47 protein-coding genes (2 of these 47 only partly in view) are annotated in these 57,671 nt (G+C 67.3%); 10 read left to right on the forward strand and 37 right to left on the reverse strand.

What is annotated here, in order from left to right; all coding sequences use genetic code 11:
- Positions 1–5: the end of a M28 family peptidase gene (locus tag ACZ75I_RS15540; protein ID WP_180867420.1), read on the forward strand. 1,417 nt of this gene lie to the left of the window's left edge; only the last 5 of its 1,422 coding nucleotides appear in the window; its start codon lies off the left edge, out of view; its stop codon occupies positions 3–5.
- Positions 6–131: 126 nt separating this feature from the next.
- Here the strand turns inward: ACZ75I_RS15540 and ACZ75I_RS15545 are convergent, their stop codons facing one another.
- The 10 genes from ACZ75I_RS15545 to ACZ75I_RS15590 form a co-directional block, all read right to left on the reverse strand.
- Complete coding sequence (locus tag ACZ75I_RS15545; protein ID WP_180867418.1) at positions 132–1,583, reverse strand: alanine/glycine:cation symporter family protein; 1,452 nt, start codon at positions 1,581–1,583, stop codon at positions 132–134.
- Positions 1,584–1,593: 10 nt separating this feature from the next.
- On the reverse strand, positions 1,594–2,586 hold the full coding sequence (locus ACZ75I_RS15550; RefSeq protein WP_180867415.1) for a hypothetical protein: 993 nt from the start codon (positions 2,584–2,586) through the stop codon (positions 1,594–1,596).
- 257 nt (positions 2,587–2,843) lie between these two features.
- On the reverse strand, positions 2,844–3,680 hold the full coding sequence (locus tag ACZ75I_RS15555; RefSeq protein WP_472958230.1) for a TrmH family RNA methyltransferase: 837 nt from the start codon (positions 3,678–3,680) through the stop codon (positions 2,844–2,846).
- Positions 3,681–5,189, reverse strand: coding sequence for an alanine/glycine:cation symporter family protein (locus tag ACZ75I_RS15560; RefSeq protein ID WP_472958231.1), 1,509 nt, complete (start codon positions 5,187–5,189; stop codon positions 3,681–3,683).
- A 180-nt stretch (positions 5,190–5,369) separates the two neighbouring features.
- Positions 5,370–5,963 (reverse strand): GNAT family N-acetyltransferase, encoded by a 594-nt coding sequence (locus ACZ75I_RS15565; protein ID WP_472958232.1) that lies wholly within the window; start codon positions 5,961–5,963, stop codon positions 5,370–5,372.
- On the reverse strand, positions 5,956–9,081 hold the full coding sequence (locus ACZ75I_RS15570; protein ID WP_472958233.1) for an efflux RND transporter permease subunit: 3,126 nt from the start codon (positions 9,079–9,081) through the stop codon (positions 5,956–5,958). The genes ACZ75I_RS15565 and ACZ75I_RS15570 overlap by 8 nt, the downstream gene beginning before the upstream one ends.
- Positions 9,078–10,184 (reverse strand): efflux RND transporter periplasmic adaptor subunit, encoded by a 1,107-nt coding sequence (locus ACZ75I_RS15575; protein WP_154351330.1) that lies wholly within the window; start codon positions 10,182–10,184, stop codon positions 9,078–9,080. Before ACZ75I_RS15575 ends, ACZ75I_RS15570 begins: the two co-directional genes overlap by 4 nt.
- A 274-nt stretch (positions 10,185–10,458) precedes the next feature.
- Positions 10,459–12,522, reverse strand: a complete 2,064-nt coding sequence (locus ACZ75I_RS15580; protein WP_472958235.1) for a TonB-dependent copper receptor — start codon at positions 12,520–12,522, stop codon at positions 10,459–10,461.
- 72 nt (positions 12,523–12,594) lie between these two features.
- Complete coding sequence (locus ACZ75I_RS15585) at positions 12,595–13,026, reverse strand: DUF2946 domain-containing protein (protein WP_061479312.1); 432 nt, start codon at positions 13,024–13,026, stop codon at positions 12,595–12,597.
- Positions 13,027–13,704: 678 nt separating this feature from the next.
- Positions 13,705–14,688: a LysR family transcriptional regulator gene (locus tag ACZ75I_RS15590; protein WP_061479313.1), complete on the reverse strand. Its 984-nt coding sequence runs from the start codon at positions 14,686–14,688 to the stop codon at positions 13,705–13,707.
- Positions 14,689–14,897: 209 nt separating this feature from the next.
- Between ACZ75I_RS15590 and cysK the strand changes: the two genes are divergently transcribed.
- Both cysK and ACZ75I_RS15600 read left to right on the forward strand, forming a co-directional pair.
- Positions 14,898–15,857 (forward strand): cysteine synthase A, encoded by a 960-nt coding sequence (gene cysK / locus ACZ75I_RS15595; RefSeq protein WP_061479314.1) that lies wholly within the window; start codon positions 14,898–14,900, stop codon positions 15,855–15,857.
- A gap of 210 nt (positions 15,858–16,067) precedes the next feature.
- Positions 16,068–16,667: an O-acetyl-ADP-ribose deacetylase gene (locus tag ACZ75I_RS15600; protein ID WP_154351332.1), complete on the forward strand. Its 600-nt coding sequence runs from the start codon at positions 16,068–16,070 to the stop codon at positions 16,665–16,667.
- 90 nt (positions 16,668–16,757) lie between these two features.
- On the opposite strand, the gene ACZ75I_RS15605 is transcribed toward ACZ75I_RS15600, so the two are convergent.
- The 8 genes from ACZ75I_RS15605 to gap all read right to left on the reverse strand — a co-directional run bounded on the left by ACZ75I_RS15605 (position 16,758) and on the right by gap (position 28,472).
- A complete protein-coding gene (locus ACZ75I_RS15605; RefSeq protein WP_154351333.1) occupies positions 16,758–17,903 on the reverse strand; it encodes an ABC transporter substrate-binding protein in 1,146 nt (381 codons plus the stop codon).
- Positions 17,904–18,032: 129 nt separating this feature from the next.
- Positions 18,033–19,037, reverse strand: coding sequence for a class I fructose-bisphosphate aldolase (locus ACZ75I_RS15610; RefSeq protein WP_005418861.1), 1,005 nt, complete (start codon positions 19,035–19,037; stop codon positions 18,033–18,035).
- 197 nt (positions 19,038–19,234) lie between these two features.
- Entirely contained in the window at positions 19,235–20,701 is a 1,467-nt protein-coding gene (gene pyk, locus ACZ75I_RS15615; protein WP_005418863.1) for a pyruvate kinase, read from the reverse strand.
- 176 nt (positions 20,702–20,877) lie between these two features.
- A complete protein-coding gene (locus ACZ75I_RS15620) occupies positions 20,878–21,531 on the reverse strand; it encodes an HAD hydrolase-like protein (protein ID WP_472958236.1) in 654 nt (217 codons plus the stop codon).
- Complete coding sequence (locus tag ACZ75I_RS15625) at positions 21,528–22,703, reverse strand: phosphoglycerate kinase (protein ID WP_472958237.1); 1,176 nt, start codon at positions 22,701–22,703, stop codon at positions 21,528–21,530. The genes ACZ75I_RS15620 and ACZ75I_RS15625 overlap by 4 nt, the downstream gene beginning before the upstream one ends.
- A 596-nt stretch (positions 22,704–23,299) precedes the next feature.
- Positions 23,300–24,676: a DUF3999 domain-containing protein gene (locus tag ACZ75I_RS15630; RefSeq protein WP_154351335.1), complete on the reverse strand. Its 1,377-nt coding sequence runs from the start codon at positions 24,674–24,676 to the stop codon at positions 23,300–23,302.
- The gene (locus ACZ75I_RS15635; RefSeq protein WP_472958238.1) at positions 24,673–27,342 is read right to left on the reverse strand and encodes a DUF2339 domain-containing protein; all 2,670 of its coding nucleotides are present in this window, start codon (positions 27,340–27,342) and stop codon (positions 24,673–24,675) included. The genes ACZ75I_RS15630 and ACZ75I_RS15635 overlap by 4 nt, the downstream gene beginning before the upstream one ends.
- Before the next feature lie 125 nt (positions 27,343–27,467).
- Positions 27,468–28,472, reverse strand: a complete 1,005-nt coding sequence (gap, locus tag ACZ75I_RS15640; RefSeq protein WP_005418885.1) for a type I glyceraldehyde-3-phosphate dehydrogenase — start codon at positions 28,470–28,472, stop codon at positions 27,468–27,470.
- A gap of 192 nt (positions 28,473–28,664) precedes the next feature.
- Between gap and ACZ75I_RS15645 the strand changes: the two genes are divergently transcribed.
- The 3 genes from ACZ75I_RS15645 to ACZ75I_RS15655 all read left to right on the forward strand — a co-directional run bounded on the left by ACZ75I_RS15645 (position 28,665) and on the right by ACZ75I_RS15655 (position 31,429).
- The gene (locus ACZ75I_RS15645) at positions 28,665–29,294 is read left to right on the forward strand and encodes an OmpW/AlkL family protein (protein ID WP_472958239.1); all 630 of its coding nucleotides are present in this window, start codon (positions 28,665–28,667) and stop codon (positions 29,292–29,294) included.
- 504 nt (positions 29,295–29,798) lie between these two features.
- Positions 29,799–30,617 carry a S1/P1 nuclease gene (locus ACZ75I_RS15650; protein WP_472958240.1) on the forward strand — a complete coding sequence of 273 codons (819 nt, stop codon included), beginning with the start codon at positions 29,799–29,801 and terminating at the stop codon, positions 30,615–30,617.
- 11 nt (positions 30,618–30,628) lie between these two features.
- Positions 30,629–31,429, forward strand: a complete 801-nt coding sequence (locus ACZ75I_RS15655; protein WP_472958241.1) for an MBL fold metallo-hydrolase — start codon at positions 30,629–30,631, stop codon at positions 31,427–31,429.
- Positions 31,430–31,471: 42 nt separating this feature from the next.
- On the opposite strand, the gene ACZ75I_RS15660 is transcribed toward ACZ75I_RS15655, so the two are convergent.
- The 3 genes from ACZ75I_RS15660 to ACZ75I_RS15670 are packed head-to-tail and all read right to left on the reverse strand — an operon-like array spanning position 31,472 to position 33,613.
- Positions 31,472–32,056, reverse strand: a complete 585-nt coding sequence (locus ACZ75I_RS15660; RefSeq protein ID WP_472958242.1) for a hypothetical protein — start codon at positions 32,054–32,056, stop codon at positions 31,472–31,474.
- Entirely contained in the window at positions 32,053–33,255 is a 1,203-nt protein-coding gene (locus tag ACZ75I_RS15665) for a M56 family metallopeptidase (RefSeq protein WP_472958243.1), read from the reverse strand. The genes ACZ75I_RS15660 and ACZ75I_RS15665 overlap by 4 nt, the downstream gene beginning before the upstream one ends.
- On the reverse strand, positions 33,248–33,613 hold the full coding sequence (locus ACZ75I_RS15670) for a BlaI/MecI/CopY family transcriptional regulator (protein WP_061479327.1): 366 nt from the start codon (positions 33,611–33,613) through the stop codon (positions 33,248–33,250). The genes ACZ75I_RS15665 and ACZ75I_RS15670 overlap by 8 nt, the downstream gene beginning before the upstream one ends.
- A 118-nt stretch (positions 33,614–33,731) precedes the next feature.
- Between ACZ75I_RS15670 and ACZ75I_RS15675 the strand changes: the two genes are divergently transcribed.
- Together ACZ75I_RS15675 and ACZ75I_RS15680 are read left to right on the forward strand one after the other, a co-directional pair.
- The gene (locus ACZ75I_RS15675) at positions 33,732–34,289 is read left to right on the forward strand and encodes a flavin reductase family protein (protein ID WP_005418896.1); all 558 of its coding nucleotides are present in this window, start codon (positions 33,732–33,734) and stop codon (positions 34,287–34,289) included.
- A 34-nt stretch (positions 34,290–34,323) separates the two neighbouring features.
- Positions 34,324–36,276 carry an acetyl-CoA hydrolase/transferase C-terminal domain-containing protein gene (locus tag ACZ75I_RS15680; RefSeq protein ID WP_472958244.1) on the forward strand — a complete coding sequence of 651 codons (1,953 nt, stop codon included), beginning with the start codon at positions 34,324–34,326 and terminating at the stop codon, positions 36,274–36,276.
- Between the two features lie 128 nt (positions 36,277–36,404).
- On the opposite strand, the gene tkt is transcribed toward ACZ75I_RS15680, so the two are convergent.
- The 14 genes from tkt to ACZ75I_RS15750 all read right to left on the reverse strand — a co-directional run bounded on the left by tkt (position 36,405) and on the right by ACZ75I_RS15750 (position 52,657).
- The gene (gene tkt / locus ACZ75I_RS15685) at positions 36,405–38,402 is read right to left on the reverse strand and encodes a transketolase (protein ID WP_472958245.1); all 1,998 of its coding nucleotides are present in this window, start codon (positions 38,400–38,402) and stop codon (positions 36,405–36,407) included.
- A 126-nt stretch (positions 38,403–38,528) separates the two neighbouring features.
- Positions 38,529–38,951 (reverse strand): hypothetical protein, encoded by a 423-nt coding sequence (locus ACZ75I_RS15690; protein WP_227837915.1) that lies wholly within the window; start codon positions 38,949–38,951, stop codon positions 38,529–38,531.
- 77 nt (positions 38,952–39,028) lie between these two features.
- Positions 39,029–40,348 (reverse strand): dicarboxylate/amino acid:cation symporter, encoded by a 1,320-nt coding sequence (locus ACZ75I_RS15695; protein ID WP_180867360.1) that lies wholly within the window; start codon positions 40,346–40,348, stop codon positions 39,029–39,031.
- A gap of 57 nt (positions 40,349–40,405) precedes the next feature.
- Entirely contained in the window at positions 40,406–42,121 is a 1,716-nt protein-coding gene (locus tag ACZ75I_RS15700) for a BatD family protein (protein ID WP_472958246.1), read from the reverse strand.
- A complete protein-coding gene (locus ACZ75I_RS15705; RefSeq protein WP_180867352.1) occupies positions 42,118–43,956 on the reverse strand; it encodes a tetratricopeptide repeat protein in 1,839 nt (612 codons plus the stop codon). The genes ACZ75I_RS15700 and ACZ75I_RS15705 overlap by 4 nt, the downstream gene beginning before the upstream one ends.
- Positions 43,953–44,957 carry a vWA domain-containing protein gene (locus tag ACZ75I_RS15710; RefSeq protein WP_180867349.1) on the reverse strand — a complete coding sequence of 335 codons (1,005 nt, stop codon included), beginning with the start codon at positions 44,955–44,957 and terminating at the stop codon, positions 43,953–43,955. Before ACZ75I_RS15710 ends, ACZ75I_RS15705 begins: the two co-directional genes overlap by 4 nt.
- Entirely contained in the window at positions 44,954–45,403 is a 450-nt protein-coding gene (locus ACZ75I_RS15715) for a DUF4381 family protein (RefSeq protein ID WP_180867346.1), read from the reverse strand. The genes ACZ75I_RS15710 and ACZ75I_RS15715 overlap by 4 nt, the downstream gene beginning before the upstream one ends.
- Positions 45,400–46,329 carry a DUF58 domain-containing protein gene (locus tag ACZ75I_RS15720; protein WP_180867343.1) on the reverse strand — a complete coding sequence of 310 codons (930 nt, stop codon included), beginning with the start codon at positions 46,327–46,329 and terminating at the stop codon, positions 45,400–45,402. Before ACZ75I_RS15720 ends, ACZ75I_RS15715 begins: the two co-directional genes overlap by 4 nt.
- Before the next feature lie 8 nt (positions 46,330–46,337).
- Positions 46,338–47,363, reverse strand: a complete 1,026-nt coding sequence (locus tag ACZ75I_RS15725; protein WP_005418911.1) for an AAA family ATPase — start codon at positions 47,361–47,363, stop codon at positions 46,338–46,340.
- 173 nt (positions 47,364–47,536) lie between these two features.
- Positions 47,537–49,507: a type IV pilus secretin PilQ gene (locus tag ACZ75I_RS15730; RefSeq protein ID WP_065185316.1), complete on the reverse strand. Its 1,971-nt coding sequence runs from the start codon at positions 49,505–49,507 to the stop codon at positions 47,537–47,539.
- A gap of 21 nt (positions 49,508–49,528) precedes the next feature.
- The gene (locus ACZ75I_RS15735) at positions 49,529–50,062 is read right to left on the reverse strand and encodes a pilus assembly protein PilP (protein WP_005418914.1); all 534 of its coding nucleotides are present in this window, start codon (positions 50,060–50,062) and stop codon (positions 49,529–49,531) included.
- The gene (locus ACZ75I_RS15740) at positions 50,062–50,718 is read right to left on the reverse strand and encodes a type IV pilus inner membrane component PilO (protein ID WP_057493352.1); all 657 of its coding nucleotides are present in this window, start codon (positions 50,716–50,718) and stop codon (positions 50,062–50,064) included. The genes ACZ75I_RS15735 and ACZ75I_RS15740 overlap by 1 nt, the downstream gene beginning before the upstream one ends.
- The gene (locus ACZ75I_RS15745) at positions 50,715–51,599 is read right to left on the reverse strand and encodes a PilN domain-containing protein (RefSeq protein WP_472958248.1); all 885 of its coding nucleotides are present in this window, start codon (positions 51,597–51,599) and stop codon (positions 50,715–50,717) included. Before ACZ75I_RS15745 ends, ACZ75I_RS15740 begins: the two co-directional genes overlap by 4 nt.
- Positions 51,599–52,657 (reverse strand): pilus assembly protein PilM, encoded by a 1,059-nt coding sequence (locus ACZ75I_RS15750; RefSeq protein WP_014038321.1) that lies wholly within the window; start codon positions 52,655–52,657, stop codon positions 51,599–51,601. Before ACZ75I_RS15750 ends, ACZ75I_RS15745 begins: the two co-directional genes overlap by 1 nt.
- 219 nt (positions 52,658–52,876) lie before the next feature.
- Here ACZ75I_RS15750 and ACZ75I_RS15755 point away from each other — a divergent pair, with 219 nt between their 5' ends.
- Both ACZ75I_RS15755 and ACZ75I_RS15760 read left to right on the forward strand, forming a co-directional pair.
- Positions 52,877–55,300, forward strand: a complete 2,424-nt coding sequence (locus ACZ75I_RS15755; protein WP_472958250.1) for a penicillin-binding protein 1A — start codon at positions 52,877–52,879, stop codon at positions 55,298–55,300.
- A 238-nt stretch (positions 55,301–55,538) separates the two neighbouring features.
- A complete protein-coding gene (locus ACZ75I_RS15760; RefSeq protein ID WP_346476929.1) occupies positions 55,539–56,183 on the forward strand; it encodes a hypothetical protein in 645 nt (214 codons plus the stop codon).
- A gap of 115 nt (positions 56,184–56,298) precedes the next feature.
- Here ACZ75I_RS15760 and ACZ75I_RS15765 read toward each other — a convergent pair whose 3' ends face one another.
- Both ACZ75I_RS15765 and ACZ75I_RS15770 read right to left on the reverse strand, forming a co-directional pair.
- Complete coding sequence (locus ACZ75I_RS15765) at positions 56,299–57,045, reverse strand: hypothetical protein (RefSeq protein WP_472958251.1); 747 nt, start codon at positions 57,043–57,045, stop codon at positions 56,299–56,301.
- Positions 57,046–57,114: 69 nt separating this feature from the next.
- Positions 57,115–57,671, reverse strand: the final stretch of a protein-coding gene (locus ACZ75I_RS15770; RefSeq protein WP_472958252.1) for an ESPR-type extended signal peptide-containing protein. The gene runs 4,162 nt beyond the window's last position; the window shows 557 of its 4,719 coding nt (coding positions 4,163–4,719); the start codon falls outside the window, past its right edge; its stop codon occupies positions 57,115–57,117.

Here is a 57,671-nt window from a genome sequence, read left to right on the forward strand (position 1 = left end):
AGTGATGCGCTGGCGCCGGGCCATGCCCGGCGAGTGCAGCGGGAAGAGCGGTGCGAACCGAGGTTCGCACCCACCGGGCAATGGCGTGGGTCAGAGCCCTCGCCCTGGCGAGGGATCTGACCCCGATCCTGTCAGCCCTCCCACACGCTGGTGTTGCGCACGCCCAGCAGTTTCGGGTTGAACAGCGGATCCTTGCCGGCCTGGCGATGCTGCTCGTAGTCGCGCAGTGCGGCCAGGGCAGGCCTTTGCAGCAGCAGGATGGCGATGATGTTCAGCCAGCTCATCAGGCCGACGCCGATGTCACCCAGCGACCAGGCCACCGTTGCACTGTTCACCGCCGAGTAGCCGGTCGCTGCCAGGAACAGCAGCTGGAAGACGCCCATCAGCCACGCCGTCGGCCGATCGCGGCACAGATAGCTGACGTTGGTCTCGGCCATGTAGTACAGCGCGAGGATGGTGGTGAACGCGAACGGCAGGATCGCCAGCGCCACGAACGAACGGCCGAAGCCCGGCAGCGCCGATTCCACCGCATGCTGCACGAAGCGTGGCCCGGCCTCGACGCCGGGCAGATTGCCCAGCAGCAGGCGCGCGTCATCGGGAATGCCGTTCACCGCCGGGTCGTAGACGTTGTACAGGCCGGTGGACAGGATCAGGAAGGCGGTCGCACTGCACACCACCATCGTGTCGATGTAGACCGAGAACGACTGCACCAGGCCCTGCTTGACCGGATGCGAAACTTCCGCGGCGGCGGCCGGGTGCGCCCCACTGCCCATGCCGGCCTCGTTGGACAGCACGCCGCGACGCACGCCCCACTGGATGGCAGTACCGATCATCGCGCCGAACGCTGCATCCACGCCGAATGCACTGCGCAGCACCAGCATGATCACCTCCGGCAGCTTCTCCGCGTTGAGCACCATCACCAGCGCCGTGACCAGCAGGTAGGCCACGGCCATCAGCGGCACCACCCATTCGGCCACGCGCGCAATGCGCCGCACACCGCCGATGAGGATGGCGCCCAGCACCACCAGCAGAACCGCGGTGGTGGTCATCACCGGTACGTCCCAGGCTTCGTTCACCGCACTGGTGATCGCATTGGACTGGGTGCCGGCCAGCATCGCGCCCGCCAGCACCGTCACCAGTGCGAACAGCACGGCATACCAGCGTTGGCCGAGGCCTTTCTCGATGTAGTACGCCGGGCCGCCCCGGTACTGCCCCTTGCCGTCGCGATCCTTGTAAATCTGCGCGAGCGTGGATTCGATGAAAGCACTGGACGCGCCGAGGAAGGCGACGATCCACATCCAGAAGATCGCGCCGGGGCCGCCGAAGGCGATGGCCATGGCGACGCCGGCGATGTTGCCGACGCCCACCCGGCTGGACAGCGAAAGGGACAACGCCTGGAACGGCGACACCCCGGCATCGGAGCGCTCATGGCGGAACATCAGGCGCAGCATGTCCGGCAATGCACGCAGCTGGATGAAGCGCGTGCGCACGCTGAAGTACAGGCCGGTGAGCAGGCACAGCACCACCAGGTAGGGGCTCCAGACGACGCCGAGGATCGTGTTGACGATGGATTCGATGTTCATCGGCGGCCCCTCAGAAGAACATGCCCAGGGCGACCTGGGGGCTGATGATGCGGCCGGCGTTGCGGCCGGCCACGCTGAACTCGACACCGGCGATCAGGCCCAGTGACGGGCTGAAGTGGTACTCCACGGCCGGCGCCAGGGTGACGCTGCGGCTGGCCGGGCGATGCTCTTCGATCCGTTCGATCGCACCGCTGCTGTTGCGTGCGAAGCCGCTGAGGCGCTGGCCTGTCTCGCGGCTGGCGGCCACCTCCATCACGCCCACCCAACGCGAATTGAAGCTGTACTCGGCGCCGACCGACAGGCCCAGCACCGACCCGCGGGAGATATGTCCCTGGAAGCTGTCATCGGTGCCGTAGACGCTGGTGCCGGATATGGCGGTGCGCGACGGTGCCGGCCCGGCACTGAGCTGGGCACGCCAGCGCACGGGGCGGTCATTGCCCAGCCACACGACCTGCTGCACGCCCAGCGCTGCAGTGGTGCGCTGAACGCCGTCGCCCTGCGCATCGAGCGGATTGCCGGCGATGCGATCGTGGCTGCCGGTGCTGAAACGCTGCACCAGCGCGACCGAGATGGCCGGACGGGTGCCATCGGCATTGGGCGCCTGCAGCAGGTACTGCAGCCGCGCGGTGGTGTCACCGGCACGGAAGCCGCTGCTGCGCGCACCGCCGGACTCCGAGCGCGATGCACTGAGATTGACCTGGCCCATCACCCGGTCGCTGAAGCCATAGATGATCGGCACCACAGTGGCCCATGCGCCGCTGTGCTCGGCACTGCGGCGGCGATCACCGTTGTTGTCGTAGTGGTCGCGACTGTCGACCCGCACCAGATAGGGTTCGATGTACCAGTTGCCCTGTGGCAGTCCGGCCGGGTTGGGGGTGATCAACGGGCCGGTGAAGTTGACGCCGTCCAGGCTGCGTTCTTCGGCCTGCGACGGGGAGGCTGCAAGCGCGCAAAGCAACAGCAGCAGGGATGCGCGCATCGCGTGGGGTTGGATTCGATGCATGGGAACCACTCCTGTTCGACGTTGGATGGACGTCCACCGTGCGATGCAGGATGCGGCTCAACAATGAGACAAATTCTAAAAGTGCGTACGCGTGCATCAAGCATGCTTGATGCATCCTGATCAGTCGCAATCAACCCATTTCATGGACTGCACCCGGCGTGCGATCCGCGTGATCATGTCGATGCTCCGAGGGATCTGCGCAAAAAACCCGGCCACGAGGGCCGGGTTTCAGATCGACACGCGATGAAACAGCCGCGTCAATCGTCGCGACGGCTCGCCCACTGCGCCAGCAGCACCGCCGTGGCCGAGGCCACGTTCAGGCTCTCCACCGCGCCGCTGCCGGGAATCGAGACCTGCAGGTCGCACGCACCCGCCAGGCTGCGGTCCATGCCTTCGCCTTCGGCGCCCATCACGTACACCAGGCGGGCCGGCAGCGAGGTGCGGAACACGTCGTCCCCCCCTTCCACAAGGGTCGCGGCCAGGCCGAAACCGGCGGCACGCAGCTGCGCCATCGCCAGGGCGGTCTCCGGCAGCTGCACCAGCGGCACCGCTTCGGCACCGCCCTCGGCCACGCGCGCGGCGGCACCGGACAGCGCCAGCGTGCTGCCGGCCGGCAGCAGCAGCGCCTTGGCACCGAAGTGGGCTGCCGAGCGCAGGATCGCGCCGAGGTTGTGCGGGTTACCCACGCCATCCAGCCACAACGCCAGCGCCGGGCCGTCACCGACCTGCTGCAGCCACTGCGCCAGCGGCAGTGCCGGGGCGCGCAGCATGTCGGCCACCACGCCTTCGTGATGGGTGGTGCCGGCCAGCTTGTTCAGATCGCCATCCTCGACCACGCGGTAGCCCACGCGGTTGGCCACGCACCACTTCAGCAGCGGCTGCAGGCGCGGAATGCGCGCCTCCAGCAGGTACAGCTTGCGCAGCGCCTGCGGCCGCACTTCGAACGCGGCCAGCACGGCATTCAGGCCGTACAGGCGCAGCTCGTCGCTGCCACCGCGCCCACCACCGCCCGTGGCCGGCACCTCCGGGCGCGGCAACGGCGTTGCGCGCGGCGGACGGGCGGACGGGCGGCGGTTGTTCCAAGGGTTGTTCACTTACACACTCTCCTGCTTGCGCTGGCGCCAGAAATCGGCGTTCTTGATGCCCAGGGCATCAGGGTCGAACACCGGATCCAGGCCCAGCTTCTTCTGTCGTTCGTAGTCACGCAGGGCCAGCATCGCCGGCTTCTGGATGATGAGGATGGCAATGATGTTCAGCCAGGCCATCAGGCCGACGCCGATGTCACCCAGCGCCCAGGCCAGGGTCGCATTATGGAACGCGCCGAACACCACCATGCCGATGATGCCCAGGCGCAGCAGCAGCACGGTCAGCGGCCGCTTCCTGTTGTGGTTCACATAGCTGAGGTTGGTCTCGGCCATGTAGTAGTACGCCATGATGGTGGTGAAGGCGAAGAAGAAGATGGCCACCGATACGAACGCCGAACCCCAGCCCGGCAGCACCGCTTCCACGCCGGCCTGGGCGTAACCGGCGCCTTCGGGAATACCGGCCAGGCCCTGGAAGATCGGCGCGGCGCCCTCCACCGGCGAGTACACGTTGTAGGTGCCGCTGGCCAGGATCAGGAACGCGGTGGCGGTGCACACCATCATGGTGTCGAAGTAGATCGCGAAGGCCTGCACGTAACCCTGCTTGGCCGGGTGCGAGACTTCCGAGGCGGCCGCAGCGTGCGGGCCCGAGCCCTGGCCGGCTTCGTTCGCGTAGATGCCGCGCTTGATGCCCCACTCCACCGCCAAGCCCATCATCGCGCCGAACGCGGCATGCGTGCCAAAGGCGCTCTTGAAGATGATGCCGAACATTTCCGGCACGCGGTCGTAGTTGATGATCATGATGATGATGGCCATCAGGATGAAGCCGGCGGCCATGAACGGCACCACCACCTCGGCGAAGTTGGCGATGCGCTTGACGCCACCGAAGATGACCACGCCCAGCAGCAGCGCCACCACGATGCCGATCCCCAGCTTCAGCGCCTGCACCGATTCCATGCCGAAGACCTGGCCATCGAGCGGACCGCACAGCGCGGTGCCACGGCAGGCGTTGATGATGCTGTCGGCGATGGCGTTGGCCTGCACGCCCGGCATCAGGAAGCCTGCGGCGATGATCGTGGCGACGGCGAAGGCCAGCGCATACCACTTCAGGCCCATGGCCTTTTCGATGTAGTACGCCGGGCCACCGCGGTAGCGGCCTTCGGCGTCCTTGGTCTTGTAGATCTGCGCCAGGGTGCATTCGACGTACGAGGTGGATGCGCCAAGGAAGCCCATCACCCACATCCAGAAGATCGCACCGGGACCGCCGAAGGCGATGGCGGTGGCCACGCCAGCGATGTTGCCGATGCCCATGCGGCCGGCCATCGACATGGCCAGCGCCTGGAACGAGGACACACCGGCGTCGGATTTCTCACCCCTGACGGTGAGGCGGCACATCTCGAAGAAGCCACGGATCTGCATGAAGCGGGTGCGCAGGCTGAAGAACAGGCCGGCGCCCAGGCACACGAAGATCAGTGCCTTGCTCCAGATGATGCTGTTGATGAAGTGTACGGTTGCTTCCACGCGCGCTCTCTCCAGTCGGCGGGTTGTAAGGACGTCCCGTCGGCTGGAGGGGACCGGTCGATTCTCCCTGATCGCAGGCCGCTGCGGTAGCGCTGTTTTGCAGAGCCGAGCCCATGCTCGGCTTGGGCCCCCGAGGGCAGCCGAGCATGGGCTCGGCGCTACAGCGGCCAGCCCGCGTGTTCAGGGCAGCTGCGTGCGCACCCGGGCGAAACGGCGCAGGTCGTGCAACACGCCGCGCTTGTAGACCGCACAACGCTCCACGCCTTCTTCCTGGAAGCCGTTCTTCTCCAGCACCCGGGCCGAGCCGAGGTTGAAGTCGACCACGGTGGCCTGCAACCTGAACAGGCGCAGCTCATCCATCACCCATGGGGCGAACAGGCCGACCACGCGGGTCATCAGGCCCTGCCCCCAATAGGCCCGGCCCAGCCAGTAACCCAGTTCGGCGGTATGCCCACGCTCGGCCACGCCCTGTTGGGCACCGACGCTGCCGCAGGCCTGGCCGTCGATCTCGATGGCCAGGTTCAGGGTGCCGGGAGCCAGCACGCGGCCGGCGAGGAAGGCCTCGCCATCCCCGCGCGTGTACGGGTAAGGGAAGCGGTCGCGCAGACCGCGCGATACCTCGGCGTCGTTGGCGTGGCGCAGCAGGGAGTCCAGGTCATCCGGGCGCCAGGGGCGCAGCTGGAAACCGTCACCCTGTAGTGGCGGGGTCAGAGCCCTTTCCGTTCCGGAAAGGGATCCGCCCCGGCCGCCCCCGTCGGCGCGCGGGTCAGGCATGCCCGCCCACCGACGGCGATTCCGCTTCCTGCTTCTCCAGTTCGCGCTTCACCGCTTCCGGCGAACGAGTGTACGGCGCCAGCCGCGCGTAGAACGCCGGCACCACGAACAGCGACAGGAACGTCGAAAGAGTCACGCCGAAAATGATCACGATGCCGATCGTGCCACGGCTGGCCGAACCAGGACCACCGGCGACCACCAGCGGGATCGCGCCGACCACGGTGGCGATCGAGGTCATCAGGATCGGGCGCAGGCGCACCATCGCCGACTCGATGATCGCCTCGCGCACGCTGCGCCCATCGTCGCGCAGCTGGTTGGCGAATTCGACGATGAGGATGCCGTTCTTCGCGGCAAGGCCGACCAGCATCACGATGCCGATCTGGCTGAACAGGTTCACCGTACCGCCACTCACCCACAACCCGACCAGCGCGCCGAGTACGCCCAGCGGCACGGTCAGCATGATGGTGAGCGGATGGATGAAGCTCTCGAACTGCGCCGCCAGCACCAGGTACACCACCAGCAGCGCCATCGCGAAGGTCAGCAGCACTGCGCCGCCGGCGCTCTGGTACTCGCGCGATTCGCCCTTCCAGTTCACCTGTGCGTACTGCGGCAGCTCTTCCTGGGCTACGTTCTGTGCCCAGGCGATGGCCTCGCCCAGCGGATAGCCCGGCGCCAGGCCGGCACTGATGGTGATCGAGCGCAGTCGGTTGAAGCGGTTCAGGGTGCCGGCCTCGGCCACTTCACTCAGCGTGACCAGGTTGGACAGCGGCACCAGCTCGCCGGAGTTGGCGCGCACGCGGATCGCGGCCAGGTCGGCCGGGCTGGCGCGACCATCGCGACCGGCCTGCACCAGCACGTCGTACTCCTCGCCGTTGTCGACGAAGGTGGTGACGCGACGCGAGCCCATCATGGTTTCCAGCGCCGAACCGATCGCGGTGACCGGCACGCCGAGATCGGCCGCACGCTGGCGGTCAATGTTCACCCGCATCTGCGGCCGGGTTTCCTTGTAATCGGAATCGGGGCCGACCAGGCCGGGATTGTCGGCCATGCGCAGCAGGATGCGGTCGCGCCACTGCGCGATCTCGGCATATTCCGGGCCGCCCAGCACGATCTGGAACGGTTGGCCGCCGCTGCGCACCAGGCCACCACCCACCTGCGTGCGTACGCGCACGCCGCGGATGGTATCCAGTTCCTTCTGCAGGTCGTTGGCGACTTCGGGCGTACCCTCGCTGCGCTGGCGCCACGGCTGCAGGAAGATGCTGACGCGGCCGGTATGCATTTCCTCGCTGGCGCCCCAGCCGCCCGGCACGCGGGGGTTGGCACGCACGATCGGCTTGTCCGGGCCGACATGCGGTGCCAGCAGCGCTTCCACCTGCTGCACCTGCTGCACGGTGTAGTCGTAGCCGGCGCCTTCCGGGCCGTCGATCATGATCTGGAACGAACCACGGTCTTCGGCTGGCGCCAGTTCCGACGGCAGCAGCTTGAGCAGGCCCCAGCTGGCGGCCAGCGCAGCCACCATCACCAGCAGGTAGATCCAGGTGCGGTCGACATGGTGATCAAGCACTCGCCCATAGGCACCCGCAAGGCGTTCCAGGTTGCGGTTGATGAAGCCGTGCAGGCCTCGCGGAGCCTGCCCGGTATGCGGCTTGAGCAGCTTGGAAGCCATCATCGGCGTCAGTGTGAGCGCAACGAACGCGGACAACGCCACGGCAGCGGCCAGCGCCACGGCCAGTTCGCGGAACAGTCGCCCGGTGTTGCCTTCCAGGAAGCCGACCGGCAGGAACACCGCCACCAGTACAGCGGTGGTGGCGATCACCGCAAAGGCGACCTGCGCGGTACCGCGCTTGGAGGCCACCAGCGGAGGCTCGCCCAGGTCGATGCGGCGCTGCACGTTTTCCACCACCACAATCGCATCGTCCACCACCAGGCCGATGCACAGCACCAGCGCCAGCAGGGTCAGCAGGTTGATCGAGAAGTCGAACGCATACAGCGCGATGAACGCCGCCACCAGGCAGACCGGCACCGTCACCGCCGGAATCAACGCGGCGCGGAAGCTGCCGAGGAACAGCCAGATCACCGCCAGCACCAGGATCATCGCTTCCACCAGGGTGGCGTAGACGCGGTCCACTGCAGCTTCGATGAAGGTGGTGTTGTCGAAGGCGACGAAGATCTGCGTGCCCTTGGGCAGGGTCAGCGCCACCCGCTCGGCCTCGGCGCGCGCCGTGCGTGCCACGTCCAGCGAGTTGGCGGTGGAGGTCTTGACGATGCCCAGGCCGATGCCGGGCTCGCCGTTGCTGCGGTAGTACGCGCGGCGTTCGGCCGAGGCCAGCTCGATCTTCGCCACGTCGCCCATGCGCACCACGTAGCCGTCGCGGCCCTTGCCCAGCGGGATGGTCGCGAAATCCTCGGGCTTGATGTAGTTGCGTTCCACGCGCAGGGTGAAATCGCGGTCGGTCGACTCGATGCGGCCGGCCGGCAGCTCCACGTTCTCGTTGCGCAGTGCGGTTTCCACGTCGCCGGTGGTCAGCCCGCGCGCGGCCAGCTGGTCACGGTCCAGCCAGATCCGCATCGCATAGCGCTGGCGGCCGCCGATGCGGACCTGGGCCACGCCATCGAGGCTGGAGAAACGATCGACCACGTAGCGGTCGGCGTAGTCGCTCAGCTCCAGCGTGTCCATGGTCGAGGACACCATGTTGAACCAGATGATCGGGTCGGCATCGCTCTCGACCTTGGCAATCTCTGGTGGCCGCGCCTCTTCCGGCATGCGGTCGGCGACACGGCTGACCGCATCGCGCACGTCGTTGGCCGCCGCTTCGATATCACGGTTGGAGGTGAACTCGATGCTGACCTGCGAGCGGCCGTTGGTGCTGCGCGCGTTGATCGTATCGATGCCTTCGATGCCGGCCAGCGCATCTTCCAGCACCTGGGTGATGCGGCTTTCGATGACCGCCGCCGACGCGCCGGTGTAGTCCACCGACACCGAGACGATCGGAGGGTCGATGGCGGGCAGCTCGCGCAGGGTCAGGCGGGTGAAGGACATCACGCCCAGCACCAGCAGCAACAGGCTCATCACCACGGCGAACACCGGCCGCTGGATGGAGATGTCGGACAGCTTCATCCGCCGTGGCCCTCGGCCGCGACCGGCGCCGGCGCGTCAGCCGGTTTGGCGCCGGAGGCCGGTGCGGCGTCCTTCGCAGCAACCTTCAGGCCCGGGCGCAGCTTGCCGGTGCCATCGACCACGATGCGCTGGCCCGCTTCCAGGCCCTGCCGGATCTCGACCACGCCGGCACGGCGCGCGCCGGTGGCCACGTCCACCCGCTCGACACTGTCGTCGGCCTTGATGCGGTACACGAAGGTATCGCGGCCAACCTGTACCACGGCGATTTCCGGGACCACCAGCGCCGGGCGCTCGGGGCGGAACAGGCGCACGTCCAGCAGCATGCCCGGGCGCAATGCATGGTCGCCATTGGCGAAATCGGCGCGCACGGTCACCGCACGGGTGGCCGGATCGATGCGCGCATCGATGGTGCTGACCACGCCCTCGAAGGTGCGGCCCGGCCAGGCCACGCTGGTGGCACTGACTTTGTCACCAACACCCAGCGCAGCCAGCTCCACTTCCGGCACCTGGAAATCGACATGCATGTGCTCGATGTCGTCGAGCGTGGCGATGACCGTGGTCGGGGTCAGCAGCGATCCCGGGCTGACCTGGCGGATGCCGAGCACACCGGCAAAGGGCGCACGCACGCGTCGGTCACCAATGTCTGCCTGCATCTGCATCACGCGTGCCTCGGCGGCGTCGCGGATCGACTTCTGCGTATCCAGCGTGGCGCTGGAGACCAGACGCTGGGCGGCCAGTTCGCGCTGGCGCTTGTACAGCTGATCGGCTTCATGGAAGGTGGCCTGCGCCTGCACCAGTGCGGCTTCCTGGGCCTGCCCGCGCAGCGTCACGATCGGCGCACCGGCAGCAATGTGCTGGCCGCTCTCGAAGTGCACTTTCTCGACGATCTCGCTGACTTTGGCAGTGACGCTGATCGACTCGCGCGCCTTGGCCGTGCCCAGTGCCTGCAGGGTGTCGTTCCACTGCGTGGGCTGCACGACCTGCGCAGTGACCGGCACCGCTTCGCCCTGCCGACGTGCGGCGGCCTCCTGTTTGCCTGCGCACCCGGCCAGCACGGCCAGGCTGAGGCCGAGGGCCAGGGTCGAAGCGATACGAGCCAACATGAACGGTCCTGATTGATCCACGGTCGCCGAGTGTAGGCAAGTGCCCATAAAAGCGGTATGTGCCAAGCGTTTACCGGCGTGGAACCAAGGCTGCGATAGCGCCTTGAACCCGTTCCGTGCAAGGCTGCCATGGGCAGTGTCGGCGTGTGTCGGGGTGTATCCGGTGGTGCACCACCGCGGCCGTCATCGTAGAGTCGAACCTGCCCGACCGAGGGCGTCGGGCGGGGACGGATCCTGGCGGGGATCCGGCCCCGTTTTTTTTATGCCCGGCGGATCAATACCGGTAGTTCAACTTCATCCACACGCTGCGCCCCGGCTCGTTGATCCGCACCGGGTCGGCCGGGAAGCCGAAGTCGGCGCTGCCGGCCAGGTTCAGGTGCTCGCTGTAGGCGCGGTCGAACAGGTTGTCGACGCCGGCGCTGAGCTGCAGCTGCGAACTGAAACGGTACGCCGCATTGAGCGCGAAGGTGGCAAATCCAGCGCTCGGCCCGAGGTCCTGCGCGACCACGTTGCCCTGTCCATCTGCGACACGATGCTGATGGGTCACCGCACGCAGCAGCGCACCGGCGCTCCAGCGCTGGCCCTCCCAGTTCGCACTCAGGCGCGCTTCCAACGGCGGCATCTGCGGCAGCGGACGCTGCTGGTCGCGGTTTTCTCCCCAGGCATAGGCCAGCGTGCCGCCCAGCTTCCACTGCTCGGTCAGGCTCACTTCCAACCCGGCCTCGGCACCGGCAATGCGCGCCTCGACGTTGCTGGCCTGGCTCATGCCCATCATGCCGCTGCCGTGGTAGGTGAACAGGATGTAGTCCTGGATCTGCCCGGCATAGGCCGAGACCCAGGCCTGCACGCGCGGTCCCTTGTACTGCAGGCCCACATCGAGCTGGGTGGTGCGCTCGGGCTGCACGCCGGTGAACGCGTTCACTGCACCGGCCGGGCCATGGTTGGGCGAGAACAGCTCCCAGTAGTCGGGCATGCGCTCACTGTGACCGAGCCCGGCGTACCAGGTCAGGCCATCGGCCAGGTCCTGCTCGTAACGCAGGAAACCGCTGCCGAGCCACGCCTTGCGCTTCTCGCCGGCCGTTGGGTTGGGCCGGCTGCCCATCATTCCACGGATGGACTGCCGCTCATCACGCACGCTGGTGCGATCGATGCGCAGCCCGCTGATCCAGCGCTGGTCGGTGCCGGCGCCGAGGGTCAACTCGGTGAACACGCTATAGCGGCGGAAGTTGGCATCGGTCTCCCAGGCGGCCTGGCGGTAGGTGTCGCGGCCCATGCCCATGCGGCCACGATGGCGGCTGTCTTCGCCGTCCACACCCGCCACCAGTTGCACGTCCTGCCAGCCCCACTCGGAACTGACCCGGCCGCCCTGGGTACGGCGGTCCACGTTCGACGCCATCGGCATCGGCATCATGCTGTTGGGATTCGGCGTGCGCAGCGTGTAGTTGTCCATCACGTGGTCGGCCTCGTTGTAGTACACGTTGGCCTGCAGCGTGTCCCACGCACCCGGCAGGTTGCGCTTCTCGAAGCGCGCGGCATAACTGGTGCGTTCGAACGCAGCACCGTCCATGCCGCGCCCGGCGTAGCGCGCGATCGCATCGCCGGCACCGGCGGAGATTTCCAGCAGCGTGTCGGCATCCAGCGTCCAGCCGATCGCCACGTCACCGTTCCACTTGCGCCACTTCGATGGCACCACATCGCCGTGGCCGTCCTTGTAGTCATCGGCTTCGGAACGGTTGCCGCTGGCGCGCACATAGCCGGTCGGGTTGCCCAGGGTCAGGTCCAGCACCTGGTCGTTGCGGTTGCGCGAACCGACCAGCGCGCTGGCATCGGCACGCAGGCCCGGTTCCTCGAAGCGCGGTGTATCGCGTTCGAAGCGCACGGTGCCGGCCGAGGCACCTGCCCCCCAGCGCACGCTCTGCGGGCCCTTGATGATGGTCAGCCGGTCGAAGCTCTCCGGTGCGATGTAGGACAGCGGGTTGTCCATGCGCGACGGGCAGGCACCGATCAGGTTGCCATCGTTGCTGAGGATGTTCAGGCGCGAACCGAACATGCCGCGCAGCACCGGGTCGCCGTTGGTGCCGCCATTGCGGATGGCGGAGAAGCCGGGGACGGTCTTCAGGTAATCGGCACCGTCGCTGGCCGGCACAGGCTGCCGCGGCAGGCGCGGATCGGTCACCCAGTGCAGCGGCGAGGACGGTGCGGCGGCGGTGACCACCATCGTGTCGAGGGTGCGCGCCTGCTCGGCAGGCGCAGCATGGGCCAGTGACGCGGCCACGGCAAAGCCAAGGGCAACCGGCAGGCGCGCGCAGGCGCCCGCGGGGCGGGAAGTCATTTTCATCGGAACAGCTCCAAAGTACGCACGCGCGCACGGCGCCCGGTCAGGCGTCGTGCGGCAGATTCGATAGGGACATCAGCGGACGATGGCGGGGCGCGGTGGCCCACGTGCGGCGTGCGCCGGCCAACGCAGTGCCGGCAGCACCTGTTGCGACCACGGGAATACCAGCCGCGGCCGCCACAGCAACGGCAACAGCAGCACCAGCACCGCCAGCCACGGCAGCAGGCGCATGGCCAGCACGCAGTATTCGCAGGCTTCGCCGTGCATGGCGTGGGGGTCGGCCGGGCGGTTGGGTGCTGCCTGCGAAGCGCCATGCGGGTCGTGCCCGGCCATGGTCATGTCGTGCATGTCATGTCCCATGGCCGCGTGGTCCATGCCTGCCATCGCCGCGTGGTCCATCGGCGGCGCCTGCAGCGCGCGGCTGACCAGTGGCGCAAGCACCATCAGCAGCGTCGCCAGGACGGCGAGCTGGAGCAGAAGGCGCTGCGGGCGGGACAGGCGGGTCACCGCGCTAGTGTAGAGGCAGGTCCAGGGTTGCCCTGTGCGACGAACCGTCGCAGGAGGGGGTTCATCGGCAGGGCTGCGCCCTGCACCCGCTGCGAGCTGGAGCAACAGCAACAGCCGAAGCAAAAGCGGGCTTCCTGTAGGTAGGCGGGGTGGGTCCGGTTGCGGGGGACGCCGTAAATACGTCCATGTAGGCTCGGTCGCCGCTTGCTCGTGTGCGCTGTCCTGCGCACACGGCAAGACCGGGGTTGGGCGTCCTGCCCAACCCGCCCGAGGCATGCCTCGGGCCCATGCGGCTCACGCCCCCGCAACCGGACCCACCCCGCCTTCGACAGCTTCCCGCGATCTGCAGGAGATCCACGCCATGCGTGGATGAATCTCCATCGGAATCGAATATTTCGAATTGGAATCGAAAAGCATCCACGCATGGCGTGGATCTACTGTGTCGACCAAGGTCGACACCTACCAACAGCCATCGGGATCTGTCAGAGGCGGGGCGGTGTGGGCAGGCAGGACCGTTGGCGCCATGGATGGCGCCATCGAGCCCCCAAGGATGGGTTTAAGGCGTGTCCTGCCTGCCCACACCGCCCCGCCCCCCACGGAAGCCAGCTGTTGCTGTTGCTTCGGCTGTTGCCATTGATTCGGCGGGTGCAGGGCTGCAAGCCCTGCTCGACCAACCCCTCACACCGTGATGGTCTGGGTCAATGACTCCCACGTCGGGGGCACCGGCCACGCTGCGGCCTGGTTGCCATCCAGCACCCTGCGCAGGTCGCGCGGATCAATCTGCGGTGCCAGCACGTGCACCAGCTCCAGCGCGTAATCACGCAGCACGCGGTCGCGCGGCAACACCGCCCAGGCGATGCACTCGCTGATCGGATCCGGCGCCGGCCACGACCTCAGGTCTTCGTCATTGGAACTGACCGCCATCTCGGCCAGCAGGCCTACGCCCAGCCCCGTGCGCACGTAGGTCTTGATCAGGTCGGCATCGAGCGCGGTCAGCGCCAGGTCGGGCACCAGCCCATTGGTGGCGAAGGCGCGTTGCAGGGATGAGTTCGGTCGGGTTGAGGATTCGTAGCTGATCAGCGGCTGGCGGGCCAGCGCGGCCAGGTCCGGTGCGCGGCCGGCGCGGTCCAACGGGTGGCCCTTGGGTACCACCACCAGGCGTCGCCAGCGGAACAGCGGCACTGCGATGCCATCGGTCGGCTCACCGCCTGCGGTGCTGATGATGGCGATATCGGCGTCACCCTGGTTCAAGCGGTCCAGCGCGTCGGTTTCACCGGCCTGCTGCAGGTGCACGCTGACCTGCGGATAGGCCTGCTTGATCGCCGCCACCGCCGGCGGCAACACGAAGCGCGCCTGGGTGTGCGTGGTGGTCAGGATCAGCTGGCCCTGGCTTTCGCGCCGCTGGTTTGCCGCGTACGTACGGATGTTGTTGGCTTCGGCCAGCACCGCGCGGGCACGCGCGATGACTTCGGTTCCGGCCGGGGTAACCGACTCCAGGCTGCGCCCCTTGCGCACGAACAGCAGGAAGCCGAGCTCGTCCTCCAGCTGCTTGAGCTGCTTGGACAGGCCGGGCTGGGTGGCGTGCACGCGCGAGGCGGCCAGCGTGATGTTCAGCTCGGCGTCGGCGATGGCTACCAGGTAGCGCAGCTGGGTCAGCGTCATGGGCAGGCAGGCGGCATGGGGCGGAAGTCCACTCTAGGGTCAATTGCCGTCACCAGCTTATAACCAAAGGTTGTTTAAGAAAGGTATCTGGTCATTTCCGGGCGTCATATGCCGGCGCTACGGTCAGCCGGCAGCCGCTGGCCTGAACGGCCAGCCCTCCCCCCTTCGCCCGCCGTAACCCGGCGCGGCCCCGTTTCCGGAGCGCTCCCATGGCCCTGTACGACTCCATCCTCGATACCGTCGGCAACACCCCCATCGTCAGGCTGCAGCGCCTGGCGCCGCCACAGGTCAGCGTCTACGCCAAGGTCGAGTCGTTCAACCCGGGCGGCTCGGTGAAGGACCGCCTGGCACTGGCGATCATCCTCGATGCCGAAGCACGTGGCCTGCTCAAGCCGGGCGACACGATCGTGGAGGCCACCTCGGGCAACACCGGCGTAGCACTGGCGATGGTCGCCGCCGCGCGCGGCTACAAGTTCGTGGCCACCATGGTCGAAACCTTCTCGGTCGAGCGCCGCAAGCTGATGCGTGCCTACGGCGCCAAGGTGATCCTGACCCCGGCCGCCGAGCGCGGCAGCGGCATGGTGCGCAGGGCGGCCGAGCTGGCCGAGCAGCACGGCTGGTTCCTGGCCAGCCAGTTCGCCAACCCGGCCAACCCGGCGTATCACCGCAACACCACCGCTGCCGAGATCCTGCGCGACTTCGCCGGCAAGCGGCTGGACTACTTCGTCAGCGGCTGGGGCACCGGCGGCACGCTCACCGGTGTCGGCGAAGTGCTGAAGGTGGCACGCCCGCAGACCCGCATCATCGCCACCGAACCGGCCGGCGCCGCCCTGCTCAAGGGGGATGACTGGAAGCCGCACAAGATCCAGGGCTGGACCCCGGACTTCGTGCCGGACGTGCTCAACCGCGACGTGGTGGATGAACTGGTCTCGGTCGAAGATGATCGCGCGATCGCCACCGCGCGTCGCCTGGCCGCCGAGGAAGGCATCTTCGTCGGCATCTCCGCCGGCGCCACCGTAGCCAGCGCGCTGGACATCGCTGCCCGCGCTGAACCGGGCTCGGTGATCCTTGCGATGCTGCCGGATACTGGTGAACGTTACTTCTCCACACCGCTGTTCGCCGATGTGAACGAAGGATCCGACGACGACTGGCTGGCCGGCTTGCCGTAACAGCCGGGGTCAGAGCCTATTCCGTTCGGAAAAGGATCCGCCCCCTTCCCGCTTCAGCCTGCGTGAAGGCGTCGCCCGCCATCGTGCGCGAAGGCCGTTGGATCGCAGCGCGTGAGACGGTCATGACGCAGCATCGATGCCCTGTCCCCTACCGTGGGAACAGCCGGCGCAGATGCTGCGCGGATCACCTCACAGGCAGGAGACGGACGCATGAAGATCGAGGTTTGGCAGGGCGACATCACGACCCTGGCGGTGGATGCGATCGTCAACGCGGCCAATGAAACGCTGCTCGGTGGCGGCGGTGTAGACGGCGCGATCCATCGTGCAGCCGGGTCCGCATTGCGGGCCGAGTGCGAGCGGTTGCCCGAGCTGCGCCCCGGCGTGCGTTGCCCGACCGGCGAAGTGCGTGCCACCGGCGCTTACGCCTTGCCGGCACGGCATGTACTGCACACGGTGGGCCCGGTCTGGCACGACGGCCAGCGCGACGAGCCGGCATTGCTCGCCAACTGCTACTGGAAATCACTGCAGCTGGCCGAGTCGCTGGGGGTGCAGTCGATCGCCTTCCCGGCGATCAGCTGCGGTGTGTATGGCTATCCGCTGTACCAGGCGGCGCAGATCGCCGTGACCGAGACACTGGCCTGGCAGCGCAGCCATGCGCAACCGATGCGCATCGTGCTGGTGGCATTCAATACCGCAACGGCCAAGGCCTACCTGCAGGCGTTGAGCGCCGCCGGGCAAAGTGCTGACAGCGAACCGCGTGGGTCGCTGCTGCCGCCCCTGGGTGATGCGGGCTTTGCCGCCGCGCACTGAATCCGGCGGTCAGCGTCAAGGAAAGGCCGGGCATTGCCCGGCCTTTCCTGTAGCACCGTTGTCCACACTCCCACGGAGTGTGGAACACGTTCAACGGCTGGCAGCTTCCACCGCGGTGGCGTCATCGGCCACAGCAGCGGCGGCGTCGGCAGCGGCACTTGCCGCCGAGGCCGCAGCCTCGTCGGCGCTGGCGCCGTCCACCTGCACGCGTACTTCCACCATGCCCGCGCCGTTGCTCAGGCTGGACACCTCGACGGTGTAATGACCAGCCGGCAATGCTTCTTCCAGGCGTGCGTTGGTATCGTTGCCACCGTCATCGTCGGTCAGTTCGACATCGCCGCCAACCACGCGCAGCACGGTATCGAGCTGGCCGGAGATCGCATCCAACCGCACATTGGTCGGACGGTCCAACGTCAGCAGGAAGCGGCGGACGCCATCGTTGTCGAGCATCGTGTACACGCTGCCGGACTTCGGCAATACGGTGCCATCGCGATCGACCAGGTTGCCCGGCAGCTCGATGCGATTGGCCGACAAGGTGAACATGCCACTGACGCCGTCGCCGAGGCCGCGCGCGGTCAGCGTGTACTTGCCCGGCTTCAGTGACAGGGTCAGGCGCGAGTTGGTGCTGTCGCCGCCGTCGTCATTCTCGGCATCCACGCCCTGCCCGGAAAGCTTCAGCACCGGGTCGAAGGCATCCGAGACCAGCCGGATCTCGTACAGGCCCGCCTTGTCCACCTGCAAGGTGTAGTCCTGCGAGTTGCTGGCCAGCATATCGACGATCTCGCCACTGCCCACCAGCGGCTTGCCGTCATATGGCTTCAGCTTCTCGGCGCGAAGGCGATAAGGGCCGAACGCGGTCGGGCCATCGGCGTTGACTGCCACCTGGTAGGTACCACTGCCGTTGGCGCGGAAAGCCAGCGAGACGTCCCCCTCGCGCTCATAGCCGGTGTTGCTGGTGGATACCAGGCTGCCATTGTTGAACACGGCAATCGAACCGCTGAGGGCACCAGTAAGCTTCAGGCCGACCAGATCCCTGTCTTCCAGCTTGATCTGGTAGAGCTGGTGATGGCTGCCGTCGTTGAAGTTGATGCCGCTGCGCGAGGTGATCTCGCCGGAGACCGGCTTGTCGAAATCGAGCGACGCGGCCTTGCCCGCATCCGCGCCGCCGCCGATGCGGTTGCACCCGCCCGCGACCAGGACCGTGGCTACGGCCAGTGTGATTGCTGCCAAACGCATGTTGTTTCTCCTTGGCCTTCCATGTGGTTCCCACGCACCGGCCAGGCGCATGGGGGCGGAAAAGATACCCGCAAAAGCAAACGCCGGCGTGATGCCGGCGCTGCCTTGTTCATCCAGCGATGGGACGGATCAACCGTTCCACTTGCCCAGCGCCGCCAGGCCGTTGTCCCTGGCGCGCTCGTACACGGTCTTCTGGGCAGCAGCGTAGTTGCCCTTCATGTCCTTGGCCCACAGCTTCAGCGCGGCCTGCTGCATGGCGCGGCCGTAGGAGAAGCTCAGCGGCCACGGCAGGTTGCCCAGCTGGTTCATCGCGTTCAGGTGCTCGGTGGACTGCTCGTCGCTCTGGCCACCGGACAGGAACACCACGCCCGGCAGGATCGCCGGCACGGTGCTCTTCAGGCACATCACGGTCGATTCGGCCACTTCCTCGACGTCGGCCTGCTCATCGCAGCCCTTGCCGGAGATGACCATCGACGCCTTCAGGATGGTGCCTTCCAGCAGCACGTTCTGCTGGTACAAGGCGTCGAACAGCGAACGCAGGGTGGCTTCGGTGACTTCGTAGCAGGTTTCGATGTCGTGATCGCCGTCCATGATCACTTCCGGCTCGACCATCGGCACCAGGCCGCATTCCTGGCACAGCGCTGCATAGCGGGCCAGCGCATGGGCGTTGGACTCGATGCAGGTGCCCGACGGGATGCTCTCGCCGATGTTGATGACCGCACGCCACTTGGCGAAGCGCGCGCCCAGCTTGTAGTACTCCTGCAGGCGCTCACGCAGGCCATCGAGGCCTTCGGTCACCAGCTCGCCCGGGCAGCCGGCCAGCGGGTGCGCACCCTTGTCCACCTTGATGCCCGGAATCATGCCGTGGTCGGCCATGTACTTGGCGAACGGCACGCCGTCCTTGGTCGACTGGCGGATGGTTTCGTCAAACAGGATGGCGCCGGAAATGTGCTCGTTGAGCTTCGGCGTGGTCAGCAGCAGCTCGCGGTAGGCGCGACGGTTCTCCTCGGTGTTCTCGATACCGACGCCGGCGAAACGCTTGGCGATGGTAGCGGTGGATTCGTCGATCGCGATGATGCCCTTGCCCGGGGCGACCATGGCCTGGGCGGTTTCAGCCAGCTGTTCGATGCTCATGTACTTCCTGTGGCGGGTGCGGGAAAAACACAAGTATAGCCCCGCGGCCCGTTGCCTCGCCGTGGAGGACAGGATGGAAACGCTTCCAATGTCCGCACCGGACACGCCGTGTCCCGCCGTCGGGGGTCAGGGCCTCTGCGGGGGTCTGACCCCGGGGTCGGATCCGCAACGCGGCGCCGGCCCCAGGGCAGCACTACTTACAGGTCGCCCAGGCCGATGGCGCGGCCGTCCTCACCCACTTCCAGCAGGCGCAGGGTATTGGTGGCACCGTGGGTTTCCATGTGCTCGCCACTGGTGAACACGACGCGATCACCGGCCTGCAGCAGTTCCGATTCCACCAGCAGGCGGATGCTGCCGCGCGCGGCTTCGCGCGGGGTCAGGCCGCGGCTGTCGAAGTTGATCGGGAACACATCGCGCATCAGCGCCATCTGGCGGCGCGCGCCGTCATGGCGCGTCACCGCGAACACCGGCGCCTTGGCGCGGAAACGCGACAGGTAACGTGCCGTGCCACCGGATTCGGTCATCGCCACGATCGCGCGCACGCCCACGTGCTGCGACAGGAACATGGTGGCCATGGCAATCGCCTGGTCGGCACGTTCCAGGTTGCGCGGCGACGCGTTGAAGTCGGTCTCGGTCTGGAACTGGCGCTCGGCCCCCAGGCAGATGCGTGCCATCGCCTCCACGGCCTTGACCGGGTAGGCGCCAGCGGCCGTTTCCGCCGACAGCATCACTGCGTCGGTGCCGTCGATGACCGAGTTGGCCACGTCCAGTACTTCGGCGCGGGTCGGGATCGGGCTTTCCACCATCGACTGCAGCATCTGCGTGGCGGTGATCACCACCTTGTTCTGCGCCAGCGAGGCCTTGATGATCTTCTTCTGCAGGCCCGGCAGCTCGGCATCGCCGATTTCCACGCCCAGGTCGCCACGGGCGACCATCACCACGTCGCTGGCCTCGACGATTTCTTCCAGGTTCTCGATTGCCTCGGTGCGCTCGATCTTCGACACCAGCGCGGCATCACAGCCATGCGAACGGGCGATGTCGCGCGCATCGTTCATGTCCTGCGCATTGCGGCAGAACGACACGGCGATGAAGTCCACGCCGATCTTGGCAACGATGCCGATCAGCTCCTTGTCGCGCTCGGTCAGCGCACCCAGCGAGAGGCCGCCGCCCTGCTTGTTCAGGCCCTTGCGGTCGGACAACACACCATCGTTGAGCACGGTGTTGACGATACGGTCGCCCTGCACTTCCACCACCTGCAACTGCATCAGGCCGTCGTCGAGCAGCAGCACATCACCCGGGCCGACGTCCTGCGGCAGGCCAAGGTAGCTCACGCCCACCTCACTGGCAGTGCCCGGGCCGGCGTTCTCGCTGGCGATCAGGTCGAAGCGGTCGCCCGCCTTCAGCTGCACCTTGCCTTCGGCGAAGCGCTCGATGCGGATCTTCGGGCCCGGCAGGTCGGCCAGGATGCCCACTTCCACGCCCACGCGGGCCGCAGCGGCACGCACTTCGGCGGCACGCTTGGCCTGGCCGGACGGATCGCCATGGCTGAAGTTCAGGCGCACCACGTTGACGCCGGCGCGGAACAGATCCTCCAGCACGCCCGGCGGGTCAGTGGCCGGACCGAGGGTGGCAAGGATCTTGGTGCGACGCTGACGCTCGAACATGGTGGATGGGCCTCTCCCGGTAAAGAACGGAAATTAGCACATCCTTCACGCCGCATGTATACGGTTACAGCCTTGTGCCGCCTGACTTCGCGGGTCATGAAGCGGACATCGTCCGGACATACGCTGGCGCAGGGGCGGTTCTGTGGGGCCGAGCATGGGCTCGGCTCTACAGGAAGCTAGGCCAGCAGCGTTTCCAGCTGCGCCGGCTCACGTGCCAGCTGACTGGCACCGGCTTCCGTCAATTCCGCCTCTCCGCCAAAGCCCCACAGCACGCCGACACTGCGCAGGCCATGGTGGCGCGCGCCTTCGATGTCCATGCGCCGGTCGCCGATCATCCAGCACTGTGCCGGCTGCACCTGCAGCCGGCGCAGTGCCTCGCCGACCAGTTCCGGCTTGTGGCTGCGCGAGCCATCCAGGGTTGAACCGACGATCTCCTCGAACAGCCCACCGAACGGCAGGTGGGCGAGGATGCGGCGCGCGTGCGGCTCGTTCTTGGCGGTGACCACCGCCAGCCGGTGTCCACGGCCATGCAGCGTGCGCAGCGTGCCTTCCACCTTCGGGTACACCGTGTGCTCGCGCCAGCCTTCGACGTCGAAGCGCTCCCGGTAGTAGCCCACCGCCTGTTCCACCCGCGCCGGTTCGACGAACAACGGCGCGAAGGTGGTGCGCAGCGACGGACCGATCCAGCCCAGCAGGGTTTCCTGCGGCGGCACCGGATGGTCCATCTTCTGCAGCGCATAGGCGATGCAGGCGGTGATGCCCACCTGCGAATCGATCAGCGTGCCGTCGAGATCGAAGAACAGCACATCCTTGCCGCGCTCGGCACTCATGCGCCGCGCGCGTCGAGTGCGGCGACAGCCGGCAGGGTCTTGCCTTCCAGGAATTCCAGGAACGCACCACCACCAGTGGAGATGTAGCTGACGTCGCCGGCGATATCGAACTTGTCGACCGCGGCCAGGGTATCGCCACCGCCGGCGATGGAGAACGCCTTCGAGCCGGCGATCGCGCGGGCCAGCGCTTCGGTGCCCTTGCTGAAGGCTTCGAACTCGAACACGCCGACCGGGCCGTTCCAGACCACGGTGCCGGCCTTCTCGATCAGCTGCGTGTACTGCGCGGCGGTCTGCGGGCCGATGTCCAGGATCAGGTCGTCTTCGGCAACGGCATCGACCGCCTTCACTTCTGCGGCAGCGTCGGGCAGGAACTGCTTGGCGGTGACCACGTCAACCGGCAGCGGAATGTCGGCGCCGCGTGCCTTGGCATCGGCCACGATCTTCTTCGCGGTGTCCAGCAGGTCCGGCTCGTACAGGGACTTGCCGACGTTGTAGCCAGCTGCGGCGATGAAGGTGTTGGCGATGCCGCCACCGACGATCAGCTGGTCGACCTTGCCAACCAGATTGGCCAGCAACTCCAGCTTGGTGCTGACCTTGCTGCCGGCGACGATGGCCAACAGCGGCTTGGCCGGTGCATCCAGCGCCTGCGCCAGCGCGTCCAGCTCGGCCATCAGCAGCGGGCCACCGGCCGCGACCGGTGCGAAGCGGATGACACCATGGGTGGAAGCCTGCGCACGGTGCGCGGTACCGAAGGCATCCATCACGAACACGTCGCACAGGGCGGCGTACTTCTTCGACAGGGCCTCGTCGTCCTTGCCCTCGCCGACGTTCATGCGGCAGTTTTCCAGCAGCACCAGCTGGCCCGGCTGCACGTCGACGCCGTCGACCCAGTCGCGCACCAGCGGAACTTCGCGGCCCAGCAGCTCGGACAGGCGCTGGGCGACCGGTGCCAGCGAATCGGCCTCGCTCCACACGCCTTCCTTCGGGCGCCCCAGGTGCGAGGTGACCATCACCGCCGCGCCCTGCTCCAGCGCGCGCTTGAGCGTCGGCAGCGAAGCGGTGATGCGCTGTTCGGAGGTGATGCGGCCATTCTCGATCGGCACGTTCAGATCCTGGCGGATCAGCACGCGCTTGCCGGAGAGGTCGAGGTCGGTCATGCGGACAATGGACATGGGCAACTCTTTGGCTCGGGGACGGGATGCCGGTCTGCGGCAGACGGCCATTGTATCGGGTGCGGCTGGTGGGAGGGCCGATGCCTGCGGCAGGCAGAGGCGCAGGGCAAATGCAACAGCAACGGCAACGGCCAAAGCGCTGGCGCTTCGTGGTGCTGTGAGTGGGCCGGGGTGGTGTGGGCTGGCAGGGGTGTCAGCCCACACCGCCCCGGCCTCGACAGGCACCTGAGGTGATGCAGATGGCAAAGGGCAAGAGCGGTTTCTGGTGCCGGAGAAAAATGTAGAGCCGAGCCCGTGCTCGGCTGGGTCTATCGCGAACAGCAGCCGAGCATGGGCTCGGCTCTACAAAGAGCGCCCTGCCAAGCAGCTTTTGCTCTTCTTTTTTTCTTTCCGTGGGTGGACGCACACGGAAATTGTCAGAGGCCGGGCGGGGTGGGTTCGCGAGGGTGTCAGCCGCATGGATGCGGCTGCCAAGCCTACAAGGACGTACTTGCGGCGTCCCCCGCGAACCCGCCCCGCCCGGCCAAGCGCTGCTTTTGCTTTTGCTTTACGCGACCAACCGCCCACCCACGAGGGGCTGCGCCGTTCGCTGGAACCTATTCCGAAGGCGCAGGCTTCTGCCGAAGCAGGCTGAGCGCCAGGCCACCCACCACCAGTACGCCCAGGCCCAGCAACGCCCATAGCAACCACGATTTCCAATCGCGCTGCGGCTTCAGTGCTGCATCGCCGGCCAGCGGCTCCGGGCTGCCTTCCAGGCGCGCCAGTGTCGGCTGCCACGAAGGATCGTTGCGCTGCCGAAGTTCCTCGATCAGCACCCCGATCGGCGCGTCCGTGCGGCGCGCGGTCGCGCTGCCCACCGCCAGTGCGTAGGGCGCCGCACCCTGGCTCAGGAACACCAGCACTTCCGGCTGGTAGCCCAACCGCAGTGTCGGCGCGGTGGCGGTTTCCGCCGGATTCGCCACCAGTTTCCAGTAGCGGTCGCGGTGCACCCCGCCCAGCGGCTGTGCCGCCGACTGCTGGCGCTGGCCCTGCGTGCCCTGCTGCACCTGATAGGCGATCCACGGCGCGCTGCGACGTTGCCATTCCGCACTCTCGTCATCGCGGCTGAACAGCGTCCATTGCACGAGGCTGTTATCGGTGCTGGCCACATCGGCACGCGCCACCGGGAACCGGCCATCCATCTCGAAGGTGTACTCGCCCTTGCCCCTCGACGTCGGCTCCAGCGACAGCCATTCCCAAGGCAGCGTGGCCGGTGCTGGCGGCAGTTCCGCCAGTACGCCGCGCAGGGTCGGCAGGCGCGAGTCGCCCTGCGCCAGGATGCGCAGGTAGCGTGCAGCGCCGTCCACCTGCAGGCGGCGCTGCAGCAGGCGCTTGCCGGCGCGCTGCAGATCCACCAGCGGCACGTCGCGGCCAATCGATCGCCAGTGCTGCAGGTCGTCACTGGCATCCAGCTGCACCTGCGCCTGCAGCGGCTGGCCGCTGTCGGTCCAGTCCAGCACCAGTGCCGCCAGCGGCTGCTGGTCGAGCATGCTGGCGTCGATCAGCCAGCCGCCCTGCCCGCTCGCCGCTGCCCCGCCACCCACCCGCGCTTCGACCCGGCGCACGCGCCCATCGGTATCGCGCTCGGTCAGCAGCTGCAGGTCGTTGCGCTGGGCATCGGCCAGCGGCGGCAGCACGAACCACGGCAGTTCACGCTGCACCGGCGACTGCGCCAGCGGCTGGTCCGGCGCCAGCAGTGCCGACGGCAACAACTGGCTGGCCGCGTTGAACACCTGCAGATCGCTGAGATCGGCGGTTACGGCACGGCGGTAGATCGCCGGCTCCAGCACGATACGGTAGGCACCGGACTGCGCACTGGACAATGTAAGCGGCCATTGCTCGGCATACTGCGTGCGGTAATCAGCCGCCTGTACCACGACGGCGGCCAGCATGCCGAACATCGCCGGCAGCAGCGCCCTGCTCCACTTCCTCATTGCGTTTCCTCCACGGTCGGCGCCGCGCTTGGCGGTGCCGGTGCCAGATAACCCACTACCGTGCACAGCAGGCCGTAGGCGATGAACGATGCGATGCCCAGCAGGTTGCCCAGGTGCTGGCGATCGACAATAACCAGCTTGGCCAGCACCACGCCCATCAGCACGGCACCGACCATCCACAACACACGCTGGCTGCGACGCGAACCCCACACCCAGGCAATCACACCCAGCACGCTCCACAACACGGTCAGGCTGGTCTGCGCCAGGCTGAAGCGCATCATCGACGCATTCCACGCCAGTCCACCCCATTGGTGTACGCCATGCAGCACCAGGCTGGTCAACGCGAGGAAGGCCGCCAATGCCAGCAGCGGCATGCGGATGTTCAGCAATGCCTGCGGTGCCTCACTGCCGTACAGCCAGCGCGCCAGCAGCAACAAGCTCAGCCACTGGCCGATCTCCGCCGGATTCAGCACCGGCAGCCACAGCAGCGGTGCGGCGTCGCCCGGCAGCAGCTGGCCGAACAGCCAGCCGATCGCCAGCAGGCCGAACAGCACGCACTGCAGCGGGACGCGCACGCTGTCGAAGGCCGCGCCCAGCGGCCAGCGCAATGCGTTCCAGCGCCACAGCGACAGCGCCGCCATCAGCAGCCACGGCAAGGTCACCAGCAGGGTCGTCCAACCCTGCGCCAGGCCGGCCTCGCCACCACCCCACAAGGCCAGCAGCGAAAGCAGCGACGGCCACAGCAGCCACCACAGGAACTGCGCGATGCGGGCCACGGTATCGCCGCCCTGGCGCAGGCACAGCAGGGTCCGCACGCCCAGCACCGCGAACACCGCCCAGGCCAGCGCGCCATGACCAGCGAACGGCTGGTGGTGTGCATCGCTCTGCATCAGGGCCAGTGGGAAGCCCAGCGCGAGCATGGCCAGCGCAGTAACGCCCAGCGCACGCGCCGGCTGGCGACACTGCGCTTCGGCCGCCAGCCAGGCAGTGACCGCGGCCAGCACCAGCAACGCGTCCACTTCGGTGCGGTACGGGAAGAAGCGGGTGATCTCATGGACCAGGCCGCCCAGCCACCACAGCAGGCCCCACAGGTAATACACCAGTGCGACCTCATGACGCGGCCTGCGCTGGTAGCTCCACGCCGACGCGAAGCCGGCCAGGGCCAGCAGCAGCGCGCCAATGGCGGTCGGGTTGATCAGGAAGCGCAGGTCTTCGTGCCAGTGATCGCCACCGGCAACGAATGCGAATGCGGCGCCGATCTGCAGCAACGCGCCGGAGACCTGCGGCAGCCAGCGCTTCTGGCGCAGCCCCAACCACGCCAGGCCAGCACCTTCCAGTGCAAACACGGCGCCGGTGGCGCGCGCCGACAATGCCAGCGGCACCGCCAGCGTGGCAAACCCCACCGCGAGCACCGCATGCGACTGCGCCAGCATGGTGTACGACGCACGTGCGATCAGCGCCCGGGCCAATACCGCGTAGATCGCCGCCAGGCCCAGCGCGCACAGTGCCAGCGTCATCGGTTGCGCGTGCAGCATGCCTGCCTGCAGCGAGAACGCGACCAGCGGCGTGCCGAACACCAGGCTGCCATCGATCAGGTCACGGCGGCCGGCCGGCTGGCGACGCGCGTACAGCAGCGGTATCAGCAGGTAGAACACAAAGAACAGCGCCAGGAACGGCTCGGTGCTGCTGAACTTGTCCGGCGCGTACTGCAGCACGCCCCAGAAGGTGCCAATGCCGAAGGTGAAGGCGAAACCGAGCAGGTTCAGCGCGCGCCATGGCCGGAACCAGGCGATGGCGAAGATGCCCGCGTTGAGCACGGCGTAGTAGCTGAACAGCCCCACGTGGTTGCCACTGCCGGTGGACAACCACAGCGGTGCCATGAAGCCGGCCAGGATGCCCAGTACGGCCAGCGTGCGCGAGTTCTGCACCACCGCCAGCACGCACAGCCCGGCCACCAGTGCGATCGAACTGGCAAAGGCAAAGGCCGGCGGAATCAGGTCGAAGCGCTTGAACGCCGCGAAGATGGTCAGCAGCAGTACGCCGATGGCACCGCCCTGCAGCGCCAGCGCAAACAGCCGCCGGCGTTCGCGCTGGTGCCAGCCGAAGGCCAGCAGGCCCAGCGCAGCCACGGTGACGCCGGCCAGGCGCAGTTCGATCGGCAGCACCAGCCAGCCCTGGTCGCTGACGTACTTCAGCAGCGCAGCGACACCGGCCAGCAGCACCAGCATGCCGATCTTGACCGGCACGTTGCCTTCGGTGAACCAGCGCTTGACCGCACCGATGCCACGCTCGATGACATTGGGCAGTGCCGGTTCGGAAGGCAGCGGCGGCTGCACCGGCACCGGTGGCACCGGCGGTGGCGCAGCAGGACGGGGGACAGGCACCCCGGTGGGCGTTGCTTCGCGCACCGGTGGCTGCGGGGGCTGAGGCACAGCAGCGGCGGCCGGCCGCAGGAACGGTGGATCGGCGCTGGCAGCAGGTGCGGCCACAGGCCGTTCAGGCGCGGGTGCGGTGGCGGCCGGCCTGACGGCGGCCGGCGCGGCGGCCATCGCGCTTTCCAGCGCAGCGACGCGGCGGCGCAGGCCGGCAATCATCACCAGCGCGACCACCAGCAACAGCGGGATGGCCAGAAGAACCAGTACGACCAGGGCTATCAGTGCTTCCATTGCGTGCTTCCAATGCGATCCCGCGCCCCAGCGGCGGCGGTCGACCGCCCCATGCTACGACAGGGTGGGGCCCATAAACGACGAACCCCGGCCAGGCCGGGGTCCGTCTTCGATCCACACCGGCCTTACTTGGCGGCGATGACCTTGGCCATTTCCAGGCACTTGTTGGAGTAGCCCCACTCGTTGTCGTACCAGGTCACCAGCTTGACGAAGGTGCCGTCCAGGGCGATACCGGCGTCGGCGTCGAACACCGAGGTGCAGGTCTCGCCGCGGAAATCGGTGGCCACCACCTTGTCTTCGGTGTAGCCCAGGATGCCCTTCAGCGCGCCTTCGCTCTGTGCCTTCACTTCAGCGCAGATCTCGGCGTAGGTGGCTTCCTTCTCCAGCTCGACGGTCAGGTCGACCACCGACACGTCCGAGGTCGGGACGCGGAAGCTCATGCCGGTCAGCTTCTTGTTCAGTTCCGGGATGACCACGCCGACGGCCTTGGCCGCACCGGTGGACGAGGGAATGATGTTTTCCAGGATGCCACGGCCACCGCGCCAGTCCTTGTTGGACGGGCCATCGACGGTCTTCTGCGTGGCGGTGGCCGCATGCACGGTGGTCATCAGGCCACGCTTGATGCCCCACTTGTCGTTGATGACCTTGGCCAGCGGGGCCAGGCAGTTGGTGGTGCACGAGGCGTTGGAGATGATTGCCTGGCCAGCATAGGTCTTGTCGTTCACGCCGAACACGAACATCGGCGTGTCGTCCTTCGACGGGGCCGACATGATGACCTTCCTGGCGCCGGCATCGATGTGCTTCTGCGCGGTTTCCTTGGTCAGGAACAGGCCGGTGGCTTCCAGCACCACGTCGGCGCCGACTTCGTCCCACTTCAGGTTGGCCGGGTCGCGTTCCTGGGTCAGGCGGATCTTCTTGCCGTTGACCAGCAGGTCGTTGCCCTGCACCGCCACATCGGCCTTGAAGCGGCCGTGCACGGAGTCGTACTTGAGCATGTAGGCCAGGTAATCCGGCTCCAGCAGATCGTTGATGGCCACGATTTCGATGTCGTCGCCGAAGTTCAGCACCGCCGAGCGCAGGACGTTACGCCCGATGCGACCGAAACCGTTGATACCAACCTTGATTGCCATTTCTCAAGCTCCTGCAGCCGCGACGGGTGCGGCGGGATGGATAGGGCCCACAAGTCTAGCAGGCCGGGGCTGGCCACCGTGGGCCAGGCCGGGCCGCCAGCAGGTCGGCGGACAGGATTTGATCCGGATCAAAGCGTTAGCGCGGCGTGAGGCCGAGACTGTCGCCATCCACCCAGCAACGAGAACACCCCCATGCGCAAGACCTCCCCCCTGATCGTGGCCAGCCTGGCCGCCGCCCTGTCCCTCGCCGCCGCCCCGGCCATGGCCCAGTCCAAGGGCGACTGGACCGTTTCGGCCGGCGTGCACCAGGTGGCGCCGAAGTCGAACAACGGCTGGCTGGCCGGCGGCACCCTGAAGGTCGACGTCGACAACGACGTCAAGCCGACCATCACCGGCGAGTACTTCATCGCTGACAACCTGGGCATCGAAGTGCTGGCCGCACTGCCGTTCAAGCACGACATCAACATCAACGGCCTGGGCCGCGTCGGCAGCACCAAGCAGCTGCCGCCGGTGGTGACCGTGCAGTACCACTTCAACAGCAAGGGCAAGGTGTCGCCGTTCATCGGCGCGGGCGTGAACTACACCACCTTCTTCAGCGAAGACACCACCGGTGCATTGGCCGGCAGCAAGCTGAAGCTGCAGGATTCGTGGGGCCTGGCCGCGCATGCGGGCGTCGACTTCGCAATCGGCGAGAAGGGCGCCCTGCGCGTGGACATGCGCTGGATCGACATCGACAGCAAGGTGAAGTTGAACGGCGAGAAGATCGGCACCGTCAACATCGATCCGCTGGTCTACGGCGCGTCCTACGTCTTCAAGTTCTAAGCGGCGTGTTGATTGCGGGGGCTTCGCCCCCGCTCCCCCGCTGCACGCAGAAACCCTCGCAGCATGTTGCCCCGGTGATTGCCGGGGCTTTTTTGTGCCTGAGACTGAAGCGATTCCGGAGCTGGGGCGAGGCGGGGAGCAGAGCCTGTACATCCGAGGCGTAATGGTTGCCTGCAATTGCAAAAGGCGGATTTTGATCCTGCATTTGTTCTTGATGTTGCCTTTGACGTTTGCATCCGCCTCCGCGGCCATGTTGGATGGGGCTGCAGGGGCAGGCGCTGCGGGACCGTCCGCGGCATGGGCCCGAGGCATGCTTCGGGCGGGTTGGGCAGGACGCCCAACCCCGGTCTTGCCGTGTGCGCAGGACAGCGCACACGGGCAAGCCGCGGCCGAGCTTACAGGGACGTACTTGCAGCGTGTCCCGCAGCGCCTGCCCCTGCAGCCAGCCCACAGCAGACAGGAACGCGCCGCTCTTCAATCCACCTACCCCGCTAGAATGTGTGCATGAAAGCCCTGCACTCCCTGTTCCTCGCCGCCGCCCTGGCGCCGGCCCTGCTGTCCGTCTCCGCCCCCGCCCATGCCTGGGGCGCGCAAGGCCACCGCCTGGTTGCCGAAGTCGCCGACGCCCGCCTCAACCCCGCCGCCCGCGCCGAAGTGGACCGCCTGCTGGCCACCGAAGCGGACGCCACCCTGGCCAGCATCGCGCCCTGGGCCGACCAGCTGCGCGCCAAGGACCCGGGTCTGGGCCGTCGCTCGGCGGGCTGGCACTACGTCAACATCGCCGAAGACGACTGCCACTACGAAGCACCGAAGCACTGCAAAAACGGCAACTGCATCGTCGAGGCCCTGAAGGCACAGAGCGCCATCCTCGGTGATCGCAGCCTGACCGATGGCGAGCGCCTGCAGGCACTGAAGTTCGTCGTGCACCTGGTCGGCGATATCCACCAGCCGATGCACGCAGGTTACGCCCACGACAAGGGCGGCAACGATTTCCAGCTGCAGTTCGGCAACCGCGGTACCAACCTGCACTCGCTGTGGGACAACGGCATGCTCAACACCCGCAAGCTGGACGATGCCGGCTACCTGCCGGTGCTGCAGGGCCAGCGCGCGCCAAAGCTGGCGCGCCAGTCCAACCCGCAGCGCGACCCGCAGGCCTGGGCCGAAGCCAGCTGCCGCATCTCCATGCAAGCTGGCGTTTATCCGGCGTCGCATAAAATCGGTGACGAATACACCGAGCGCTACCGGCCGCTGGCCGAAGCGCAGCTGCGACTGGCCGGTGAAAACCTGGCGCAGTTGCTGAATCGCGTGCTAGGCACGCGCTGAGGAGAATTCCGATGCCGGTCCAGGTGCAGTCGTTCTTCCACCGTGACAGCAATACCTTCAGCTACCTGGTCAGCGATCCGGCCAGCGGTGAGGCGGCGCTGATCGACCCGGTCCTGGACTACGACCCGGACACCGACGCCAGCAGCGAATCACCGCTGCGCGGGGCATTGCAGGCCATCGAACAGCAGGACCTTCAGCTGCGCTGGCTGCTGGAAACCCATGCCCATGCGGACCATGTGTCGGCCGGGCGCCGGCTCAAGCAGCGCTTCCCGCACGCCACGCTGGCCATCGGTGAAGGCATCCGCGCGGTGCAGGCCACGTTCGCGCCGCGCTATGGCCTGCAGCTTCCGGCCGCCGATGAGATCTTCGATCACCTGTTCAGCGACGGCGAAACCTTTGCCATTGGCGAGCTGCAAGGACAGGTGATCGCCGTGCCCGGCCACACCAGCGACAGCATCGCCTACCTGATCGGCGATGCGCTGTTCACCGGTGACTCGCTGTTCATGCCCGACGGCGGCACCGCACGCTGCGATTTCCCGGGTGGTGATGCCGCGCAGCTGTACCGCTCGATCCAGCGCCTGCTGGTCCTGCCCGATGCCACCCGCGTGTTCGTCTGCCACGACTACGGCCCGGGCGGCCGCGACTTCGCCAACGAAACCACCGTCGGCGAACAGCGCGCGCACAACATCCACGTGCACGATGGCGTGGCCGAGGCGGAGTTCGTCAGCGTGCGCCAGGCCCGCGATGCCACGCTGGAAGAACCGAAGCTGATGCAGCCGGCGGTGAAGGCCAACATCCAGGGCGGAGCCTGACGCTCGTGTCTGCGCACGCCGGGGCAGCCCGGCGTTCCCGGTTTACATCACGGGCCACAAACGTTCATTTCCCTGCGTACGCACCACGTGCTGGCCCTTCACGATCTCGAAGGTGAAGGCGTACTGCAGGGTGACCGCCACCGGCTCGACGCGCTCGGCGCCGCGACAGTCGCCGCGGTCGGCAGGCACCTTGCCAGCCGCGAAGTGGCAGACCGCTGCGGACGAGTACTTCCACATCGCCACGGCCTCCTGCGCGGCCTGCAGCAGGGGCGCATTCTCGCCCGCAGCACCTGCCGCGCACTCCGGGCGATCGGTCAATGGCAGGCTGCGCTCGACGACGCCGTTGGCATCAACCACCACCTGCAGGCAGATCGTGGTCGGCGCCAGTTCCGCACGCGGGTCACGATCGCCGACCTCCGGGTCCGGTGCCGCGTACAACTGCGGCATCCGGTAGCCTTCGGTCGCACCCAGCGAATACGCCCGCAGCTGCCCACTGCCACCGTCCGCCTGCGGCTGCAGTCGCTGGTGGCCGACATTCTCGCTGCGGGAGTGCACCGTGGTCAGCCGCTCCTGGCTCGCGCATCCGGCCAACAGCGCCGCCGTCAGCAACAGCGGCGCACACTTCACTTCGCGTCCTCGGTGTCGTCCATGGCGAACGTGATCGGAATCTTCACTGCGCCTGCCACCGGCTTGCCGTTCTTCATCGCCGGCCGATAGGTCCAGCTGCGCGCTGCGGCGATCGACACCGCTTCGAACACGCCTGGATTGGTGGCACCAAGCACCCTGACATCAGCGGGATAGCCGCTGGCGTCCACTTCCACGCGCAGGTTCACCACGCCCACCTGGCGTTGCTCGAACGCGGACCTGGGATAGGAGGGCGGTGGCATCTTGACGACCTGGATCTCCCGATCCGTGACCGCCGCTGCCGGGCGGCCGGCCATCGCACCGCCCTGGCTGGCCCACGCTACTGCGCCCATTCCCAGGCACAACCCGACGACCAGCACCTGCCCCGATACCCACGGCAATGCCTTCCGCTTGGACTGCTTCAACATGGCGATACGCTCCTTCAACACGGGTTGGCTGCGCCAATGGCAGACCGCTGGCGCAACCGGGTGGACCAGCTGCGCCTTCAGCAGCGTGCCGGCATAAAGGCCGCGCAGCGTAGGCTGCGCGGCGATGGTACGGGCATCGCAGGCCAGTTCCTGGTCGCGCAGGAAGCGGCGTGCGGCCCAGGACAGCAGCGGGTGGAACCAGAACACCGCGCGCGCCAGCAGCAACGCGCCGTTGGCCCAGTGATCGCCATTGCGACGGTGGCTGCGCTCGTGCTGCAGGATCAGCCCCTGTTCCTGTGCGCTGAACTGTTGATCGAAGTCCGGGCCAACCACGATTCGCGGCCGCCACAGGCCAACCAGTGCTGGCAGGCCTGGATCACTACTGGCCTGCCAGCTGCCATCGGCGCGCGGCTTCAGCGGGCCCATGCGCCGTTCGAAACGACGCTGTGCGCGCAGGTCGCGCAGCAGGCAGATGCCCATGCCCAGCGCCCATGCCAGCAGCAACAGCGGTGCCCATGGCAGCGACGGCCCTGCCAGTTCGTCCACCGCCCCTGGCTCGACTTTCAGCGGCACTGTCGGCACGTGCTGCAACAGCGCAGCCTGCGGCAACGGCAGCAGCAAGGTCACCAGCAGCATCGGCAACAACCACCAGCTGCGATAAGCCAGTCCAGCGCCCCCCACCCACACCAGCAGCGGTCGCAGCACGGCCAGCAGGATCACCCCCATGGCCAGCCACACGCTGGCCTGCCACAGTCCACCGAGCAGCTCAGTCATGGTCCAGCTCCTGGATCAGCTTCTTCAGTTCGGCGATGTCCTGTGCGCTCAGCTGGCCGCGCTCGCTGAAGTGCGCCACCAGCGGCGCCACGCGCCCTTCGAAGACACGGCCGATGAAGTCCTGGCTCTGCGCCTCCACCCAGGCCTGGCGCTGCAACAGCGGGCGATACAGATAGCGCCGTCCATCGCGCTCGGCGGCGATCGCGCCCTTGGTCAGCAGGCGGTTGAGCAGGGTCTTGATGGTCGGCTCGGCCCAGTCACGGTGGGCCAGCGCGGCGACCACTTCGTCGGCACTACGCGGTGCCTGATGCCACAGCACCTCCATCACAACGGCTTCGGCTTCGCTGATCGGGGTCATGATTTACATCCGTAATCGACAGATCGATTACGCGCGTAATCGAACCGGCTGTCAAGCCCCTCGACTCCAGATTCATCGGCTTTGCGCCAGCATCGAGCCCTCCCAGCCGAGGCCTCGGATGAAAGCGCTTCCCAAGAAGGAATTCCCGGTCGAGCAGGCCCGCCGCTTCCTCGAACCCGGCCCGATCGTGCTGGTCAGCACCGCCTGGCGCGGCCAGCACAACCTGATGACGATGGGCTGGCACATGGTGATGGGCTTCTCGCCGTCGCTGGTCGCCACCTACCTGTGGAATGAAAACCACAGCCATGCACTGGCCGTCGGCAGTGGCGAGTGCGTGATCAACGTACCCGGCGTGGAACTGCTCGATACCGTGGTGGACATCGGCAACTGCAGCGGCCGCGAGGTCGACAAGTTCGCCCGTTTCGGGCTCGATGCGCTGCCCGCGCGCGAGGTCGGCGCGCCGCTGGTCGGGCAGTGCCACTCGAACTTCGAATGCCGCTTGTACGACGACAGCCAGGTGGCGTCGAGCAATCTGTTCATCTGGGAGATCGTGCGCGCCCATGTTGCGCCCCGGCCGAAACTGCCGCGCACGGTGCATTACCGCGGCGATGGGCAGTTCATGGTGTCCGGCGCAGAAGTCTCGCGTCGACGGCGGTTCAAGCCCGACATGCTGTAATGCCCGCACTCCCCCACACGCAGGACCGCCGCGCATGACCGAACACCTCACCGACCTGGACGCCGCCGTCGACTGGCTGTTTGCGCGCGTGGACGGGCCGCTGCGGATCGGGGCACCGCTGGCACTGGGCAAGCCGCATCGGCTGCTCAACGCCCTGTATGCGCGCGTCGAGCACGATCCCTCACGGCCGCTGCAGCTGTATACCGCGCTGTCGTTGAACCCGCCGAAGGCGCGTGGCAACGGCCTGGAGGCACGCTTCCTTGCGCCGTTCGCGCAGCGCCACTTCAGCGACGATTTCCCGCGCCTGGCCTATGCCGATGCGATCGCGCGCGACGCGTTGCCAGCGCACGTGCAGGTGGAAGAGTTCTACATGCAGTCCGGCGCCCTGCTCGGTTCGCGGCAGGCGCAATCCAGCTATACCAGCCTGAACTACACCCATGCCGCCGACGCGGTCGCGCAGCGCGCGCCGCAGGTGATCGTGCAGAAGGTGGCGATGCGGCCGAATGACCGTCGGCTTTCGCTGTCGTGCAACAACGACATCACCCAGGACACGCTCGATGCGATGACCGCGCGTGGCCTGCCACGCCCTTTGCTGATTGCCGAGATCGATCCGCAGCTGCCCTATCTGGGCGGCTCGGCGACGGTCGATGTGTCGTTCTTCGATCTCGTGATCACTCCGCCTCCGCCGTACCCGGCGCTGTTCGGGCTGCCGCGGCAGCCGGTCGGCGACGCCGACTACGCCATCGGCCTGTATGCCAGCACCCTGGTACGCGATGGCGGCACCCTGCAGATCGGCATCGGCACGCTGGCCGATGCCCTCAGCCATGCGCTGGTGCTGCGCCACACCGACAACGCGCGCTACCGCCGCGTGCTGCACGCGCTGGATCCGCAGCTGGCCAGCCACCCGCTGGTGCAGGAAATCGGCGGTGTGGATCCGTTCGAGGTGGGCCTGTACGGCTGCAGCGAGATGCTCAATGAAGGCTTCCGCCGCCTGGTGCAGACCGGGGTGATCAGGCGCAAGGTGCACGACGACCTGGCGCTGATGCAGCGCATCGAGAATGGCAGCACGTTGTCGATCGACCACGCCACCCTCGCCGCGGAAGGCGAGTACCTGCATGGCGCGTTCTACCTGGGCTCGCCGGAGTTCTACGAGTGGCTGCGCACGCTGCCGGAAGACGAATGCCGTGCGATCGGCATGCGCCGCATCAGCGAGATCAACCAGCTGTATGGCGGTAACGAGGCACTGGAGCGCCTGCAGCGCCGCCATGCGCGTTTCTTCAATTCCTGCATGATGGCTACCGCGCTCGGCGCGGCGGTATCGGATGCGCTGGACGATGGACGCGTGGTGTCCGGCGTGGGCGGCCAGTACAACTTCGTGGCAATGGCACATGCCCTGCCGGAAGCGCGCAGCGTGCTGATGTTCCGTGCCGCACGCGATGACAAGGGCCGCCGGGAATCGAACGTGCGCTGGAACTACGGCCACACCACCATCCCTCGCCACCTGCGTGACATCTACCTCAACGAGTACGGCATCGCCGATCTGCGCGGGCTGACCGACGAGGACTGCGTGCATGCGATGACCGCAATTACCGAAGCGCCCTTCCAGGGCGATCTGCTGCAGCAGGCACAGGCCTCGCGCAAGCTGCTGGCGGCATCCCAGCCCGACCCGCAGCGCCTGCAGCGCAACACGCCCCAGGCGCTGGCGGCGGCACTGGCACCATTCCACGCCGATGGCAGCCTGCCGGACTACCCGCTGGGCAGCGATTTCAACGAGATCGAGCAGGTGCTGGTCAAAGCGCTGGCGTGGCTGAAGGCCAACACGCAGACCCGCAGCGACAAGCTGCGCACCGTCTGGGCAGCGCTGCGGCAACCGGCCGGCGACGGCGATGCCGTGTACCTGCAGCGCATGGGCCTGCAGGCACCGAAAGACTTCGCCGAACGCCTGGACGCGCGGCTGCTGCGCCTGGCACTGGCACGCACCGCCTGAGAAAAGGGGACGGAGGGAATCAAGTCGTTTGTGCACATACGACTTGATTCCCTCCGTCCCCTTTTTTCTTCCGGCAACGAGAAAGGCCGGCTTGCGCCGGCCTTTCCTTCATCACTCCATGTCGCTGCTTACAGCGCCTTGGCCGCTTCCACCACGTGCGCCGTGGTGATGCCGAAGTACTTGTACAGCTGGTCGGCCGGGGCCGAGGCACCGAAGGTGTCGATACCGATCACCGCACCGTCCAGGCCGACGAACTGGCGCCAGAAACCGGTGACGCCAGCTTCCACGGCCACGCGCTTGCGCACCGCGTTCGGCAGCACCGATTCACGGTAGGCCGCATCCTGGCGCAGGAACACGTCGGTGGACGGCATCGAGACCACGCGGGTCTTGATACCGGCCGCATCCAGCTGGGCCTTGGCTTCGGTAGCCAGCGAGACTTCCGAACCGGTGGCGATCAGGATCACGTCCGGGGTACCGGCGGCATCGGCCAGCACGTAACCGCCGCGCTCGATCTGGGCGATCTGCTCGGCGCTGCGCGGCTGGTGCGGCAGGTTCTGGCGGCTGAACACCAAGCAGCTCGGGCCGTCCTGGCGGGTGATCGCGGCCTTCCAGCTCACCGCCGACTCGACCGCATCGCACGGGCGCCACACGTCGTTGTTCGGGATGTAGCGCAGCGAGGCCAGGTGCTCCACCGGCTGGTGGGTCGGGCCGTCTTCGCCCAGGCCGATCGAGTCGTGGGTATAGACGTGGATGGCGTGGGCCGGAATCAGCGCGCTCATGCGCACGCCGTTGCGGGCGTAATCGCTGAACACCAGGAAGGTGGCGTCGAACGGAATGAAGCCACCGTGCAGGGCCAGGCCATTGGCGATGGCGGTCATGCCGAACTCGCGCACGCCGTAGTACACGTAGTTGGCGTTGGCGTCGTCGCTGGCGACCGACCTGCTGCCCTTCCACAGGGTCAGGTTGGAGTGCGCCAGGTCGGCCGAGCCACCGACGATTTCCGGCAGCAGCGGCGCATAGGCTTCGATGGCCAGCTGCGAGGCCTTGCGCGAGGCGATCGTCGGGCCTTCAGCGGCCACCTGGGCGATGTAGGCATCGGCCTTGGCAACGAAGTCGGCTGGCAGCTCGCCGTGCGAGCGGCGGGTCAGCTCAGCCGCCTCTGCCGGATACTGGCTGGCGTACTTGTCGAACAGCTGTTCCCACTCGGCCTGACGCAGGGTGCCGGCGCCATTGGCGCGCCAGCCGTCGTAGATCGCCTGCGGGATCTCGAACGGGCCGTATTCCCAGCCCAGCTGCTTGCGGGTGGCTTCCAGCTCGTCCTTGCCCAGCGGGGCACCGTGGCTGGATTCCTTGCCCGCCTTGTTCGGCGAACCGAAGCCGATGGTGGTGCGGCAGCAGATCAGGGTCGGCTTGTCGCTCTGCGACAGCGCGGCCTCGATGCCGGCCTTGATGCTTTCCGGGTCGTGGCCGTCAACATCGCGAACCACGTTCCAGCCATAGGCCTCGAAACGTTCCGGGGTGTTGTCGGTGAACCAGCCCTCGACGTTGCCGTCGATGGAGATGTGATTGTTGTCCCAGAAGCAGACCAGCTTGTGCAGGCCCCAGGTGCCGGCCAGCGAGGCCGCTTCGTGCGACACGCCTTCCATCAGGCAGCCATCACCCATGAACACCCAGGTGCGGTGGTCGACCACTTCCAGCTCCGGGCGGTTGAAGCGCTGTGCCAGCAGCTTCTCGGCCAGGGCGAAGCCCACGGCATTGGCGAAACCCTGGCCCAGCGGGCCGGTGGTGGTTTCCACGCCCGGGGTCTCGTGGCGCTCCGGATGGCCTGCGGTGTGGCTGCCCAGCTGGCGGAACAGCTTGAGCTGCTCGATCGGCAGGTCGTAACCGCTCAGGTGCAGCAGCGCGTACTGCAGCATCGAACCGTGGCCGTTGGACAGCACGAAACGGTCGCGGTTGAACCAGTGCGGGTTGCTCGGGTTATGGCGGAGGTAGTCGTTCCAGAGGACTTCGGCGATGTCGGCCATGCCCATGGGCATGCCGGGGTGGCCGGACTTTGCGGTTTCAACCGCATCGGCGGCGAGGAAGCGGATGGCGTTGGCCAACTGGCGACGGGTAGGCTGCGTCATGGTTCTGTCGGAATCGGGAGGCGGCCGCGGACGTGCGGGCGGCCTATTGTCCCACAGACGCGGGGCCGGGTTCAGGCGTAGGACCAGATCCCTTGCCAGTGAAAGGGATCTGGTCCCGCCAACCCCTTACTTGGGCGCGGCAGCCTCGATCACGCCACACATCGACTTCTTCTGGAAGTCCTCGCCAGTGGCGTAGGTGGCCGGGGTGGTCTTGGTCACGGTGATCTTCGAACCCTTGCCCTCGGCTTCAACCAGCACGTTCCACGGCAGGGTGGTCTGGCCACCATTGAACTGGACGTTCTGTTCCAGGGTCAGCATGCCCAGGTCCTTGTCCACGCTGGCGACCTTCAGGCCCGACTTCACGCCCTCGATCTGGATACGCTTGAGAGCGTCGGCCGGGGTAACGTTGGGCACCACGTCCCAGGTGGTGAAGGTGCGCCCGGCGAAGAAGCTGCCGGTCTTGGTGTAGTTGGTTTCACAGGCCTTCTGGGCACTGGCGTCGAAAGCCAGCAGGCCCAGGGCGGCGACCATCACGTACGAAATCCTCATTTCTGCTCCCTTTCGCACGGCGCCAATCCCGACGCCTTCCATGCGTCGGGATAGTATCCATGGCATTCAGGGCGCGTTCAATCGAGGGGCGTGCCCAGCGCCGGTCCGTCATGGGACTCGCCCTTGGCCACCAACGTGGTCAGGGCCAGGTCGCCGGTCACGTTCAGGGCGGTACGGCACATGTCCAGGAAGTGGTTCACGCCCAGGATCAGGCCGATGCCCAGCGGGTTCACACCGACCATCGCGCAGATCATCGCCACCACCGGCAGCGAGCCCGACGGCACGCCCGCCGTGCCGATGCCGCCGAGGATGCAGACCGCCATCACCATGATCTGCTGGCCAATGCTCAGGTCCACGCCGAAGAACTGGGCCAGGAAGATCACCGTCACGCCCTCGAACAGGGCGGTGCCGTTCTGGTTGGCGGTGGCACCCACGGTCAGCACGAAGCGCGACACGCGCTGCGGCAGGCCCATCTGGTCCGCCACGCGCAGTGCGGTCGGCAGGGTCGCGTTGCTGGAGGCGGTGGAGAACGCCATCACCGTCGCTTCCTGGGTATCGCGGAAGAACGACAGCGGCGAGCGGCCGGACAGCCATACGGCAGTACCGTAGGTCACGACCATGTGCAGGCCGAGCGCCAGCACCACCACGCCCACGTACGCGCCCAGGCGGATGATCAGCTCGAAGCCGAACAGCGCGGCCAGATTGAACATGAAGCAGGCCACTGCATAGGGGGCCAGGCGGATGACCAGGTTGATCAGGGTCATCGAGATTTCGAACACGCCTTCGATGGCGCGGCGCAACGGGGCGACCTTCTCATTGTCGGTCAGTACCATGCCGATGCCGAACATCAGCGCGAAGAACATCAGCGACAGGATCGCGCCATTGTCCGACGCGGCCTGCAGCACATTGCTCGGCACGATCGACAGCAGCATGTCCATGCCCTTCGGCGTGCCATGGATGCCAGCGACGATTTCCTTGCTGCGCTCGGCGTTCTCCGACAGCATCATCGCGGCGACCTGCGGATCCACGCCGACACCCGGCTTGAGCAGGTTGACCAGCACCAGGCCGATGCCCACGGCAATGCCGGACAGCAGCACGGTATAGGCCAGGGTCTTCCAGCCGATGCGGCCCAGGGCGCGGATGTCGCCCATCTCCGACACGCCCATGATCAGCGCCGAGAAGATCAGCGGCACGATCAGCATGAAGATCAGGTTGAGGAACAGGCCCGACGCCGGGGTGGTGACGTAGTCCATGACCCACTTGGCACCGGCCTGCAGACCATCGACGCTGCCGCCCAGGGCGTGCACGATCAGTCCCAGGACCAGGCCGATCGCAAAGCCGATGCCCATCTTCCAATGCAGGGGCAACTTCTTCTTGTCGGCAGCAGCTGCTGTCATACGCGGGTTTCCTCGAAAAATGAATGCACTCTAACAAAGCGCGCAAGCGGCGCCGGTTCAGGTTCGCCGTGGTGGATACAGCGGCGCCAGGCCAGTTTCTGTGGCACCCGTGGCCGCCGACCAGTGCGGTCCGTCACGGAAGACCTCACGCAGGCGCGTGCGCAACGGGGCCAGTTCGCCCTGCCCGCCCCAGCGCGCCTGCTGCAGGTCCAGCAACACCTGGCGCTGGGCCGGGTCTTCCAGCCGGGCGATCACCTGCTCGATGCGTTCCACACCGGCCATCGCACACAGCCGTGCCTCCACCTGGTCGAAGCCTTCACCATCCAGCGCACGGCGCAGTTCGGCCAAGCCGGCACGCCCGCTCACTACGGTCGGCACAGAGGGCGTGCCGGCTGCAGGCGCCGCCACACGCGGGCGTCGGCCTCGCTGCCAGCCCCACAACAGGGTCAGCAGCCACAGCAGCGCCAGGCCAATGGCCGCCGCCATCCATGGCCACGGTCGCTCGGACAGGCCGCTGGCGCGTGGATCGGTCGCGGCGATACGCCCATCCTGTCCATCGCTGCCCGGCAGCGCGGCAGCGGTGTCGATCGGTGGCAGCGCTGCCGGCGAGGCAGTGGCGGCGCCGGTACCGGCCGCAACGGCCAGCGTCAGGTCCGGCAGCTTCGCTTCCTGTGCCTTGCCGTTGCGCACATCCCACCAGGGCAGGCGTGGTCCCGGCACCACCAGCGAACCCGGCTGGCGCGGCACAATCGAATAGCGGCGGGTGATCTTCAGGCGCGGCGTGCTGCCGTTGAAGGTCTCTTCGTACTGTGCCGGTTCGGCGAACACCTGCGCGTTGGCGCCGACATCCGGCACCGGCAGGTCGGTGAACTGTGCTCGGGTCGCGCCTTCGGCAACCGCTTCGACCACCACGTTGGCTGTCTCGCCGGTACGGGCACTGGTGGGCGCGCTGGTGTAGCGCAGCTGCAGGCTCTGCAGGGGCAACCACGGCTGCGGCGCCTGTGCCGGCTGTGCCTGCACCTGCAACGTGCGGTCTGCGCCGGTGGCATTCATGCGGCCATCGCCGCCCCCGAAGAAGTCATCGAAGAATCCTCCGGCGCTGCGCCCGCTGAAACGTGCACCGGACAGCCGCAACGCGCCGCTGCGCTCGGGGATCAGCAGGAAACGTCGTTCGACCACGTTGTAGCGGCGCCCGTTGACCTGGCGCACATCGGTGCGGTCGTCGCCCACCCGCTGCAACGACGCGCCCGCCGGGGTATCCAGCACCAGCTCGCCGGAGGCCAGCTGCGAGGCGAAATACAACCGCACCACCACGCCCACGCTCTGCTGCACGTACGGCGTATCGTCATCGACAACGGTTTCGATGAAGGCCATCGCATTGCTGTCAGGTCCGGCCACGGCGGCCGCATCGACCTGCAGCGTCAGCGGCGCGGTTCGCGCACTTCCCACCTGCAGGCCCGGTACCACCAGCGCACCGCTGCGCCGGGGGGTCAGCGCCACGCCATACAGGTTGCGCTGCTGCATGCTGCCATTGCTCCATTCCACCTGGCGGCTGCTGGTCTGGCCGCTCAGATCGAAGTCGGTGCGCAATGGCGTGAAGTCGGGAGCGCCCTGATCGCTCTCGACATTGAGGGTGACCGTATCACCCATCGCGATGCGGTCGCGATCCAGCCAGGCGCGTGGCTGCGCCCAGGCCAGCAGCGGCAGCCACAGCAGCAGCGCCGCCAGTACCGGCCGTGACCAGTGCCCGTGCATGTTGATCGCCCGCGTCATCGCCCTTCCCTCTTCCTGCGTTCGTTTTCCAGCTGGAACTTGGCCCGCAGCAACGCGCCCGGATCATCCGGCACACGCCGCATCCACGCTTCCACCGCCTGTTGCTCCTCGCGCTCGCGCGGCGTGCGGCCCTCAGCACCCGGTACGGGTCTGCCGTCCTTGCCAGTCTCGCCCTCGCGTGCCTGCCGCATCGCCTGCTGCATGCGCTGCCGCTGCTGCTCATCGGCCTGGGCCTGTGCCTTGGCATCCTCCACCTGTGGTGGCGCCTGCTGGCCATCGCGGCCGCGCTCGCCGGGCTGCGGGCTCGACGGGTTCTTGTTGTCACCCGCCTTGGGCTGCCCCTGCTGGCCCGACGGCGGCTGGCCCTGGCCGGGATTCTGCTGGCCCTGCTGCGCCTTCTGGCCCTGCGGGTTCTGCTGGCCCGGGGTATCGTTCTGCTGCTTCTGCTGCCCGTTCTGCGGTGGCTTCTGATGATCCTGGCCTTTGCCACCCGACTGCCTGCGCTTGCGCGCGGCATCGACCACTGCACGGTTGGCGACCGCATCGGCCATGCCGGGATGCAACGCCAGCGCGCGGTCGTAGGCGGCGATCGCTTCGTCGTAGTTGCCTTCGCGTGCCAGCGTGTTGCCCAGGTTGTACCAACCGGCATCGTTGTCGATGCCTTCGAAGCGTTTGCGTGCAGTGGTGAAGTCGCCGTTGCGGTAAGCCTGGACCCCCTCGGCCAGGCGCTGATGCTGCGCCTGGTCGCTACGCTTCCACAGCGTGCCCTGCGCGGGTTGCGAGGCCTGCGTCGCAGGTGCCTGCGCCTGCGCGTCATTCATCCATGGCACGAGGCCGACCGCGAGCACCGCCGCCAGCAGCGCACGACGGCGGAAGGCCAGCAATGCCAGCAGCATCACCGGCGGCAGCAGCCAGAAGCCTTCGTCACGCCACTGCTTGCCTTCGCCCGGCCGCTGCGCCGCCGTGCCTTCGCGCGCGTCGAGTACACCGAGCGCACGCAGATCGCTGTCATCGGCGGCGATGCGTGCATAGCGGCCGCCGCCTGCAGTGGCCACCGCGCGCAGGCTGCCCTCATCCAGCGCAGCCTGGCGGATCTGCCCGCTGCCATCGCGGTAGGCCGCACCGGCAGGCGTGCCCAGGCCCAGCACCGACACCTGCAGGCCCAGGCTGCGTGCCTGCGCTGCCGCCAGTGCAGCTTCACCATCCGCCTGGTCGCTGACCAGCAGGATCTGCCCCTGCAGCGCACCGATCTGCCGCATCAAGCGTGTCGCCCAGTCGATGCCGCGGTCGGCACGCTGGCCATCGCGCGGCATCACGTCCGGCGACAGCGCATCCAGATACAGCGCGACGTTGCTGCCGTCGTCGGTCAGCGGTGCCACGGTGTAGGCATCATCGGCATACACCACCAGGCCCACCTGCCCGCCCTGGCGCGCGCGCAGCAGCTGGCCTACTTTCGCGCGCGCCTGCAGCAGGCGCGACGGTGGCAGATCGGTTGCGCTGATCCGGCTGGACAGGTCCAGTACCACCAGCAGCGGTGCGCTGGCCTGGAACATCGGCTGCGTCTGCTGCCGCCAGCTCGGCCCGGCCATCGCCAGCGATGCCAGTGTCCAGCCCAGCAGCGGCGCCCATGGCAGGCGCACGCGACGCTTCGCACCGGCGGCCAGCAGATGTGGCAACAGATGTGCATCCACGGCCTGCCGCCACGCATCACTGCGTCGCTGCCGGTACAGCGCCAACGCGATGATCAGCGGCAGCGCCAGCAGCGCCCACAACCACTCGGGCCGCAGGAAGTGCAGCGCGTTCCAGTCGGGAAGATTCGAAGCAAACGCGATCATCGGCGACGCTCCGGCCACAGCCAGGCCAATGCACCCAGCAGCAATGCCAAGCCCAACGGCCACGCATAGCGTTCCTCGCGAGGGCGCAGGCTCGGGCCCTTTGCGGCCACTGGCTCCAGGCGATCGAGCTCGGCGTAGATCCCGGCCAGCTGCGCGGTATCACGCGCGCGGAAGAACTGGCCGCCGGTCATGCTGGCGATCTTCTTCAGGGTGGCCTCATCGACCGGATCCTGGTCGGTGGAAATCGGAATGCCGAACAACCGCATGCTGCCATCGCCGCCAAATGCGACCGTGTGGATGCGCACGCCCTCGGCGCGCGCCACTTCCGCGGCGCGCAGCGGTTCCAGCACACCGGCATTGCTGACACCATCGGTCAGCAGGATCAGCACGCGCTGTCCCTCCGGCTGGGTGCGCAGGCGCTTGACCGCCAGGCCGATGGCATCCCCGATGGCGGTCTCGCGCCCGGCCAGGCCGACCACGCTGTCGCGCAGCTGGTCGCGCACGCTGGCCAGGTCCGCAGTCAGCGGCGTGAGCGTGTAGGCGCGGTCACCGAAGATCAGCAGGCCGACGCGGTCGCCCGCACGACGATCAAGGAAGTCGGCAAGCACGGCCTTGGCTGCGGTCAGGCGATCGACCGCCTGGTCGCCCAGCACCATGTCGCCCTCGCCCATGCTTCCGGACACGTCCATCGCCAACATCATCTGTCGGCCCTGCTGCGGGGGTGTCATGGCGTCGCCCAGCTGCTGCGGTCGCGCCAGCGCGATGCATAGTGCACACCACCCCAGCCACAGCAGCAGCGTGCGCAGCCACGACACGTCGACGCGGCCACCACCGGACAGCGCTTCCAGCTCGGCGGCAGCGTAGGGAACGCGTAGTGCAGCACCCGGCGCTGCACGGCGCTTCCACCAGCGCATCAGCAGCGGCAACGGCAGCGCCAGCAAAGCCAGCGGCCACGCCAGCTGCAGGTCCGGCCATGGCCAGTAACTTGCCAGCAGGTTCATCGGCGGCGCTCCAGCAGCATCGCCAGGTAGCGTTCGCGGGCCCAGCTGCGTATGGCCGCCACCTCGCGGTTGTCGACGCGCGGGCGATAGGCGCCTTCGGCCAACAGGCTGCGGTGGTCATCGGCCAGCGTGCGCTGCGGGTCGAGGCGTTGCCACCAGGCGTCATCGCGCAGCGATTCACTGCCCGGCCGTGCATGGCGTGCGGCACGGCGCAGCAGTCCGGCGATGGCCGCCAGTTCGGCCGCAGCGTCGGGGGCGGTTGCCAGTTCCTGATCGAACAGCTGCAACCAGCGCTGGCGACGGCGGCGACGTCGCCACATCACCACGGCGATCACCAGCAGCACCAGCACGACCACCGCGCCGATCATCAGGTAACCGGGGGCTGGCGGCCACCATGACGGTGCCGGCGGCAGCTGCACATCGCGCAACGGCAGCGCGGCGCTCATGCCGGCACCTCGGTCGGCGACGGCGCCAGCCAGGCGTCGCTGGGCGCATCGGAGGACAGCACCTGCACGTCGACGCGGCGCGCGCCGAGCTGGCGCCGCAGCTCCTGCAGCGGCTCGACAAAATGCGCCTGCCAGTGCGCCTGCACTTCGCTGCGGCGCAGGTCGAGACCGATGCGCTGCTGCGCGGTCTGGAACTGCAACGCCGCCGACGGTGGCCGCAGCTCCAGTGGATCGACCAGCAGCACCAGGCTTAGGTCGTGATGCTGGGCCAGCGCGCTCCAGCGCGCGGGCGGAATGCGGATGGCCTGCTGCGGATCGGCCAGCACCAGCATGCGCGCGCCTGGGCGCAGCACGCGGCCGGCATGGTCCAGCGCGCGCTCCAGGCCCAGATCGTCGGCCGGCGGCTGTGCATACCAGCGAGTCAGCGCGTCGAGCACGCGGAGCACACCGCGCGGCCCACCTGCGGGGGTGATCGGCGCTTCGCGGTCGCTGCCACGCAATGCGCCCACGCGGTCGCCACGGCGCTGCGCCGACCACGCGGCAACAGCACCCGCGCGTGCGGCCTGCACCGATTTGAAGCGCACGCGGGTACCGAAGTACAGCGCCGGCGACGTGTCGGCCACGATCAGGCTGACCCGCTCACGCTCGGCCTGGAACAGTTTGGTATGGGCGCGGCCGGTGCGCGCCGTCACGCGCCAATCGATGTGGCGCGCGTCGTCGCCGGCCACGTATTCGCGCGACTCGGCGTACTCCATGCCGCGGCCGCGCAGCGGGGATGGTGCCTGGCCCGCGTTGCCGGTGCGGCCACGGCGCGGCGGCGGCGGACGCTGTGCCAGCCGGCGCAGCGCGACCAGTTCGGCCAGCTGCGGGCGCAGCCCGTCACCTTCGAGCGCAGACGGTGCCTGTTCCAGGGATCGATCGGTCATGCGCAGGCTCAGGGTGCCGGCACCCGGGCCAGCAGCTCCTGCACCAGGCGCTCGCCGTCCCAGCCTTCGGCGGTGGCTTCATAGCTGGGCAGCACGCGATGGCGCAGCACATCAGCGGCCACCGCACGCACGTCATCGGGGGTGACGAAGTCGCGACCGGCCAGCCACGCGCGCGCACGGGCACAGCGCTCCAGTGCGATGGAACCGCGCGGGCTTGCCCCCCATGCGATGCGGCGGCCGAGGCCGGCGTCGTAGCGCGATGGATCGCGCGAGGCCAGCACCAGTTCGATCAGGTAGCGCTCCAGTGCCGGTGCCATGTGCAGGTCCAGCACTTCGCGGCGGGCGTCGAACACGTCCTGCATCGGCATCTTGTCCGGCGCCGGCGCGGCCTCGCCCAATGCACCACGGGCACGCTCACGGGCCAACCGCAGGATCTCCGATTCGGCGGCCTGGTCCGGGTAACCGATGCGCACATGCATCAGGAAGCGGTCCAGCTGCGCTTCCGGCAGCGGGAAGGTACCTTCCTGCTCGATCGGGTTCTGCGTGGCCATCACCAGGAACAGCGGCGGCAGCGCATAGGTATGGCGGCCAACCGTGACCTGGCGCTCGCCCATGGCCTCCAGCAGCGCCGACTGCACCTTGGCCGGCGCACGGTTGATTTCATCGGCCAGCAGGATCGGGTGGAAGATCGGGCCGGGCACGAACTCGAAACGGCCTTCCTGAGGGCGCCAGATCTCGGTGCCGGTGAGGTCGGCCGGCAGCAGGTCGGGGGTGAACTGCACGCGGGCAAAGTCTGCTTCCAGGCGCGAGGCCAGTGCACGGATCGCCGTGGTCTTGGCCAGGCCCGGCGCGCCCTCCACCAGCAGGTGACCGTCGGCCAGCAGCGCGATCAGCAGGCGTTCGACCAGGGCCGCCTGGCCGACGATCTCGGTCGACAACGCATCGCGCAGCTGGGTGAACGCCGCATGCAGGCGGGAGGTTGCCGGCGCGGGCGGCGGCGAGACGGTTTCGGGCATCGGCGGTGGCAGGTTCATGGGGGCCTTTGACCGGCGCAGGACGGCACGGGTTCCCGACATCATCGCAGGGTGCCCTGCGATTGGCATCAAGAACGGCTGAACAGCGCATCCGCGCAGGGTGTGGATCTACCGGTGGAAACGAGGAAGGGCCGCACAGGGCGGCCCTTCTTCGAAGACTTCGGAGCGGTGGCTCAGTTCTGCTTGGCCACGCGCAGCACCTTCGGGGTGACGAACACCAGCAGTTCGGCCTTGTCCTTGTTGCGACCGCGCTTCTTGAACAGGTTGCCCAGGAACGGCACGTCGCCCAGGAACGGTACCTTGCTGATGCTGTTGCGATCGGTGAATTCGTAGACGCCACCGATCACCACGGTCTGCCCGTCCTCGACCAGCACTGCGGTATTGACTTCGCGGCGGTTGATCGACGGCACGGTACCGTAGCCCTCCAGCTGGATCAGCTGGTCGACTTCATCCTTCTTCACCTGCATGTTGAGGAACACGCGGTTGTCGTTGGTGATGGTCGGGGTGACCTTCAGCTCCAGCACCACTTCCTTGAACTGCACGTTCGGCGTCGCCACGCCGCCAGCGGTACCACCACTGATGGTGACGTAACCGATCTCCTTGCCCTGCTTGATCATCGCTTCGCGCTGGTTGGTGGTGACCACGCGCGGGTTGGAGATCACCTCGCCTCGCGATTCCTGCTGCATGGCCGACAGCTCCACGTCCAGCAGGTAACCGGCATTGAGGATCGACAGTGCCAGCGAACCCGGGTTGCTGGCGGCGGCCACCGGCAGGTTCCAGTTCAGGCCACGGGTGATCGCCGAGCCGGACTTCACCGGCGGCGGGCCGACCCGGCCACCGGCTTCCCAGTCACGCTCGGCCTTGGCGTTGGCCAGGTCGGTCGTCACCTGCGACTCACGGGTCTTGGCGTTGGCATCCAGGCTGCCGCTGAAGTACACGTTGTCGCGGCTGCCGCTGACACCGAACTTCGCACCCAGTTCGCGGGCGAAGGTATCGGTGGCGATAACGATGCGGCTTTCGATCAGCACCTGGTCGACCGGGCGGTCGATCACGTTGATCAGCTCGCGCATGCGCGCGATCTTCTTCGGGATGTCGCTGATCATCAGCGTGTTGGTGCGCTCGTCGGCCACGATGCGGCCGCGCGAGGACAGGAAGCCACTGTCTTCCTGCGACGAGCTGCCCGAACCACCGCCGCTGCCACCACCACCACTGCCACCGATGCCCTTGGCCTCGGTCAGCGCTTTGAAGATCTGCGTGGCGCTGTGGTAGTTGATCTGGATGTAGTCGGTCTGCAGGTCTTCGCGGTTCTCGATGGCGATGCGCGCGTCTTCCTTCTCCTGCTCGAACTTGGCCAGTTCAGCCTGCGGCGCCACCCAGATCACGCTGCCGTCGCGACGCTTGTCCAGGCCCTTCGCGCGCAGCACGATGTCCAGCGCCTGGTCCCACGGCACATTGACCAGGCGCAGGGTCACATTGCCCTGCACCGAGTCGGACGCAACCACGTTCAGGTTGGACTCCTCGGCGATCAACTGCAGCACGGTGCGCACCGGCACGTCCTGGAAGTTGAAGGTCACCGGCTTGCCGGTGAAGCCGCGCTGGCCGACAGCCTTGGCCGCCTGGGTGACGCTGCCGGCAGTGACCGCGCCGACGGCGGCCGGGGCCTGCCGCGGGCTGATCTCGACCACGTACTCATTGCCGCTCTGGTACGCCAGCGACTCCACTGCACCGCCGGTGCTCAGCACCAGCTGGGTACCGGCACCGGACGGCTTGGCGTCGATGCGCTGTACCGGCGTGGCGAAGTCGGTGACGTTCATCGGCTTCTGCAGGTTGGCCGGCAGTCGGGCATTGCCGACGTCGACCACCACGCTGTTGCCCTGCGTGCGCAGGTCAGGGATCGCGCCCTGCCCGTCGAACTGCACGATCAGGCGCCCGGCGCCGTCATCGCCACGCTTGAAATCGATCTTGGCCACCGACAGGCCTGCCGGCGCAGCGGCCGGTGCCACGGTGGCGCCCACCGGCTTTTCCGCCGGTGCGGCAGCCAGCGCCGGAGCGCAGGCCAGCATCAGCGCGACTCCCAGCGCGCTGACACGGTTCAAGGTAGAGCGCCGGATGGGACGCAGCCCCTTGGCTTGGTGAAAGGTCATCGTGCTATCCCCAGTAAACGATCATTGATCTTCAAGCGAGAGCGTTGCCGGCCGTTCCAGCCAGCCACCCGCGCCATCCGGCACCAGTTCGATCAGCTCCACGCGGTCTTCGAAGACCGCCGTGACCCGCCCGTCGCTCTGCCCCAGGTAACCGCCCGGGCGAACCCGGTAGGTGACCTTGTCCGGCCCCATCACCAGCGCCACGGTGCCTGCACCGGTACCGATGGTGCCGACCATGTCCAGCGCATCCAGCGGGAAGCCTTCCAACGGCTCCTTGCGCCGGTTCGGGTCCGGTCGCAATCCGCCGTTCCCCTGCTGCGGATTGGTCCAGGCATCGGTGAACGGATCGCGCATGCCCTGCGCGGAGTATTCAAAGGTCTCGAACTGCTGCATCACCGGCAGCGGCTCCAGCGGTTGCGCCGGTCGCGCGCGCTCGCCTTCCACCCACTTCTCAAGGTTCGGTGCGTCGCCGGGCGTGCTGGTCACGCCACGGCCGCAACCGGCCAGCAGCAGTACAGCCAGCACCATCGCACCACGTACGGTCTGCGCGCGCATCACTTCTTGCCCTCCTTGCCAGCGTCGGCCGCCTGCTGCGCCTGCACTTCGGTCTCGTCCAGGTAACGGTAGGTCTTGACCGTACCGGACAGTTCCAGTGCACCGCTGCGGACGTTGCCGCCGGTCTTTTCCTTGGGCTTGAGGTTGATGTCATGCATGGTCAGGATCACCACCCGCGGCAACGAGGCCACGCCACTGACGAATGCGCCGAACTGGTGGTAACTGCCCACCATGCGCAGCTTGATCGGCTTCTCGGCGTAGAACTCCTTGATCTGCTCCTGCTCCGGCTCGAACAGCTCGTTGGTCAGGCCGCTGGACAGCGCGGTCTGCGAGATGTCGATGATCAGGTCGGGCATTTCGGTCTTGCTCGGCAGCTGCCGCAGCATCTGCTGCAGCACCTGCTCCATCTGCGCCAGCTGCTGCTTCAGCGGGCCCAGGTTCACCGCGCGTTCCTGCTGCTTGGTGAACTCGGCGCGCAGCTCGACTTCCTTCGATTCCAGGCCGGCCAGTTCTTCGCGCTTGCCGCTGATCAGCAGCATCCACGCCACGAACATGATGACCAGCGCCAGCAACGAGCAGAAGACGATCTTGGCCTTCTGCGGCCAGTTGCCGATGTCGTTGAAATCCAGGTTCTTGATATCGATCTTCTGGCTCATGCGCGGTCCCCCTGCAGCAGCGCATTGAAGGCCTGCGGCGGCTGCGCCAGGCGGCTGCCCTCAGGCTTCGGGGCAGGTGCCGGGGCCGGCGCGGCGGCCGGAGCGGCCGGTTGGTTCGGCTTGGCCGGAGTGGCCGGCGGTGCAGCGGCCGGTGCGGCGGGAGCCGCTGCCGGCTGGCCCGCTGCCGGAGCCGCAGGCGTCGCGGCATCCGGACCTGCGGCCAACGGAGCCACCGGTGCCGGCGCAGCCGTCGCCACCGACCCATCGGCGTTCAGGCCCGGCGTCGCCGAGACCTCTTCGCTCTGTGCCGGCAGTTTCACCTTGACCACGAACACGTAGGGCAGCGCCTTGATGTCGGCCAGCGGACCGACCTTGCCATCCTTGTCCTTCTCCGGGTCACGCGCTTCGATGATCGACAGCTCCGGATTGGTCATCCAGCCGGAGGTCTCCAGGTTGCGCATGTAGGCCGAAACGCGGGCGTTGGACTGGGTGCGGCCTTCCAGCGTCAGCACATCCCCTTCCTGCTTCAGCGCGGTCAGCACCACGCCATCGGGAATGGTGCGTACCAGCGCGTCAAACAGGTGGACCATCTGCGAGCGCTTGGCCTGCAGTTCCTCGATCACCTTCTTGCGGGCCAGCAGGCGTTCCTTCTGCGCGTCGAGGCGATCGATCTCCTTGTTCTGTTCCTTGACCTTCTCGATCTCGGCTTCCAGATAGGCGTTGCGGTCCATCTGGCCGTTCACCTGGCGGTCGTAATAGAACCAGATCATCAGCGACAACAGCAGGCCACCGACAGCGGCCATGCCCAGCATTGCGTAGAACTCGCGCTGGCGTTGCTTGCGCCGCTCGGCGCGCCAGGGCAATAGATTGATGCGTGCCATCAGTCGAAGCTCCTCAGCGCCAGACCGGTCGCGATCATCAGCGCGGGGGCATCCTGGGCCAACGCATGCGCGTTTACCTTCGGCCCCAGGGTCATCTGCGCCAGCGGGTTGGCGACCACGGTCGGCACGCCCAGCTGCTCCTCGACCATCTCCGGCAGGCCACCGAGCACGGCGCAGCCGCCGGCCAGCACGATGTGATCGACGCGGTTGAATTCGCTGCCTGCATAGAAGAACTGCAGCAGGCGGCTGATCTGCTGGACCGTGGCTTCCTTGAACGGCTCCAGCACTTCCATCTCGTAGCTTTCCGGCAGACCGCCCTGGCGCTTGGCCAGCCCGGCTTCCTCGTAGCTCAGGCCATAGCGGCGCATGATCTCGTCGGTCAGCTGCTTGCCACCGAACACCTGCTCGCGGCTGTAAAGGCTGCGGCCGCCGCGCAGGACATTGAGGGTGGTCATGGTGGCGCCGATGTCGACCAGCGCAACCACGCCGTCGATGGACACCGGCAGCTCGCTGGCGACCAGGGCGTAGGCGTTCTCGACCGCAAAGGCCTCCACGTCCATCACCTTGGCCTGCAGGCCACCGAGCTCCAGTGCGGACTGGCGCAGCTCGACATTCTCCGAACGCGACGCGGCCAGCAGCACCTGGACCATCTCCGGGTTGTTCGGGATCGACCCGATCACCTCGAAGTCCAGGTTCACTTCCTCGATCGGATACGGAATGTAGTTGACCGCTTCCAGCTCGATCTGGGCTTCCATGTCGTTTTCGTCGAGATCGGCCGGCATCGGGATCACCTTGGTGATCACCGCCGACCCCGCGACGGCGGCAGCGGCCAACTTGGCCTTGCTGCCTGAACGGTTCATCGCCCGGCGGATGGCCTCACCGACGGCCTCCACTTCAACGATGTTCTTCTCCACCACCGCATTCGGCGGAAGAGGTTCCACAGCGTAATGTTCCACGCGGAAACGATTGCCGCTGCGGGACAGCTGCAAAAGCTTTACCGCAGTCGAACTGATGTCGACGCCTACAAGCGGCGACTGACTTTTTGGGATGAGCCCCACGGTTTCTCCCCTGCCGACGGGCACTTGGACGCAAGACCTGCGTCCGAGCATTAATAACGTATTCTTAGCAAATGGCAACGGCCCTGCTGTGAAATCCCTCACGGATTCACCATGCAGCCCCTGACTGTTCCCCTTGCGCTCCCCGGTGCCGACCCCAGCCGCCACCTTGCGTAATCTATACTCTGCGACCACGAAATTCGCAATCGGAATCTGAACCCGATGACTCGACTCCGCCGCTGGCTGCGCTGGATCTTCCTGATTGTCCTGGTCCTGGCGCTGATCGGCGCGGCCGCCGTGGGCGGTCTGTACTATGCCGTTTCCTCCAAGCTTCCCGACGTGCAGACCCTGCGCGACGTGGAAATGCAGGAGCCGATGTACGTCTACGCTGCCGACGGTAAGCTGATGGCGGTGTTCGGCGAGACCCGGCGCACCCCGGTCACCATGAAGGACGTGCCCGAGCGGCTGAAGCAGGCCTTCCTGGCCACCGAGGACGCCCGCTTCTACGAGCATGGCGGCGTGGACTACATGGGCATCGGCCGTGCGGTCTGGCTGCTGGCCACCACCAACGACAAGCGCGTGCCGGGTGGCTCCACCATCACCCAGCAGGTCGCCCGCCAGTTCTTCCTCAGCTCCGAGTACAGCTATACCCGCAAGCTGGCCGAGATCCTGCTGGCGCGCAAGATCGAGTCCGAACTGAGCAAGGACGAGATCTTCGAGCTGTACCTGAACAAGAGTTTCTTCGGCAACCGCGCCTACGGCGTGGCCGCCGCCGCCGAGTTCTACTATGGCAAGAAGCTGAACGAGCTGGACCTGGACGAGATGGCCTCGCTGGCCGGTATCCCCAAGTTCCCCTCGTCGGGCAACCCGATCTCCAACCCGGAACGTGCCCGCCAGCGCCGCGACAATTACGTGCTGCAGCGCATGGCGGACCTGAAGTTCGTCAGCCAGGCCGAAGCCGACGCGGCCAAGGCCGTGCCGATGCACGCCACCGCGCATGAGCCGCCGGTGCAGGTCGATGCGCCCTACGTGGCCGAGCTGGTGCGCCAGGAAATGATCGCCCGCTTCGGCGGCGACGTGGTCAACAAGGGCTACCACGTCACCACCACGATCGACTCCACCCTGCAGACCGCCGCCAACCTGGCCGTCCGTGACGGCCTGCTGCTGTACGACCACCGCCACGGTTGGCACGGCGTGGAGAAGCAGGTGCAGCTGGGCGCCGGCGACGATACCGCCGCGCTGGCCGAGCACCTGCGCGGCATGTACGGCCAGGCCGGCCTGCTGCCGGCAATCGTCGCCAGCACCGCTGCCGACGGCAGCGCCACGGTGGTGCTGGCCAACCGCACCGAGATCGTGCTGCCGGCCGGTGCCGCCAAGTGGACCAACAAGACCCCGGGCAAGCTGGTGCAGCGCGGCGACATCGTGCGCGTACGCGCCGGTGCCAAGGAGGGCGAGTGGCTGCTGGACCAGATCCCGCGCGGCCAATCCGCGCTGGTCTCGCTGGATGCCCACAGCGGCGCGCTGAAGGCGCTGGTCGGTGGCTTCAGCTTCTCCGGCAACAAGTTCAACCGCGCCACCCAGGCCCGCCGCCAGCCGGGTTCCAGCTTCAAGCCGTTCATCTACGCCGCAGCGTTCGACAAGGGCTACAACCCGGCCTCGATCGTGCTCGACGCCCCGGTCGTGTTCCGCGACCGCCGCGGCAAGACCTGGGCCCCGCAGAACGACGGCGGCGGCTTCCGCGGCCCGATGCGCCTGCGTGAAGCGCTGGTGCAGTCGCGCAACCTGGTCTCGGTGCGCCTGCTCGATGGCATGGGCGTGGACTATGCGCGCAAGTACATCAGCGAATTTGGCTTCGCCGAATCGGAGCTTCCGCCGAACCTGTCGATGTCGCTGGGTACTGCCTCGCTGACCCCGCTGTCGGTGGCGCGTGGCTACGCGGTGTTCGCCAATGGCGGCTCGCGCGTGGATACCTGGCTGATCGACCAGGTCAATGACCGCGACGGCAACCTGGTGTTCAAGGAAAACCCGGCACTGGCCTGCCGCGACTGTGCGGGCAGCAGCGATCAGCCGGTCAACCAGGTGGTGGATGGCTTCAACTTCGGCGCCCCGGCCCCGAAGGTGGACCCGGCCGCTGCGGCCAAGGCCGAAGCCAAGACCGAAACTGCCGCCGCTCCGGCCAACCCGGACGCCCGCACTGCCCCGCGCGCGATCGACGCCCGTACCGCCTACCAGCTGGTGTCGATGATGCGCGACGTGGTCCAGCGCGGTACCGGTGTGCAGGCCAAGGTGCTCGGCCGCGAGGACGTGGGCGGCAAGACCGGCTCCACCAACGACCATCGTGACGCCTGGTTCTCCGGCTTCGGCGGCCCGTACGTGACCACCGTGTGGGTGGGCCGCGACGACTTCCGCTCGCTGGGTTACCGCGAATACGGTGGCAAGGCGGCGCTGCCGATCTGGATCGACTACATGCGCACCGCGCTGAAGGACACCCCGATCGCGCAGAACGAGCCGCCCAGCGGCATGGTCCAGGCCACGCTCAACGGCGCGACCGAGTGGGTGAAGGTGGAAGACATGGACCGCCTGACCGACTACGACCTGAACCTCAATACGCCGCAGGCCGACGCCGCCGCGTTCGATATCTTCTAAGAGGCAGGATTCGGTGGGTGCCAACCGTTGGTTGGCATTGCCCTTTGTAGAGCCGAGCCCATGCTCGGCTTCGGGGGCCCGCGGTAGAGCAGCCGAGCATGGGCTCGGCTCTACAGGATCAACGGCACCCGTTTGCCGTGGTGGGTGCCAACCGTTGGTTGGCATCTCCGCGCCATACCCACGCAGATGTCACATCCCTGCGCTACTCTGTAGCCAGGTCGCAACAGGGAGTCATCGCATGCATCGCGCCCGTCAGCATGCTGCCAGCCAGACCCGCGAGCGGCGCCACCGCCTCGCCCACGAAGCCGCCCGCCTGATGGCTGAAGGCGGCATCCGCGACTACCACCAGGCCAAGTTGAAGGCCGCCAGCCGGCTCGGCATCCACGACGATGCCTCCCTGCCCCGCAACACCGAGATCGAAGACGCCCTGCGCGAGTACCAGCGGCTGTTCGCCGGGCCCCAACACGGCAGTGAACTGCAGCGCCGCCGCGAGGCCGCGATGCGTGCGCTGGAGTTCCTGCACGGCTTCTCCCCGCGCCTGGCTGGCCCAGTGTTGGAGGGCACCGCCGACGCCAACAGCCCCGTGCAGCTGCACCTGCACAGCGACGACCCGGAAGCCGTGCATCGCTTCCTGGAGGAGCACGGCATCCCTGCCGAATCGCGGACGCGCCGCCTGCGCATGGACCGCGAGCGCAGCCTGGACGTGCCAGTGTGGGTGTTCAGTGCCGAGGAGCTGACCTTCGACCTGGCCGTACTGCCATACGATGCGCTGCGCCAGGCGCCGCTGTCGCCGGTGGATGAGAAGCCGATGCGACGCGCGTCTGTCGCGCAGTTGCGGCAGCTGCTGGCCGAAGCGGAGATCACCGCGTACGTCGGCGGGTGACGGTCGCGCAGGTTCTGGTAGGTGCGGACCGTTGGTCCGCACGGTGCATCAGGCATCCGGACACCTGACCGAAGAGCAGCCGAGCATGGCTCGGCTCTACAGGAGGTGCATTGCCCTACCAGACATCATGGTGTTGCTCCTCCGTTTCATCGCCAAGCAGGCGCATCAACCAGGGCGCTCCCACCCGCTGCGGATACGCCATCATCATCCGCGCGTGCATGTTCTGCAGATCGCCCAGCAACCAGGTCTGGTTGTAGACATCGCCGAACGGATCGGACCACGCCGTCTGTATCCGCGCGCGCTCACCGCCGTTGAGGTTGGGCATCCTGTCCAGCGGGATTTCCAGTACCGGCTCCAGCGCCCGGTTGATGGCCGCGTTCTCCGCCTCCGCCGCACGCATGAGTTCCAGCCGATGGCTCACCTGCCAGCACGGGAAAGGGAAGCAGCTTCCCGTGGCATCGATGTACGTCGCGATGTCGGCCAGCATGTGGGCCTTCAGCTGCCACACCATCGCACTGTCCAGCAGCTGCCGCACCCGCAGTGTGCGCAGCGTGCCGGCACGGACATCCTCCGGGGTGGTGAACGGTTCGCCCGGGGTTGGGCCGCCATGCCGCACCAGCACGATGCGATGGATCGCCTCCTGGGTGATGTTCTCCACGCGCAGCGCGGCCGCCTCCGGATGCACGCGCGGCGGCGGCACACTCGATACCCGCCAGGTGTACCAGGCCGCCAAGCCCATGCCCGCCACGCACAGCAGGGCGAACAGCAGCCAGCGGTCCAGATTGCGGGTGTAGTAGTAATACCGCGCCCGCCAAAGGTAGAACGTGCGGTAGCTGATGAACCGGCTTACCCATCGATACATTGCCATCTCCTCGGCAAGGACCCCGGCGCGGCGGGGTTCATTACGCGCACCACGCCGGGGCTGCATGGCTTACCAGCCGATGCCCACGCCGACACCCATGCTGCGTTCGCCGCTGTTGGTGAACGCCCCATTGAGGCTGAAGGTGGCCGAGCCCTTCTCGTTGAGCACACGCTGGTAGCCCACTGCCATCGCCGACTCACCCTCGCTGTAGCCCACGCCCGCGCCGAGGCGGTTGTAGGTGGCCAGGCCGGCGGTGTTCATCGCCATCGCGGTCTGCGCGCTGCTCATCGCCGCCATGCGGTTGAAGCGCTTGTCCATCTTGTCCAGGCGACGCTCGAAGTTGCTGATCGCGCCATCGGTGTACTCGTTGGCACGGGCCAGCATCTTCTCCAGTTCAGCGGTGTCGACCTGCGGCTTGGGCGTGTCGTCCTTCTTCGACTTCGGCTGCGGCGCGGGCTTCTCACCCTCGCCTGCCGACGCCACCTGCTGGCCGCCTTCGGCCAGCGGCACCGGCACTTCCGGTTCGGGCACCGACGCGACGGCCATTGCCCGCGGCTGCGGTGCATCGATGCGCTCTTCCAGGCCATCGATACGGCCGTTGAGCTGCTGCTGCATCGAATGCAGCT

It is taken from the genome of Stenotrophomonas sp. X, assembly GCF_055721025.1.

Excerpts from the sequence above, each read along its gene's own strand:
- ACZ75I_RS15745 (WP_472958248.1), bottom strand. The coding sequence starts at position 51,599 with ATGGCACGCATCAATCTATTGCCCTGGCGCGCCGAGCGGCGCAAGCAA.
- ACZ75I_RS15645 (WP_472958239.1), top strand. The coding sequence starts at position 28,665 with ATGCGCAAGACCTCCCCCCTGATCGTGGCCAGCCTGGCCGCCGCCCTG.
- tkt (WP_472958245.1), bottom strand. The coding sequence starts at position 38,402 with ATGACGCAGCCTACCCGTCGCCAGTTGGCCAACGCCATCCGCTTCCTC.
- ACZ75I_RS15610 (WP_005418861.1), bottom strand. The coding sequence starts at position 19,037 with ATGAGCATCGAACAGCTGGCTGAAACCGCCCAGGCCATGGTCGCCCCG.
- ACZ75I_RS15590 (WP_061479313.1), bottom strand. The coding sequence starts at position 14,688 with ATGACGCTGACCCAGCTGCGCTACCTGGTAGCCATCGCCGACGCCGAG.
- ACZ75I_RS15690 (WP_227837915.1), bottom strand. The coding sequence starts at position 38,951 with ATGAGGATTTCGTACGTGATGGTCGCCGCCCTGGGCCTGCTGGCTTTC.
- ACZ75I_RS15715 (WP_180867346.1), bottom strand. The coding sequence starts at position 45,403 with ATGAGCGCCGCGCTGCCGTTGCGCGATGTGCAGCTGCCGCCGGCACCG.
- ACZ75I_RS15545 (WP_180867418.1), bottom strand. The coding sequence starts at position 1,583 with ATGAACATCGAATCCATCGTCAACACGATCCTCGGCGTCGTCTGGAGC.
- ACZ75I_RS15655 (WP_472958241.1), top strand. The coding sequence starts at position 30,629 with ATGCCGGTCCAGGTGCAGTCGTTCTTCCACCGTGACAGCAATACCTTC.
- cysK (WP_061479314.1), top strand. The coding sequence starts at position 14,898 with ATGGCCCTGTACGACTCCATCCTCGATACCGTCGGCAACACCCCCATC.
- ACZ75I_RS15620 (WP_472958236.1), bottom strand. The coding sequence starts at position 21,531 with ATGAGTGCCGAGCGCGGCAAGGATGTGCTGTTCTTCGATCTCGACGGC.
- ACZ75I_RS15765 (WP_472958251.1), bottom strand. The coding sequence starts at position 57,045 with ATGTATCGATGGGTAAGCCGGTTCATCAGCTACCGCACGTTCTACCTT.
- ACZ75I_RS15635 (WP_472958238.1), bottom strand. The coding sequence starts at position 27,342 with ATGGAAGCACTGATAGCCCTGGTCGTACTGGTTCTTCTGGCCATCCCG.
- ACZ75I_RS15740 (WP_057493352.1), bottom strand. The coding sequence starts at position 50,718 with ATGAGCCAGAAGATCGATATCAAGAACCTGGATTTCAACGACATCGGC.
- ACZ75I_RS15580 (WP_472958235.1), bottom strand. The coding sequence starts at position 12,522 with ATGAAAATGACTTCCCGCCCCGCGGGCGCCTGCGCGCGCCTGCCGGTT.
- ACZ75I_RS15705 (WP_180867352.1), bottom strand. The coding sequence starts at position 43,956 with ATGATCGCGTTTGCTTCGAATCTTCCCGACTGGAACGCGCTGCACTTC.
- ACZ75I_RS15755 (WP_472958250.1), top strand. The coding sequence starts at position 52,877 with ATGACTCGACTCCGCCGCTGGCTGCGCTGGATCTTCCTGATTGTCCTG.
- ACZ75I_RS15710 (WP_180867349.1), bottom strand. The coding sequence starts at position 44,957 with ATGAACCTGCTGGCAAGTTACTGGCCATGGCCGGACCTGCAGCTGGCG.
- ACZ75I_RS15600 (WP_154351332.1), top strand. The coding sequence starts at position 16,068 with ATGAAGATCGAGGTTTGGCAGGGCGACATCACGACCCTGGCGGTGGAT.
- ACZ75I_RS15730 (WP_065185316.1), bottom strand. The coding sequence starts at position 49,507 with ATGACCTTTCACCAAGCCAAGGGGCTGCGTCCCATCCGGCGCTCTACC.
- ACZ75I_RS15670 (WP_061479327.1), bottom strand. The coding sequence starts at position 33,613 with ATGACCCCGATCAGCGAAGCCGAAGCCGTTGTGATGGAGGTGCTGTGG.
- ACZ75I_RS15605 (WP_154351333.1), bottom strand. The coding sequence starts at position 17,903 with ATGCGTTTGGCAGCAATCACACTGGCCGTAGCCACGGTCCTGGTCGCG.
- ACZ75I_RS15650 (WP_472958240.1), top strand. The coding sequence starts at position 29,799 with ATGAAAGCCCTGCACTCCCTGTTCCTCGCCGCCGCCCTGGCGCCGGCC.
- ACZ75I_RS15675 (WP_005418896.1), top strand. The coding sequence starts at position 33,732 with ATGAAAGCGCTTCCCAAGAAGGAATTCCCGGTCGAGCAGGCCCGCCGC.
- pyk (WP_005418863.1), bottom strand. The coding sequence starts at position 20,701 with ATGTTCGAGCGTCAGCGTCGCACCAAGATCCTTGCCACCCTCGGTCCG.
- ACZ75I_RS15565 (WP_472958232.1), bottom strand. The coding sequence starts at position 5,963 with ATGCCTGACCCGCGCGCCGACGGGGGCGGCCGGGGCGGATCCCTTTCC.
- ACZ75I_RS15725 (WP_005418911.1), bottom strand. The coding sequence starts at position 47,363 with ATGAACCTGCCACCGCCGATGCCCGAAACCGTCTCGCCGCCGCCCGCG.
- ACZ75I_RS15695 (WP_180867360.1), bottom strand. The coding sequence starts at position 40,348 with ATGACAGCAGCTGCTGCCGACAAGAAGAAGTTGCCCCTGCATTGGAAG.
- gap (WP_005418885.1), bottom strand. The coding sequence starts at position 28,472 with ATGGCAATCAAGGTTGGTATCAACGGTTTCGGTCGCATCGGGCGTAAC.
- ACZ75I_RS15760 (WP_346476929.1), top strand. The coding sequence starts at position 55,539 with ATGCATCGCGCCCGTCAGCATGCTGCCAGCCAGACCCGCGAGCGGCGC.
- ACZ75I_RS15720 (WP_180867343.1), bottom strand. The coding sequence starts at position 46,329 with ATGACCGATCGATCCCTGGAACAGGCACCGTCTGCGCTCGAAGGTGAC.
- ACZ75I_RS15575 (WP_154351330.1), bottom strand. The coding sequence starts at position 10,184 with ATGTTGGCTCGTATCGCTTCGACCCTGGCCCTCGGCCTCAGCCTGGCC.
- ACZ75I_RS15735 (WP_005418914.1), bottom strand. The coding sequence starts at position 50,062 with ATGCGCGCGCAGACCGTACGTGGTGCGATGGTGCTGGCTGTACTGCTG.
- ACZ75I_RS15680 (WP_472958244.1), top strand. The coding sequence starts at position 34,324 with ATGACCGAACACCTCACCGACCTGGACGCCGCCGTCGACTGGCTGTTT.
- ACZ75I_RS15700 (WP_472958246.1), bottom strand. The coding sequence starts at position 42,121 with ATGACGCGGGCGATCAACATGCACGGGCACTGGTCACGGCCGGTACTG.
- ACZ75I_RS15550 (WP_180867415.1), bottom strand. The coding sequence starts at position 2,586 with ATGCATCGAATCCAACCCCACGCGATGCGCGCATCCCTGCTGCTGTTG.
- ACZ75I_RS15570 (WP_472958233.1), bottom strand. The coding sequence starts at position 9,081 with ATGAAGCTGTCCGACATCTCCATCCAGCGGCCGGTGTTCGCCGTGGTG.
- ACZ75I_RS15665 (WP_472958243.1), bottom strand. The coding sequence starts at position 33,255 with ATGACTGAGCTGCTCGGTGGACTGTGGCAGGCCAGCGTGTGGCTGGCC.
- ACZ75I_RS15625 (WP_472958237.1), bottom strand. The coding sequence starts at position 22,703 with ATGTCCATTGTCCGCATGACCGACCTCGACCTCTCCGGCAAGCGCGTG.
- ACZ75I_RS15630 (WP_154351335.1), bottom strand. The coding sequence starts at position 24,676 with ATGAGGAAGTGGAGCAGGGCGCTGCTGCCGGCGATGTTCGGCATGCTG.